Here is a 55230-nt window from a genome sequence, read left to right as displayed (position 1 = left end):
CGGGCCGGCCGCTGAGGCTTCAGATCATGGTCCAGACGCCCCGTCCCCGTCGGACGTTCCGACGGCCGAGCGTGATCCCGGGCTTCGGGATCAGCTTCGGCTACACGCTGACCTGCCTCGGCTTGATCGTCCTGCTGCCGCTGGCCGGACTGGTGGTGAAGGCCTCGGGGCTCGGCCTGTCGGGCATCTGGGAGGTCGCCACCGATCCGCGGGTCGCCAGCGCCCTGCGGATCAGCTTCGGCGTCTCGGCCATCGCGGCGCTCGTCGCCTCGGCCTTCGGCTTCCTGGTGGCCTGGGTGCTGACCCGCTACCGCTTCCCGGGCCGCAAGCTGGTCGACGCCGCCGTCGACCTGCCCTTCGCCCTGCCTACCGCGGTCGCCGGCATCGCGCTCGCCTCGCTCTACGCGCCGGACGGTCTGCTCGGCGCGCCGCTCGCGCGCCTCGGAATCCAGGCGGCCTACACGCCAGTCGGGATCTTCATCGCCATGGTGTTCATCGGCCTGCCCTTCGCGGTGCGGACCGTGCAGCCGCTGATCGCCGAGATCGACAAGGAGATCGAGGAGGCCTCGGCCACCCTCGGGGCGACGCGCCTCGTCACCCTCACCCGGGTGGTGCTGCCACCGCTGATCCCGGCGGTGCTCACCGGCTTCGCGCTCGCCTTCGCCCGGGGTGTCGGCGAGTACGGCTCGATCATCTTCATCGCCGGCAACCTGCCCTACGTGTCGGAGATCGCGCCGCTGCTCATCGTCATCAAGCTCTCCGAGTTCGACTACGGCGGCGCGGCGGCCATCGCGACGATCATGCTCGGGATCTCGTTCCTGACGCTGCTCGCCATCAACCTCATCCAGGCCTGGTCACGGCGGCGGTTCGGCTATGTCTGAGATCTTCTCCCCCGCCTTCGTGCCGGCCGCCAAGCCGGCCCCGGTCGCCTCGGAAGGGGCGGGCGTCCGCGTGGTCCTGATCGGGATCGCGGTAGCGTTCCTGGCGCTGTTCCTGGTGCTGCCGCTGTTCGCGGTCTTCCTCCAGGCCTTCTCGAAGGGGCTCGGGGCCTTCCTGGACGCGTTCCGGGAGCCCGACGCCTGGAGCGCGATCCGCCTGACGCTGACCGTGGCGGCGATCGCGGTGCCGTTCAACGTCGTGTTCGGGCTGGCCGCCTCCTGGGCGATCGCCAAGTTCGAGTTCCCCGGCAAGGCGCTGCTGATCACCCTGATCGACCTGCCGTTCTCGGTCTCTCCGGTGGTCTCCGGGCTGATCTACGTGCTGCTGTTCGGGTCCCAGGGCCTGTTCGGCTCCTGGCTCCTCAACCACGGCGTCCAGATCCTGTTCGCCCTGCCGGGGATCGTCCTGGCGACGGTGTTCGTGACCTTCCCGTTCGTCGCCCGCGAGCTGATCCCGCTGATGCAGGAGCAGGGCACCGCCGAGGAGGAGGCGGCGCTGACGCTCGGCGCCTCGGGCCTGCACGCGTTCCGGACGGTGACGCTGCCCAATATCCGCTGGGGCCTGCTCTACAGCGTGCTCCTCTGCAATGCCCGGGCGATGGGCGAATTCGGAGCGGTGTCGGTGGTGTCGGGCCACATCCGCGGCCTAACCAACACCATCCCACTCCACGTGGAGATCCTCTACAATGAGTACAACTTCGTCGCCGCATTCGCCGTCGCTTCGCTCCTCGCCGTCCTTGCCCTCATCACCCTCGTCCTCAAATCCGTCCTCGAATGGCGCTTCGCGGGTGAGCTCGCGCACGGCCGCGCACACTGATCGCCCCTCCACGGCGATCCGGGTCGAGAACGTCTCGAAGACGTTCGACACGGCGGCGGTGCTGCACGACCTGTCGCTGGACGTGCGGGCGGGCGAGCTGATCGGGCTCCTCGGCCCGTCGGGCTCGGGCAAGACGACGCTGCTGCGGATCATCGCCGGGCTCGACGCGCCGGACCGGGGCCGGATCCTGTTCGGCGGCGACGACGCCACCGGCCTGCCGGTGCAGGAGCGGGCCGTGGGCTTCGTGTTCCAGCACTACGCCCTATTCAAGCACATGAGCGTGGCCGACAATATCGCCTACGGGCTGAACGCGCGGCGCCGCGCCGACCGGCCGGCCAAGGCTGAGATCAAGCGCCGGGTCGGCGACCTGCTCGACCTGATCCGCCTCTCCGGCTTCGGCGACCGCTACCCGTCGCAGCTCTCCGGCGGCCAGCGGCAGCGGGTGGCGCTCGCCCGGGCCCTCGCGGTCGAGCCGCGGGTTCTCCTGCTGGACGAGCCCTTTGGCGCGCTCGACGCCCAGGTCCGCAAGGACCTGCGCCGCTGGCTGCGCGAGATCCACGACCGCACCGGCCAGACCACGATCTTCGTCACCCACGACCAGGACGAGGCGCTGGAGCTGTCCGACCGCGTGGCCGTGCTCGATCGCGGCCGCCTGGAGCAGGTCGGCACCCCGGACGAGGTGCAGGAGAACCCGGCCTCCGCCACCGTGATGAAGTTCCTGGGCGATTCCGTCGAGGTCGAGGCGATCGCCGAGGGCGGCCGGGTGCTGGTCCGGGGCCGGGAGACGCCGGTCGCGGCGCCCACCAGCCTGTTCGGCCCGGTCAAGCTCTACGTCCGGCCCTGGCAGCTGCAGCTCGCCGAGCCCGAGGCCGCGCACCTCTCTGGCACCGTGCGCAGCTCGTACCGGACGCAGGGGCGCCAGCGGATCGAGGTGGCCGACGCCGAGGGGCGCGTCCTCGCCGTGGAGGATTTCGACGGCGTGCGCTACCCGGCCGGCCACCCGGTCGGCCTGCGGATCAACGGCGGGCACGTGTTCGGGTGAGGCTCGCCAGCGGCCGCGCGGCACCCTAGGCTCCCGGCCATGACCGTACCGAGTCGCGAACCCGCCTCCGACGTCCTGGCCGCCATCGGCCAGACGCCGCTGATCCGCCTGCGCCGCGCCTCCGAGGAGACCGGCTGCACCATCTACGGCAAGGCGGAGTTCCTGAATCCCGGTCTGTCGGTGAAGGACCGGGCGGCGCTCTCGATCGTGCGGGACGCGGAGGCGCGGGGCCTGATCCGCCCGGGCGGCACGATCGTCGAGGGCACCGCCGGCAACACCGGCATCGGTCTCGCCCTGGTGGCCTCGGTGCGCGGCTACCGGACGCTGATCGTCATCCCGGTCACCCAGTCCGAGGAGAAGAAGCAGACCCTGCGGCTCGCGGGCGCCCGGCTGGTGGAAGTGCCGGCGGTGCCCTTCGCCAACCCGAACAACTACGTCCACGTGGCTCGGCGGCTCGCGGAGAAGCTCGCCGCCACCGAGCCGGCGGGCGCCTTCTTCGCCGACCAGTTCGACAACGTCGCCAATCGGCAGGCCCATGTCGACGGCACCGGCCCGGAGATCTGGGCGCAGACCGGCGGCCGGGTCGACGGCTTCGTCTGCGCGGCCGGCACCGGCGGCACGCTGGCCGGCACCGCCGAGGCCCTGCGCGCCCGCAACCCGCAGGTGCGGATCGCGCTGTCGGATCCGGAGGGCTCGGCCCTCTATGCCCACTACACGACCGGCACCCTGAAGGCCGAGGGCTCCTCGATCACCGAGGGGATCGGCCAGGGGCGGATCACCCGCAACCTCGAGGGCTTCACCCCCGACCGCGCCTTCCGGATCCCGGACCGCGAAGCCCTCGACATCGTCTTCGGGCTGATGCGGGAGGAGGGGCTGTCGCTGGGCGGCTCGTCGGGCATCAACGTCGCCGGGGCGATCCGGCTGGCCCGGGACCTCGGGCCCGGTCACACGATCGTGACGATCCTCTGCGACGGGGCGGCCCGCTACGCCTCGAAGCTGTTCAACCCGGCCTTCCTCACCGAGCGCGACCTGCCGGTTCCCGGCTGGCTCGACGCGCCCGCGGACGCTCTGCCGGACTGGCACGCCTGAGGCCGGGGTCTCATCCGGAATTTTCCTCACAAAAGCGTGGCTTGGCGTTGAACGGAACGGAATGTCGCAGCGTTTGAACGGTCACGCTCGCACCAGCGCGACCGTCCGGAGAACGCGACCGATGTCCCTCGTCACCATCCTGCTTATCATCCTGATCATTCTGGCCTTCGGCGGCGGCGGCTTCCTCGGCGGCGGCGCGTATCGCGGCCCCGGCTTCGGCCTGGGCGGCATCCTGCTCATCGTGCTGATCGTGCTCCTGGTCACCGGGCGGCTCTGAGCGGCGGCCCGTCGCCTGGGCGGACGGCTCGTCCGCCCAGGCTCGTGAACGCCGGCGGATCCCGCGCGAGCGACAGGGGATCCGCCGCGCGACCCGCATCTCAGCGGCAGGTGATCCCCACCACGGCAGGCGCGACCGCGCCGGGCCCGCCACCCGAATGCGGCGCCGCCGCGGCGATGCCCTGGGCGGCGAGGAAGGCGGAGATCGCCCGCGCCGAAACGACCGGCAGGCGTGCCGGCGGCACCACCCCGGCGACCCGGCGCGGCGCCGCGGGATAGCGGGCGACGAGACCGACGAGGGCCCCCGACCGGTCCAGCACCGGCGCGCCGCCGGAACCCGGCTGGAGCGCCGCGATCACGTCGCCGCCCCGCGCCTCACCGGGAGCGGCCTGGACCCCGTCCGCACCCGGCGCCAGGGCGATCACGCTCTCCTCGGCACCGACGGGCTCGGTCCGGAGCGCGGGCCGGAGCGGGGCGGGGGCGCCGGGCACATCGAGGAGGGCGAGGCCGGCGGGATCGGTGGCGAGCACCCGCGCCGATGCCGCGCCGATCCTGGGCTGGGCGCAGCCCTCCAGCACGGCGGCGGCGGTCAGCACGCGTCCCGGCGCCACCGCGAGACCCGCGCCCGAGGCCGGCGCGGGGGAGAGGCTCGGCGGCCTCAGCGGCGCGGCCTGCGGCTGGGGCGCCGGGTGGGCGGCGACGCGGGCCGCCGGTGCCGGACCCGGGCTCGGGGGTAGCTGCGCGGCCGGCGCCGCGGCGGGATCGGGAAACGGCACGAAGGCGTTCGCCACGGCGATGACGAGCCGGTCGACCTCCGGCGCCAGGGCGCGATCGTAGCCGAGCAGGAACCCCCGCACGCCCTCCGGTCCGGACGCGTAGCGGATGTAGGACAGTCCCGGCCCGGTCTCGGCGGTGACCACCACGGTGTCAGGACGCCGCAGCTTGTAGGTCACCTTGCGGCCGGGGAGCGACGCGGTCGCCTTCTCGAACAGCGCGTCGAGGCTCTCGGCCCCCGGCGGGAAGGCGCGGGATTCCAGGGTGACGCGGCCGTCCTGGCTCTGCCAGCGGGTTCCGGATGGCAGGGCGGTCCGTCTCGCCAGGAGCCTCTCGGGCACGCCCATCACGGCGCCGGTCCCGGGATCGACCGCGACGCGGAAGCGCGCCGCGTTCCGCGCCGCCGCGCCGGCGGCCAGGAGCGCCGCCCGGCCGCGCGGATCGAGGGGGTCGGCCCCGCCGGTCCGGGCGCCGTAGGCGGTGAGCGCCTCGAAGGTCCGGCGCCCGAAGGACCCCGACACGACGGCGTTGAAGTCGCCGGTCCAGACCAGGGCGTCCTGGACGGCCTTGCGGTCGGCCTCCGGCAGGGCCTCGAAGCCCGCACGCATCGCCTCGAAGACGGGGTCGGCCGGCGCGCCGGCCGCCGGCGCGGGTCTGGGGGCGGCCCGGGCGGGCGCCGGCCGGTCCTGGGCCCCAACAGGCCCGGTGCCGAGGGCGATCAGGATCGCGAGGGCCGTCGCGCGCCGGGCGCGGCCGCGCAGGGTATCCGGGTTCCGACACCGCGACGCGTCACCCGAATCCATGCCCGCCCCCGACCCTCTCTGCCCCGCGTCGTCCCGATCCTGGCAGAGGCCGCCGCGACAGGCCAGATCAATCCGGTGCCGGGCCGGTGTCGGCCCGGTCCCGGCAGCCGTGCGTCCGGCGCCGCGATGCGCTACAGGGCGGATCTCCGGCCCTGGGCGGCGGCCGGATCCCGGATCGGTCGTCCGGCCACGCGATGCCGCCACGGTTCGACGCGGAGCCCGGCATGAGCGACACGAACAACACCTTCAAGAAGGCGCCCAAGCGTAAGGCCGCCAAGGGCAAGAGCATCAGCGTCTCGCCGGAGATGCGGCAGGCCTACGCCGACCTGATCCAGGAGCGCGCCGAGAAGCAGGAGGCCTACGGCCGCCACCTGCCGCAGGACGAGACGCGGCGGCGGTAGCGCGGCCTGGAGAAGCGCCGCCCCGCATCGGCCTCAGCGCTTGCGCACGAACTCGGTGCGCAGCACGAGGCCCTTGATGGTGTCGTGGCGGCAGTCGATCTCTTCCGGATCGTCCGTGAGCCGGATCGACCGGATGACCGTGCCCTGCTTCAGGGTCTGGTTCGCACCCTTGACCTTGAGGTCCTTGATCAGCGTGACCGAATCGCCGTCGGCCAGGACGTTGCCGGCCGCGTCGCGGACGGCATGCGCCTCGGCGGGCGCGGCCGCGGATCCGGGCGGGAGCCACTCGCCCGTCGCCTCGTCGTAGACGTAAGCCTCGTCGTCGCCGCTCAAAACCGTGCCCCCTGTCCGGATCGGGGCCGGGTCCTGTGAGGATCGCGTGGGCCCGTCATCAGCGCCCCGGCACACCGAATCGGTCGCCGAGTCGGCGCGGGACGCCGCGAGCCTAGCCGATCGGGCCGGCCCCGCGCGAGAGCGGGAACCGGCCCGACGGAGCGCCTTACCGCTTCAGCGGACCGGCCTCGATCACGTCCTCAACCGTGCGCAGGCCGGCGCGCGGGGAGTTGACGAGGCAGGCCATGTTGCCCGGCGGGTGCTGGTTCTTCCACATCTTGGTGTGGGCCTGGGGGATCTTGTCCCAGGGGAAGACCTCGCTCATGCACGGGTCGATCCGCCGGTCGAGCACGAACTGGTTCGCCGACGAGGCCTGCTTGAGGTGGGCGAAGTGCGAGCCCTGGATGCGCTTCTGCCGCATCCAGACGTAGCGGGCGTCGAAGGTGATGTTGAAGCCGGTCGTGCCGGCGCAGAACACCACCATGCCGCCGCGCTTCACCACCAGCGCCGAGACCGGGAAGGTCGCCTCGCCCGGATGCTCGAACACGATGTCGACGTCCTGCTTGCCGGTGATGTCCCAGATCGCCTTGCCGAACTTGCGCGCCTCCTTGGTCCAGGCGTGGAACTCGGGGCTGTTGACCTTGGGCAGCTGGCCCCAGCAGTCGAAGTCCTTGCGGTTGATGACGCCCTTGGCGCCGAGGCTCATCACGTAGTCGCGCTTCGACTCGTCCGAGATCACCGCGATCGCGTTGGCGCCCGAGGCCGCGCAGAGCTGCACGCCGAACACGCCGAGGCCGCCGGAGGCACCCCAGATCAGCACGTTCTGGCCCGGCTTCACCGTGTGCGGGGCGTGGCCGAACAGCATGCGGTAGGCGGTGGCGAGCGTCAGCGTGTAGCAGGCGGCCTCCTCCCAGGTGAGGTGCTTCGGCCGGACCATGAGCTGGCGGGACTGCACCCGGCAGAACTGCGCGAACGAGCCGTCGCCGGTCTCGTAGCCCCAGATCCGCTGCGAGGGCGAGAACATCGGGTCGCCGCCGTTGCACTCCTCGTCGTCGCCGTCGTCGCGGTTGCAGTGGACGATGACCTCGTCGCCGACCTTCCAGCGCTTCACCTTGGAGCCGACCTTCCAGACGATGCCGGAGGCGTCGGAGCCCGCGATGTGGTACTCGCCCTTGTGGACGTCGAAGGGCGAGATCGGCTCGCCGAGGCCCGCCCAGACGCCGTTGTAGTTGACGCCCGCCGCCATGACGTAGACCAGCACCTCGTCGTCGCCGATCTCCCAGACCGGCAGCACCTCGAGCTGGTGGGACTGTTCCGGGGGACCGTGCCGCTCGCGCCGGATCGCCCAGGCATACATCTTGGCCGGCACATGACCCAGCGGCGGGATCTCACCCATCTCGTAGAGGTCCTTGACCTCCCCGCCCGTCGGACTGATCGCAGCGCTCGCCGCCATCTCGCTCTCCTCTCGTCCCGCGTGTTTCTCACGGCCGCGGTTCTCCATCGCGCTATACCGGCGATGCCGGAGGCGTCCAAGTGGGCCGAAAGTCGAAAGCCGACGGTTTCCGACATGAAAAAAGCGCGAGCACAGGGCGCGCGACCACGTATTCAAAATCGGCTTTCCGGCAGACCAAGTATTATTCGGCGCCGGCCTCGGTCGCCCTGGCCCCGAGACCTTGCCCGACTCCACCGCCGCGCGCCCGAGCTGCTCCGGGCCGTCCGGCGAGCACATGCACCTCTAAGTCATTGGTTCGACTTGCTCTCTCGCGCCTGGACAGCGGCAAGTCCCGCTAAGAACAGTTCAGGTGGACATTATACCAGCACTGATAAAGCGGATCGGGACCGTCGCGCGGCACCGTCCGGACCGCGGGTGCGGGCGGCGCGCGGGCGGCGGCGCGCCGCGGCGCCTTCAAATCCCGCTGTTCCGACGGGCAAGTTTTTTCATGAGCCGCGGATGCCCGCGCGGGCGTCTTGCACTTCCGTCCCGGATGACGCGTGCTCAAGCCTTCGCTACGGTGACCGCAAGGCCGCGCCCCGCGCGGATACAAAGATCACACGGAGGCGAGGAATGGGCGCGAGCGTCGCCGAGACCAGGAGCGACAAGTCGAGCCGCGACAAGCCCTGGATCATCCGCACCTATGCGGGGCACTCGACCGCGGCGGAGTCCAACAAGCTCTATCGGGGCAACCTCGCCAAGGGCCAGACCGGCCTGTCGGTTGCCTTCGACCTGCCGACCCAGACCGGCTACGACCCCGACCACGAGCTGTCCCGCGGCGAGGTCGGCAAGGTCGGCGTCTCGATCGCACATCTCGGCGACATGCGGACCCTGTTCCAGGACATCCCGCTCGCCCATATGAACACCTCGATGACGATCAACGCCACGGCCCCGTGGCTGCTGGCGCTCTACCTCGCGGTGGCCGAGGAGCAGGGCGCGCCGATCGCCGCCCTCCAGGGCACGACCCAGAACGACATCATCAAGGAGTACCTGTCGCGCGGCACCTACGTGTTCCCGCCCGCGCCGTCCCTCCGGCTCACCAAGGACGTGATCCTGTTCACGACCAAGAACGTGCCGAAGTGGAACCCGATGAACGTCTGCTCCTACCACCTGCAGGAGGCGGGGGCGACGCCGGTCCAGGAGCTGTCCTACGCGCTCGCCATCGCCATCGCGGTGCTCGACACCGTGCGCGAGGACCCCGAGTTCGACGCCGCGAGCTTCCCCGAGGTGTTCGGCCGGATCTCGTTCTTCGTGAACGCGGGCCTGCGGTTCGTCACCGAGATCTGCAAGATGCGGGCGTTCTCGGAGCTCTGGGACGAGATCGCCCGCGAGCGCTACGGCATCGACGATCCGAAGAAGCGCATCTTCCGGTACGGCGTGCAGGTGAACTCCCTGGGGCTCACCGAGCAGCAGCCCGAGAACAACGTCCACCGCATCCTGATCGAGATGCTGGCGGTGACGCTGTCCAAGCGCGCCCGCGCCCGCGCGGTGCAGCTCCCGGCCTGGAACGAGGCGCTCGGCCTGCCGCGGCCCTGGGACCAGCAATGGTCCATGCGCATGCAGCAGATCCTGGCCTTCGAGACCGACCTCCTCGAGTACGACGACATCTTCGACGGCAGCCACGTGATCGAGGCCAAGGTCGAGGAGCTGAAGGCGCAGACCCGGGCCGAGCTGGAGCGGATCGGCGGCATCGGCGGCGCGGTGGCGGCGGTGGAAACCGGGGCGCTCAAGCGCGCGCTGGTGGAGTCGAACGCGCGCCGGATCTCGGCGATCGAGGCCGGCGATCAGATCGTGGTCGGCGTCAACAAGTGGCAGCAGGGCGAGCCGTCGCCGCTCACGGCCGGGGAGGGGGCGATCTTCTCCGTCTCCGAGACCGTCGAGATGGAGGCGCAGAGCCGGATCCGCGAGTGGCGCGGCCGCCGCGACGAGAACGCCGTGGGCCAAGCCCTCGACGCCCTGGAGCAGGCGGCGCGCTCCGGCGCCAACATCATGCCGCCCTCGATCGAGGCTGCCAGGGCCGGCGTCACGACCGGCGAGTGGGGCGCGCGCCTGCGCGCGGTCTTCGGCGAGTACCGGGCGCCCACCGGCGTCACCGTGGAGACCGTCTCCAGCGGCGCGGCCGAGGAGGCCAAGCTCCTGATCGCCGATCTCGGCGAGCGGCTCGGCGAGACGCCGAAGCTCGTGGTCGGCAAGCCCGGCCTCGACGGCCACTCCAACGGCGCCGAGCAGATCGCGCTCCGTGCCCGCGACGTCGGCTTCGACGTCACCTACGACGGCATCCGCCAGACGCCGGCCGAGATCGTCGGGAAGGCCAAGGAGACCGGCGCCCACGTGGTCGGCCTGTCGATCCTGTCCGGCTCCCACGTGCCGCTGGTGCGGGAGGTCCGCGCCAAGATGCGCGAGGCGGGGCTCGACCACATCCCGGTGGTGGTCGGCGGCATCATCTCGCCGGAGGACGAGCTGGTCCTCAAGAACATGGGCGTGCGCGCCGTCTACACGCCGAAGGACTACGCCATCGACCAGATCATGGTCGGGCTCGCCAAGGTCGTGGAGAAGGGTCTGGATCGACGGGACGGCCCGGCGGATCCGCCGCGCGCCGAGGCCCAGGTCTACTAGCGGACCGAGACTGCCCGGACCGCACGCGGTCCGGGCAGGACCAAACAACCTTAATATTTCTCAGACAAGCATAGGCCCCGGTCCCACGTGCGGGACCGGGGACGAATCCTATGCGCGCCGGTATCTCCATCGCGGCCAAGCTCGGCCTGTGTCTCGCGGCCCTGGTGCTGCTGATCGCCGCCACGAGCGGCCTCTCGCTGGCCGAGCTCGGCCGCATCGAATCCGCCGCCGCGCAGCTGCGCGACACGCGCATCCCAGCCACCGACGCCCTCGGCCGGATCGGCATCAACTTCATGCGGCAGCGGGTCAACGCCGTCCGCCTGATCACCGCCGACACGCCGGCGCTGCGCGCCGAGGTCGCCGACCAGATCGCCAAGCGCGACGCGCTGCTCGCGGCCCAGTACGCCCGGTACGAGGCCCTGCCGCTGACCCAGCCCGAGCGCGAGGCCTACGCGGCCTTCCGCCAGCACGTGGCCACCTACGCCGAGCAGCAGCGGGAGGCGGTGGCCAAGGCCGAGGCGGGCGACGTCGCCGGCGGGCAGCGGATCTACAACACGGTGATGTCGGACAGCATCCGCGCCATCATGGCCGACTGGGAGAAGCTCGTCGCCCTGAACGGCGACGGCTCGCAGGCGAGCGGCACGCTGATCGCGCAGACCTACGACGCCGCCAAGCGGAACGTGCTGGCGCTCGCCGGCCTCGCCCTGCTGGTGGCGCTCGGGGCCTTCGTGCTGGTGACCCGCGGCGTCAGCGGGCCGCTCCGCAAGATCGCCGCCGTCACGCAGCGCCTCGCGGCGGGCGACGCCGAGGTGGCGATCTCCGGGCAGGAGCGCCGCGACGAGATCGGGGCGCTCGCGGGCTCCGTGGTGGTGTTCCGCGACAACCTCGTCCGCGCGCGCGCCCTGGAGGCCGAGACGGCGCTGGCCCGCGCCGATGCCGAGACGCAGCGCCGGGCCGCGACCCGGGCCATGGCCGACGCCTTCGAGCAGGCGGTGGGCGGCATCGTCGGCGGCGTGTCGGCGGCCGCGACCGAGCTGGAGGCCACCGCCCGGACCCTGACCGGCAGCGCGACCGAGGCGGCCGGGCAGTCCGGCACCGTCGCGGGCGCCGCGAGCGACGCCGCCGCCAACGTCAACACCGTCGCGGCCGCCGCCGAGGAGCTCGGCTCCTCGGTGCAGGAGATCGGCCGGCAGGTCAGCAGCTCGGCGGAGCTCGCGCGGGTCGCCGTCGCCGAGGCGACCAACACGGTGGCGCTGGTCCAGGACCTGAGCGGCGCGGCCGCGAAGGTCGGCGACGTGGTGGCGCTGATCTCCGGGATCGCCGCCCAGACCAACCTGCTGGCGCTCAACGCCACGATCGAGGCGGCGCGCGCCGGCGCCGCGGGCCGCGGCTTCGCGGTGGTGGCCTCGGAGGTCAAGGCGCTGGCCGAGCAGACCGCCCGGGCCACCGAGGAGATCACCGGCCAGATCGGACGGATCCAGTCCTCCACCGGGCAGGCGGCGTCGGCGATCGACGGGATCGGCCGGCGCATCCGCGAGATCGACGGCGTGGCCTCCAGCATCGCGGCTGCCGTGGAGCAGCAGGGCGCGGCCACGCAGGAGATCGTCCGCAACGTCGCCGAGGCGGCCGCCGGCACCGGCGCGGTCACCGGCACCATCGCGAGCCTCGCCCAGTCCGCCGAGGAGACCGGCGCCGCCGCCGCCCAGGTGCTTGGGGCCGCGAGCGAGATGTCGCGCCAGTCCGAGCATCTCGGGGCCGAGGTCGCGCGCTTCCTCGCCACGGTGCGGGCGGCGTAGCCCCCTCACGGTCGGGTGGCGGATCGCGTAGGACGGCGCCATGCCGCCCAACTTGCCGCCCGACGCGCCGCCCGCCCTGTCCGCCTTGCCGTCCGCCCTGACCGCGATCCTGCTCCTGGCGGTGCCCCTCGCCGCCGCGCTCTCGGCGGGCCTGATCCTGCGCCTGCGCCCGCTGCTGCAGCGCTACGCCCTAGCCCGGCCGAACGCCCGCTCCAGCCACACCGTGCCGACCCCGCAGGGGGGCGGGATCGCCGTGGTGACGGCGCTGGTCACGATCTCGGGCCTGCTGATCGCGGCGCCGGAGATCGGCGGCCGGCCGGACTGGATCTGGCTCGCCGGCGGCGCCCTGGCCCTGGCGGTCCTCGGCGCCGTGGATGACGTCCGGCCGCTGCCGGCCGCCCTGCGGCTCGCCGTGCAGGCCGTCGTGGTCGGCCTGCTGGTCTGGCACCTGGACGGGCGCCTGCTGCCCGGCCTGCCGCTCTGGCTGGAGCGCGGCCTGGCGCTGCTGGCGGGCCTGTGGTTCGTCAACCTGACGAACTTCATGGACGGGCTCGACTGGATGACGGTGGCGGAGATCGTCCCGGTGGCGGGCGCGCTCCTGCTCATCGGCCTCGCCGGGCACCTGCCGCCGCTGCCGACCCTGGTGGCGGCGAGCCTGCTGGGCGCGGTGCTGGGCTTCGCGCCGTTCAACCGGCCGGTCGCGCGGCTCTTCCTCGGGGATGTCGGCTCGCTGCCGGTCGGGCTCGTCACCGCGTGGCTGCTGTGCCAGCTCGCCCTGGCGGGCGGACTCGCCGCCGCCCTGCTGCTGCCGCTCGTCTATCTCGCCGATGCCAGCCTGACCCTCGCCGCGCGGGCGGCGCGGGGCGAGCGGGTCTGGGAGGCCCATCGCGGGCACTATTACCAGCGGGCCACCGTCAACGGGCTGACCGTGCCCGGCGTAGTCGGACGGGTGTTCGCGGCCAATCTCGCCCTGGCGGCGCTCGCCGCCGCGACCTTGTTTTGGCCGTCCTGGCCGGTCACGCTCGCCGCATCGGCCGCCGGGCTCGCCCTGGTCGCCGCCCTGCTCCGCCGCTTCGCCCGCGCCCCGGCGCCGGCCCCAGCCGAAGGTGCCGCCCAGCCGTGACAGAGGCCGCCCAGCCGTGACCGGACTCATCGCGCTTACCGGGGCGACCGGCTTCATCGGCCGCCACCTGCTCGCCGACCTCACCGCGCGCGGCTACCGGGTCCGCGTGCTGCTGCGCCGGCCCACGACCGTGCCGGAGGGCGCGGCGAGCGCGGTCGTCGGCGACCTGACCCGCCCGATCAACATGGCGGCGGCCCTCAGCGGCGTCGACGCGGTGGTGCACTCGGCCGGCCTCGCCCATGCTATGTCGGGGGCACCGGAGGACGATTACCGCACGCTCAACACCGAGGCGACGCGCCGGCTGGCGGAGGCCGCGGCGCGCGCGAAGGTGCGGCGCTTCGTGTTCCTGTCGTCGATCCGCGCACAGGTCGGGGCGAGCGCGCCGGGCGTAATCGGGGAGGGCGATCCGCCCCGGCCCACCGACGCCTACGGCCGCTCCAAGCTCGAGGCCGAGGCGGCGCTCGCCGAGACCGGCCTGGACTGGGTCGCGCTGCGCCCGGTCCTCGTCTACGGCGCCGGCGTGAAGGGCAACATGGCCGCGCTCCTGCGGCTGGCGCGCAGTCCCTACCCGCTGCCGCTGGGCGGCCTCGCGGCGCGGCGCTCGCTGATCGCGCTGGAGAGCCTGTCGGGTGCCGTGGACGCGGTGCTGGCGGCGCCCGCCCCCCTGAACCGCGCCCTCGTCGCGGCCGACCCGGACCCGCTCAGCCTGCCCGAGATGATCGCGGCCCTCCGACAGGGTCTCGGCCGCGGCCCGGGCCTCGTCCCGGTCCCGGCCGGGCTCCTCCGGCTGGCCTGCCGGCTGACCGGCCGGGACGCGCAGTTCGCCCGCGTCGCCGAGGGTCTCGTCGCCCGCGCCGACGGGCTCGCGTCCCTCGGCTGGCGGCCGGCCGGGCCGACCCGCGACGGGCTCGCCCGGCTGGCCCGCGACGGCGGCTGAACGCGGGGCTGCCTCAGCGGCCCGCGTAGATGTCGGTGATCTTGCCGAGCAGCGACAGGGCGTCCGCCTTCGAGCGCTGGAACGCGTTGCGGCCCACGATCGAGCCGAAGCCGCCGCCCGCCTGGATGGCGCGGATCTCGTCGAGGAAGCTGGCCTCCTCGGCCTGGGCGCCGCCGGAGAAGATCACGATCCGCCGGCCGTTGAAGGCGCACTGCACCACGTGGCGGACGCGCTCGGCCGCCGTGCCGATCGGGATGCCGGTCGATTCGTAGACCTTCTTCGCCGCCGGCTGCTCGATATGGGCCGAGGGCAGCTTCACCTTGATGATGTGGGCGCCGAGCTGCGCGGCGATCTGGGCCGCGTAGCCGATCACGTCGATGGCGGTCTCGCCCTCCTTCGACAGGGCCGAGCCGCGGGCGTAGGACCAGATCACCACGGCGAGGCCGACGCTCTTGGCCTCCTCGGCGATCGCGCGGATCTGCCCGTACATGGCGTTGCGGTGGGCGGAGCCCGGGTAGATCGTGAAGCCGATGGCGCAGGCGCCGAGCCGCAGGGCGTCGGCCACCGAGCCGGTGATCGCCTGCTCGGGATCCTCCTCGTCGGCCAGGAGGTCGTGATCGTTGAGCTTCAGGATGAGCGGGATGCGCCCGGCATAGTCGCGCGCGCCCGCCTCCAGGAAGCCGAGCGGCGCCGCGTAGGCGTTGCACCCCGCCGCCAGGGCCAGCTCGAAATGGTAGTGCGGGTCGTAGGCCGGCGGGTTCGGGCCGAAGCTGCGGGCGGGCCCGTGCTCGAAGCCCTGGTCGACGGGCAGGATCAGCATCTTGCCGGTGCCGCCGAGCTTGCCGTGCTCCAGCATCCGGGCGAGGTTGGTGAGGGTCCCGGGGCTGTCGGCCCCGTACCACGACAGGATCTCGGTGACGCGGGCGGATCGGTCCATCGGGCAGCCTCCTGGCCAGAGACCGTCGCGCCGCGGATCGGGCCGCGGGCCGTGCTGCGGACGGCTCCCGGTCGGAACGGTGCGGGCAAAGCCGAGGTTCCCGCGCGCGGCGCTTTCGGCTAACCGGGCGGGAGCGGGCGCCGCCCGGTCCGGCCGCGCGCGCCCGAACCGGCAGCCCCGAGACCGGCCCACGAGACGCGTCAGAGGTTCGCTCATGCGCAGGCTGATCCTGCTGCGGCACGCCAAGTCCGACCGTCCGCCGGGCGTGGCGGACCACGAGCGCCCGCTCAACGCGCGCGGGAACCGGGCCGCCCCGGCGGTGGGCGCCCACCTCGCGCGGGAGGGCCTGTGCCCGGACCTCGCCCTGGTCTCCACCGCCGCGCGGACCCGCGAGACCTGGGCCGCGATGGAGGCGGCCCTCGGCAGCCCCGAGACGCGCTGGCATTCCGAGATCTACGAGGCGCCGGCGGACCGGATCCTCGGGGTGATCCGGCAGGCGCCCGACGCGGCCGCCACGCTGATCGTCGTCGGCCACAATCCGGGCCTCGGCGACCTCGCCGCAATCCTCGCGGGCTCGGGACCGCGGGCGGCCCGGGACCGGCTGGCCCTGGAATTCCCGACCGCGGCCTTCGTGGTGATCGACTTCGACGGCTACCGCTGGGCGGAGATCGCGCCGGAGCGCGGGCACCTCGACCGGTACGTGCGCCCGCGGGACATCGACCCGGATCTCGGCGGCTGACGCCTCAGGCGACCGGCACCGCCACGGCGTGCGCCTCGACCTCCGCGTGGGTCGGCAGGGGCGAGCCCGGCACGAAGGCCTCGAAGGCCGCCCAGAAATCCTGCCGGATCGCGTCGCGCTCGGTCAGGATCTCGTGCCGGGAATCCGGCAGGACCAGGATATGGCCGGCCTTCAGCCGGGCGGCGAAGCGCTCGGTTTCCGCCGTGCCGCAGACCGGGTCGGCACCCGCCGCGACGATCAGGGTCGGCAGCCCGATCCGCGGCGCCGCCCGCGGGTCGCGCAGCCGCGCCATCGCGCGGAACGCCTCGGCGAGCCACGCGATCGTCGGGTCGCCGACCGCGCCGGCGCCGACCTGCCGCGCCGCCGCGGCGTTGCGGGCGTAGCGGATGGGATCGCGCGACAGGCGGTTGCCGGCGTACGGGTTGGTGGCGATCGAGACCGGCTTGCCGAACGGGATGTAGCGGCTCCCGAGGCCGAGCCGCTGCAGGCCCCGCGACAGGATCGCGGCGCCGGCCGGCCAGCGGACCATCCGGATCGACAGCATCGGCGCCAGGGTCACCAGCCGCCGGAACGGCAGCGCGCCGTCGAGGGCCGCGAGGAGCGCGACGCATCCGCCCATGGAATGCGCGAGGCCGACATGGGGCTCGGGCATCAGCGGCACCAGGATCGTCTCGGCCACCGCCCGCAGGTCGAGCCGGTAATCGTCGAACCGGGCGACGTGGCCCTTGTGGGGGTCGTCGACCCGGCGGTCCGATTCGCCCTGGCCGCGCCAGTCAAACGCCACGACCGCGAAGCCCCGGGCGCGCAACTCGTGGATCGTCTCGTAGTACTTCTCGATGAACTCGGCCCGGCCCTGGAGCAGGCAGACCGTGCCCCGGCAGGTGCGCGCCGTGGTCTGCCAGTAGGCCGCCCGCAGGGTGCAGTCGTCGCGCGTGCCGACGGCGATCAGCGTGCCGCCCGGCGGGACCGGGTTGTCGGGCGTGCTGCGCAGGGTCAGGAGCGGCGGCTCGCGCCCGGTGTCACCGTCGAAGCGTCTCACTGGCCTCACCTCAGCACCTTCGCGCACCGTCCGATACACGCCCGGATGCACTCTGCGACCGTAGCGAAAAAATCTCGTTTCCGACCCTCGCCGGGGGTCTTGAAGCGCGATTTTCCCCCTCCGATATCTCGTCTGTGCCGGCCGTCAGGCGGCACGAGAGACGGGTCCGGCCCATCGGGCGGACCGGAATTGCATGTTGCTCAGACGAGGATATGTCATGCGTCAGTTCGATCTCGCTCCCCTGTACCGCTCCACCGTCGGCTTCGACCGCCTGTTCTCCGCCCTCGACCAGTTCGCGAGCGCCGAGGCGGCCCCGACCTACCCGCCCTACAACATCGAGCGGACCGGCGAGAACGCCTACCGCATCACCGTCGCGGTTGCCGGCTTCACCGAGTCCGACCTGTCGATCGAGGTGCGGGAGAATGCGCTCACGCTGAAGGGCGAGCGCAAGGCCGAGGGCAGGGCGGAGTTCCTGCACCAGGGCATCGCGGCCCGCGCCTTCGAGCGGCGGTTCCAGCTCGCCGACCACGTCCAGGTGACGGGTGCGGCGCTCGAGAACGGCCTCCTCCACATCGACCTCGTCCGCGAGGTTCCGGAGGCGAAGAAGCCCCGTCGCATCGAGATCGCCTCGGCGGCGCGCCCCAGCGCCCCGGTGATCGAGGGCGACGTCCGCAAGGACGCGGTCCAGCAGGCCGCCTGACCCCGCCCCGCGCGGGAACCGTCAGGTCCACATCAGGTACCGATCAGGTTCTTGGAGCGCCCCGGCCCCCGGCCGGGGCGCTTTCTCGTGGCGGCTGTCATAATGGCGTGTGGCCGTCGTGCTCTCTGTCGGATTCGACGGTGCACGGACGCGCACCCGGAGTGAACCCGACGATGGTCGCCAATCTCGCCCGCGGAGCCTACAGCGCGCTCGGAGCCGGCTGGCACAGGGGCGTGCAGTGGGGCGTCGGCGCGCCGATCGCCAAGCTGCGCCGCCGGTCGGTCCCGCTGCCGGGCGTCGCGGGCGCGGGCGGAATCGACGACGTGCTCTCGGCCGAGCGGGCGATCCGCCTGCCCGAGCCGTTCGAGGGCCGCAGCCTCGGCCGCATCGGCAGCCTCGAGGTCCGGCTGGCGACGCGGAAATCGGAGATCCGAAGGGCCCAGCGGCTGCGCTACAAGGTCTTCTACGAGGAGATGTCGGCGGTGCCCTCCGGGCTCGCCGCCCTGTCCCGGCGCGACGTCGACGGCTACGACGCGGTCTGCGACCACCTCCTCGTCCTCGACTACGCGGCGCCGCGGCGGAAGAAGCCCTTCGTCGAGCCGCGCCCGAAGGTCGTCGGCACCTACCGGCTGCTGCGCGGCGAGGTGGCCGAGCGGCATACCGGCTTCTACTCGGAGAGCGAGTACGACCTCGCGCCGCTTCTTGCCACGCAGGGGCACCGGCGGCTCCTGGAGCTCGGCCGCTCCTGCGTGCTCAAGCCCTACCGGAGCAAGCGGACCGTCGAGCTGCTGTGGCAGGGGATCTACGCCTACGTCCTGCACCACCGGATCGACGCGCTGATCGGCTGCGCGAGCCTGGAGGGCACCGATCCGGACCGGCTGGCCCTGCCGCTCGCCTTCCTGCACCACCACGCCCGCGCCCCGGAGGGCTGGCGGGCCCGGGCGCTGCCGGAGCGGGCGGTGGCGATGGACCGGATGCCGCGCGAGGCGGTGGACGCCAAGGCGGCCCTGCAGGCGCTGCCGCCCCTGATCAAGGGATACCTGCGCCTCGGCGCTACCTTCGGCGACGGCGCGGTGATCGACCGCCAGTTCGGAACGACGGACGTGTTCGTCGCGCTGCCGGTCGAGGTGATCGGGGCGCGCTACCGGGGCCATTTCGCGCCGGCCGGGTGAGAGTCGCTCCGGGAACCCCGAGGGTTTGCGCGACGGCGTCCTTGCGAGCGCAGCGAAGCAATCCAGGATCGCCACGCTTCGCAGGGTCGCGCTGCCCTGGGTTGCTTCGCTGCGCTCGCAAGGACGAGGGCGCGGCCGCCCCTCAGAGATCCCCCAGCGCCAGCTGACCCTGGTTGCGCGCCTTCGGCGGCGCGGTCTTGCGCTCCTTGGCCCGCCCGGAGGCGGGGCGCGCGGCGGCCGCCTTCCTGGGCTTCGGGTCGCCGCGCATCCGGGCCACCGCCTTGTCGCGGGCCACGGCCTCCGGGGCGTTCGGGTCGTCGCTCAGCCACTTGCCGCGCTTGATCACCTCGTTCACGCGGCCCTGGTTGACCCCGACCTTGAAGGCGATCTCCTGCTGGGTCATGCCCGTCGTGGCGTGCAGGTCCAGGATCGCCCGGGCGAGTTCCGGGGTCATCTTCTGTCCGGTCAGCCGCCGGGCGGGCTTCACCGTCCGGGTGGCGCGGTCGCGCTCGCGCAGGCGCTCCAGCAGCGCCAGCGCCATGTTCATGCCGTGCTCGCGCAGGGCCTCCTCGAATTCCTTCAGGGTCGCCATCGGCGCCATCCTCCGCCGGGCTCTCGGGCCGGGTGCTGGCCGGGGAACGTGCCGGGAACGAAGCGGTTGCGCAAGCCGATCCGGCGGGTGCCCTCCGCCGCGCCGGTGGATGACACCCGCCATCCACCGGAAATGCGCGGCCCTGGCCTCCCTCCGGCGGCTCCGCTAGAGGGGGCCGGACCGTGACGGCCGCGGGCGCGCAGACGATGATCACCCCGATCCGCAGAATTGTCCCCGGCGAGGCGTCCGGCTCCCGGGCGCGGGGGCTGGGGGCCGCGGCGTTGCTGCTGTTCCCCGATCTGCCCTTCCCGTTCAGCGCGTTCGAGCGCCGGTTCACCGAGCGGCCCTTCGCGGACGGCAGGGCCGAGAACGTCAGAATCCACGGCGAGGCGGCCGAGCTGTGCGGCGCGGCCGGCACGCCGGAGGTGCAGGAGTCCCTGCGCCGACTGCTGATCCGCGTCCGTGCCTTCACCCGGGACCCTCTCGGACCTCGTGATGCACGGTGCCATGGGCGGCCGCTACATGCTGGAGCAGACCGCCTACCTGCCGGTCGCCGCCCAGGCCGACCCCACCTTAAGCCCGCAGCGCATCCTCGCGGCCAAGCTCGGCCGCGCCCGTCGCACCTGAGACAGGAACCGCACCGATGATTCTCGAAATCGCGCAGATCGAGATCAAGCCCGGCCTCGAGGCCGAGTTCGAGAAGGGCATCACCGAGGCCTCGGCGATCTTCAAGCAGGCCAAGGGCTGCCGGCACTTCGAGGTCCGGCGCTCGATCGAGCATCCGCAGCGCTACCGCCTGCTGATCCACTGGGACACGCTGGAGGCCCACACCAAGGACTTCACCGGCTCGCAGCCCTGGCAGGATTACCGCGCCCTGGTCTCCCACTGCTTCGCCGGCCCGGTCGCCGTCGAGCACGCCGAGCAGGTGCTGAAGGCGTTCTGAGCCTCGGCGCGAGGCCGGGCAGGGCCTACAGCGATCCGAAGCGTTGCGAGCCCGACCGCCGGTGCTAGGCTCCGGCGCGACGGGACCCGGGACGAATCATCGGGATTGCAGGTGGGGAACAGGCTGATGGCGCGGCTCGGACGGCTCGCGGGTGCCCTGGCGCTCCTCGGAGGGATCGCCAGCAATCCGGCCCTCGCCCAGACCTCGCCAGCCCTGTCCCCACCTGCGGCCCGCACCGCGCCCCGCCCGGCGACGGCCGTCGCCGCGCCGTTCACCAGGACCTTCGTCCGGGCCGACCTCGCCAGCGCGGCGGTCCGCCTGGAGACCGCGCTGAAGGCGGAGGCCGGCGGCCCGCTGCGGCCCGCCGGCCAGTCCCGCGCGGCCGGGCTGGCCCTGCTCGCCGCCGACAAGCCCGACGAGGCGCTGGCGCCTTTGACCGCCGCGGTGGCGGCCGATCCCGCCGACGCGCGCAACTGGCAGGCCTATGCCCGGGGGGCCGCGGCGGCCCTGGGTGCCCTCGAGGACAACGACTATCAGGGCCGGTCGCGCCTGCGCGGGCGGGTGACGGCCGCCGCCTACCGCGCCTACGAGCGCGCCGGCACGGCGGCCGACGCCGCGGCCGCGCTGGCGGCGCTCGGCGCCGCCGAGGCCGAGCAGGAATCCTGGCGCCCGGCGCTCGACGCCTACGCGGCGAGCCTCGCGCTGGCCGAGACCGGTTCGGTCCGGGAGACCTACGAGACCGTGCGGGCGCAGCATGGCTTCCGCATCCTCGACTACAAGGTCGATTCCGACGCGGCCGCTCCCCGGGCCTGCTTCACCTTCTCGGAGGCGATCCGCCCGAAGACCGACTACGCCCCCTTCGTCGCCGTCTCGGGCAGCAGCGCGGCCGCCGTGACCGGGGAGGGCTCCCAGGTCTGCGTCGACGGGCTCAAGCACGGCGGCCGCTACGCCATCGTGGTCCGCCAGGGCCTGCCCTCGGCGGTGGGCGAGAGCCTGCTCAAGGCCGCCGATTACGAGATCTACGTCCGCGACCGCGCCCCGCAGGTGCGCTTCACCGGGCGCAACTACGTCCTGCCGCGGACGGGCCAAGCGGGCGTGCCCCTGATCTCGGTGAACGCGCCGAAGCTCGACGTCGAGGTTCTGCGGATCGGCGACCGCGGCCTGCTGCCGACCCTGCGGTCGGAGGACTTCCTGGGCCAGCTCAGCGGGTCCACCGCCCGGACGATCGCGTCCGAGAAGGGGCAGCGCGTCTGGAAGGGCACCCTCGACACCGCCAAGGCCGAGTTGAACCAGGAGGCCATCACCGCCTTCCCGGTCCTCCAGGCCGTGGGCAAGCTCGAGCCCGGCCTCTACGTGATGCTGGCCCGCCCCTCCGGCACGGCCGCCTCCGACGAGGAGTACGACACCCAGGCGACCCAGTGGTTCGTGGTCTCCGACCTGGGGCTCACCGCCACCAAGGGCCGGGACGGCGTCACCGTGGTCCTGCGCTCGCTCGCCTCCGCGCAGGTGATGCCGGGCGCCGAGATCCGGCTGGTCGCCCGCAACAACGAGGTGCTGGGCACCCGGACCACGGACGCGCAGGGCCACGTCGCCTTCGATCCCGGGCTCGCCCGCGGGGAGGGCGGTCTGGTGCCGAGCCTCGTGGTCGCCCAGGCGGGCGGCGATTACGGCTTCCTCGACCTCAACCTCGGCGCCTTCGACCTCACCGACCGCGGCGTGAAGGGACGGCCCGAGACCGGCGGCCTCGACGCCTACCTGTTCCCGGAGCGCGGGGTCTACCGCACGGGCGAGACCGTCCAGCTCACCGCCCTGCTGCGCGACCCCCGCGGCGCCGCCGTGCCGGACCTGCCGCTGACCCTGGTGGTCAAGCGGCCGGACGGCGTCGAGTACCGGCGCGTCTCGGTGCCCGACCAGGGGCTCGGCGGCCGGGCCCTGCCGCTGCCGCTCCTGTCGGGGGCGATGCACGGCACGTGGCGGGTCTCCGCCTACACGGACCCGAAGTCGCCCGCGATCGGCGAGACCAGCTTCCTCGTTGAGGATTACGTCCCCGAGCGGCTGGAGGTGACCCTCAAGGCCCGGCAGGCGGCCCTGAACCGGGGCGAGGCCGCGCAGGTCGACGTCGCCGCCCGCTACCTCTACGGCGCCCCGGGCTCCGATCTCGACGTGTCGGGCAGCGTGACCGTGCAGGCGGCGGCCACCAGCGGCATCAAGGGACTGGAGACTTATTCCATCGGTCTCGACGACGAGGCCGTGGAGCCGACGACCCAGGAGTTGCAGGAACACGCCACCACGAACGCGCAGGGCGCCGCCACCGTCACGGTGCCGGTGCCCCAGGTCGCGGCGCCGCGGGCGCTGGAGGCGAAGATCACGCTGGCGGTCGGCGAGCCCGGAGGCCGGGCGCTGTCGCGCAGCCTGACCCTGCCGATCCTCCCGGCGAGCCCGGTCCTCGCCCTGCGCAAGGGCTTCACCGACCTCAAGGAGGGCGGGATCGCCGGCTTCGACGTGGTGTTCGCGCGCCCCGACGGGGCGCTCGTTGCCCGGCCGGGCGTGAGCTGGACCCTGTCGCGGATCGACTCCTCCTACCAGTGGTACCGGGCGGACGGGCGCTGGTCGTTCGAGGCGGTGAAGTCCGCCCGGCGCGTCGCCAGCAGCACCGTCGACCTCACGGCCGCCGGCCCGAGCCGGATCGAGGCGCCGGTCGGCCTCGGCCGCTACCGGCTGGAGGTCTCGACCGCGGGCGCTCCGGAGGCGGGTGCGAGCCTCGGCTTCGAGGTGGGCTGGGGCGGCTCCGAGACCGCGGAGGCGCCCGACCTGCTCGACCTGACCCTCGACAAGGCCGCCTACGCCGCCGGCGACACGCTGCGGGCCAAGCTCAGCCCGAAGTTCAAGGGTCAGGCCAGCCTGATGGTCGTCAGCGACCGCGTGCACCAGACCCTGGAGGTCAGCGTGCCGGAGGGCGGCACCACGGTCAGCATCCCGGTGAAGGCCGAGTGGGGCGCCGGTGCCTACCTGGTGGCCACCGCCTACCGGCCCCTCGACCAGGCGGCCAAGCGCCTGCCCGGCCGGGCGCTGGGTCTGGCGTGGTTCTCGGTGGACCGGGAGCGCCGCAGCCTCGGGGTCGCCCTGAAGGCGCCGGAGCGGGCGCGCCCGCGCCAGGACCTGACCCTGCCGGTCCAGCTCACCGGGCTGAAGGCCGGCGAGCCGGCGCGGATCACCGTGGCGCTGGTCGATGTCGGCATCCTCAACCTGACCCGCTACGCGGCGCCGGACCCGACCCAGTACTTCCTCGGCCAGCGGGCGCTCGGACCGGAGGTCCGCGACCTCTACGGCTACCTGATCGACGGCATGCAGGGCTCGGCCGGGGCGATCCGCTCCGGCGGCGACGCGGGCGGCGGCGAACTCGCCGATTCCCCGCCGACCCAGGCGCCGCTGGCGCTCTATTCCGGCGTGGTGACCGTGGGGTCGGACGGCGCGGCCAGCGTCACCTTCCCGATCCCGGCCTTCAACGGCACCGGCCGCGTCATGGTCACCGCCTGGAGCGGCGACCGGGTCGGGCAGGCCCAGGCCGACGTGATCATCCGCGACCCGGTCGTGCTCAGCGCCACGCTGCCGCGCTTCCTCGACACCGGCGACCGCTCGCGCCTGTTCGTGGCCCTCGACAACGTCGAGGGGCAGGCGGGCGAGTACACGGTCGACCTGAGCCCGACCGGCCCTGTGGTGGTCGGCGCGAGCGCGCTGCGCCAGACGCTGCGGCTGGAGGCCGGCGCGAAGGGCCAGTTCGCGATCCCCCTCACCGCCGCCGGACCCGGCACGGCCCGGCTCGACCTCGCCCTGTCGGGGCCGGGCCTCCCGGCCGCACTCAACCAGAGCTTCGCCCTCGGGATCTCGCCGGGGACCGGCGCCCTGCTGCGCCGCTCGGTGCGCAGCCTCGCCCCGGGGGCGAACCTGACGCTGACCTCGGACCTCCTCGCCGACCTGCAGCCAGGCACCGGCAGCGTCTCGCTCTCGGCCACGGCCCTGCCGGGGGTCGACGTGGCGGCCCTGCTCCGGGCGCTCGACCGCTACCCCTACGGCTGCTCCGAGCAGGTGGTGAGCCGGGCGATGCCGCTGCTCTACGTCAACAAGCTCGCGGCCCTGGAGAAGCTCGCCCTCGACAACGGCGCCGACGAAAGGGTGCGCGAATCGATCGAGCGCCTGCTCGCCCGCCAGGATTCGAGCGGCGATTTCGGCCTGTGGTCGGCGCAGGGGTCGAGCGACCTCTGGCTCGACGCCTACGTGACCGACTTCCTGACCCGCGCCCGCGAGCGCAACTTCGCGGTGCCGCAGAAGGCCTTCGCCCAGGCCCTCGACTACCTGCGCAACGCGGTGACCAACGCCACCGAGGTGCGCAACGGCGGCGCCGACCTCGCCTACGCGGCCTACGTGCTCGCCCGGAACGGCCGGCCGGTGATGGGCGACCTGCGCTACCTCGCCGACACCAAGATCGGCGACTTCTCCTCCGCCCTCGGGCGCGCGCAGCTCGCCGCCGCCCTGGCGCTGCTCGGCGACCGCGGCCGGGCCGCCAAGACCATGGAATCGGCGCTCACGGTCCTGCGCGCCGAGCGCGACAAGGGTGTCTACCGCGCCGATTACGGCTCCCGCCTGCGCGACGGGGCCGGGCTCATCACCCTGGCCGCCGAGAGCGGGCTGGCGCAGGGGGCGCTGGGCCCCGCGGCTTCCGCGCTCGGCGAGGAGCAGCAATCCGAGCGCTCGACGAGCACGCAGGAGAATGCCTGGCTGGTGCTCGCCGCCGAGAGCCTGTCGAACGAGGCGGGCGCCCTCTCGTTCACCCTGGACGGCGCCCCGCAGACCGGGATGCTGGCGCGGGTCTACCGGGAGGCGGCCCTGGCCGACCGGGGCGTTCAGCTCACCAATACCGGCCGCGCGCCTGTGCAGGTGGCCGTGACCGTCAACGGCAGCCCCCTGGTGCCGGAGCCGGCGGCGCAGCAGGGCTACACGATCGAACGCAGCTTCCGCCGTCTCGACGGCAGCACCGTCGATCCGGCGAGCGGCCTGCGCCAGAACGACCGGTTGGTGGTGGTGCTCAAGGTCACCGAGGCCAAGGCGGAGGCGGCGCGGCTCCTGCTGGTCGATCCGCTGCCGGCGGGGCTGGAGATCGACAATCCGAAGCTCCTAGACGCCGACGCGCTCCAGGGGCTCGCCTTCGCCAAGTCTGACGTGCAGCCGGTCCACACCGAGTTCCGGGACGACCGCTTCGTGGCGGCCTACGACCGCGACCCGAGCCAGTCGGCCTTCTTCACCGTGGCCTACACGGTGCGTGCGGTCTCGCCCGGGACCTACGTGCATCCCGGCGCCACCGTTGAGGACATGTACCGGCCGGCGCGGTTCGGCCGGACCGCCTCGGGCAGCGTGACGGTGGGGGCGGCGAAGTAGGGCGGGCGTTCGGACGCTTCGATCGGTGCTCCCGCCCGTCATCGCGAGCGGAGCGAAGCGACCCAGCGCAGCGCGCCACCGGTGAACGTAGCGCTGCCCTGGATTGCTTCGCTCCGCTCGCAAGGACGGGGGTGCGGAGGCCGTCGTCCGGGGTTCAGCCTCGGACGCGGCGGAGCAACCCGCTGCGCCGGGCTGCTGCGTTGCGGCGGGCACATGGTGCGCTGCGGAACCGCCGCGAGCGCCCACCCATTCCTCCAGGTCCCGTTCGGAACCCGTGGAGCGATGCCCGATGCCGGACCTCGACGCGCTCGCCCGCTCCGCAGCTCGCGCGCTGGCCTACCTGCCGTGGTGGGCCGAGAGCCTGATCCTCATCGTCGCCTGCTGCGCCGTGGTGATGCCCCTGCACGGGATCGTCTACCGGGCGATGAAGCGGGCGGTCGCGACCAAGAGCCTGTTCTGGCGCTCGTTGGTGTCGCGCACCCGCGGGCCGAGCCGCCTCGGCCTAATCGTCGTGGCGATCAGCCTCGCCTCGACCACCGTGCACCTGTCCTGGGAGGTGCGGATCGCCCTCAACCAGATCCTGCTGGTGGCCTTCGTGACGCTGACTGGCTGGTGCTGCGCCACCGCGCTGCACATCGCCACGGTGATCTACCTGCGGCGGTTCAAGCTCGACGCCGAGGACAACCTCCTGGCGCGCAAGCACTTCACCCAGATGCGCATCCTGGAGCGGGCGGGCGTGACGCTGGTGGCGCTCGTCACCCTGTCGGTGGCGCTGATGACCTTCGAGCCGGTGCGCCAGTACGGCGTCAGCCTGCTCGCCTCGGCGGGTGCGGCGGGCCTCGTCCTCGGTCTCGCCATGCAGCCGGTCCTGTCGAACCTCGTGGCCGGTATCCAGATCGCCATCACGCAGCCGATCCGGATCGAGGACGCGATCATCGTCGAGAACGAGTGGGGCTGGGTCGAGGAGATCACCGCGACCTACGTGGTGGTCCGCCTCTGGGACTGGCGCCGGCTGGTCCTGCCGCTGACCTACTTCATCCAGAAGCCGTTCCAGAACTGGACCCGCGACGGCGCCTCGCTGATCGGCAGCGTGTTCGTCTACGTCGACCACCGGGCGCCGGTCGCGGCGATGCGCGAGAAGCTCGCCGAGATCGCCAGGGCCACGCCCCTGTGGGACGGCAAGGTGGTCAACCTTCAGGTCTCGGACGCGAAGGAAGCGACGATCGAGATCCGAATGCTGGTGAGCGCCCGCAACGCGCCCCAGGCCTGGGACCTGCGCTGCGTGGTCCGCGAGGCGATGATCACGTGGCTTCAGGCCGAGCACCCGGAGGCCCTGCCGCGGCACCGCACGGAATGGGTCGGGGCCGCGGAGATGCCGCTTCGCCGTGCGGAGGAGCGGCGGTTTGCGGCGTGAGCCACCTCGTCATCGCGAGCGCAGCGAAGCGACCCAGGGCTGCGCGCCATCTGTGCGCGTGGCGCTACTCTGGATTGCTTCGCTGCGCTCGCAAAGACGGGTGTCAGTCGTCGGCGCCCGCGTAGAAACTCTCCACGCCGATGCCTTCCTCCTGCATCAGCCGGGCGCGGGCGCGCAGCTTCTCGGTCTCGCTCTTGAGCTGGCCGCAGGCCGCCAGGATGTCCCGGCCGCGGGGCGTGCGCACCGGCGAGGCGTAGCCGGCGTTGAACACGATCTCGGAGAAGCGCTCGATCCGGTCCCAGTCCGAGCACTCGTAGCGGCTGCCCGGCCAGGGGTTGAACGGGATCAGGTTGATCTTGGCCGGTATGCCCTTGAGCAGGCGGACCAGCTCCCGCGCGTCCGCGTCCGAATCGTTGACGCCCTTCAGCATCACGTACTCGAAGGTGATCCGGCGGGCGTTGCTCAGGCCCGGATAGGCCCGGCAGGCCGCGAGCAGCTCGGCGATCGGGTATTTCCGGTTGAGCGGCACCAGCTCGTCGCGCAGGTCGTCGCGCACGGCGTGCAGCGAGATCGCCAGCATGGCGTTGGCCTGCTCGCCGAGCCGCGGGATCTGCGGCACGACCCCCGAGGTCGAGACCGTGATCCGGCGGCGCGAGAGGCCGAGGCCCTCCTGATCCGACATCACCCCGACCGCGTCGACCACGGCGTCGAGGTTGTAGAGGGGCTCGCCCATGCCCATGAACACGATGTTGGTCACGAGCCGGCCGACCTCGCCGGAGCCGCCGGCGTCGCGGCTCGGCATCTGGCCAGGCCAGTCGCCGAGTTCGTCGCGGGCGGTGACGAGCTGCTGGACGATCTCGGCCGCGGACAGGTTGCGCACGAGGCGCTGCGTGCCGGTGTGGCAGAACGAGCAGGTCAGCGTGCAGCCGACCTGGGAGGACACGCACAGCGTGCCCCGGTCCGGACCGGGAATGTAGACGCACTCGATCTCGGCGCCGCGATTGTGCTCCTGCCGGTTGGTCGGCGCCATGCGCAGCAGCCACTTGCGGGTGCCGTCGCGCGAGACCTGCCGGCTCGCCACCTCCGGCCGCTCCAGGGTGAAGTGCTCGGCGAGCTGCGCCTTCAGCGCCTTGCCGACATTGGTCATCTCGGCGAAGTCGGACGCCCCGCGGAAATTGACCCAGTGCCAGACCTGGCCGGCGCGCATCCGGCTCTCGCGCTCGGGCACGCCCATGCCGATGAGCTGCGCCTTGAGGGCGTCGCGGGTCAGGCCGACCAGCGAGGGGCGTCGGCCGGGCAGCGCCTCGGGGAGGAGATCCGGCGCCTTCTCGATCGCGGCATCGGCCGCGCGGGCGCTGTCGAGCGACGGCGTCGCCATGGCGTTCAAACGATCCATACGTTGGAAAGGGTCTGATATAGGCGATCGCGGCGGCGAAGGCGAATGCGTGCCGCCCACAGGGGCCCTGACGGAGAGCCATGGCGACCGACACCCGAGCCGGGCAGGCGATCTACAATCCGCGGACGCTGCAGATCTACGACCTTGTCGTGCTGCGCCTGTCGAACCCGCTGATCTGGCGCTGCCCCACGGCGCGGATCCTGGATCTCTACGACCGGCACGCGGGCCTCGCGCATCTCGACGTCGGGGTCGGGACCGGCTGGTACCTCGACCGATGCCGGTTCCCGGCGCCCGCGCCGCGGGTCGGCCTGATGGACCTCAACGCCGACAGCCTCGCCTTCGCGGCCGACCGGATCGCGCGCTACCGGCCCGAGACCTACCGGGTCGACGTGCTCGGTGCGCCGGCCAGCGGCATCGCGCCGTTCGACTCGATCGGGATGACCTACCTGCTGCACTGCCTGCCGGGCGACATCGCCGCCAAGGCGAAGGCCTTCGACACGGTGCGACCGTGCTTGGCCGACGACGGCGTGGTGTTCGGCGCCACGATCCTGTCGGGCGGCGTCCCGACCACGGGCGCGGCGCGGGCGCTGATGCGGGTCTACAACCGAAAAGGGGTGTTCTCGAACGCCGCCGACACGCTGCCGGCGCTACGCGCGGCGCTGGACCGGCGGTTCCGGTCGGTCGAGATCACAGTCGTCGGCTGCGTGGCGCTGTTCGTCGCGCGGGAGCCGCGCTGATCCATTCGCCGTCTTTGCGAGCGGAGCGAAGCAATCCAGCGGCGCCACGCCCGCCGAGCTCGAGCCGCCCTGGATTGCTTCGCTGCGCTCGCAAAGACGGGCACGAAAAAGGGCGCCCGCGGGCGCCCTCATCCAATGTGCCGAGTCTCAAAAGAGTCAGGCGGCGGCGGTCTTCACCGGCACGCCCTTCTCGGACAGGAAGGTCTGCAGCTCGCCCGACTGGAACATCTCGCGGGTGATGTCGCAGCCGCCGACGAACTCGCCCTTCACGTAGATCTGCGGGATGGTCGGCCAGTTCGAGAACGCCTTGATGCCCTCGCGGATCTCCTGATCGGCCAGGACGTTCACGCCCTTGAACGGCACGCCGAGGTAGTTGAGGATCTGCACCACCTGCCCCGAGAAGCCGCATTGCGGCATCTGCGGTGTGCCCTTCATGAACACCACCACGTCCTGGGAGGCGATCTCGTTCTGGATGGTCGTGTTAGCGTCGGTCATCGCTCTGTCCTTGCTTGTCGCTTGTATGTGAGGCCTGAATCAGCGGCGCGCAACCGACGCGGCGATCGTACGAAGTGCGCGCTCTATGTCGAAAGTCTCGGTCAGCAGATCCTCAGGACGGAACGGGCAGGCTTCCGGCAGTCCCGGGAGCAGCGCGTTCCCATAGGCGCTAAGACCAGCCTCGGCCGCCGTGACGGCCGATTTCCAGATCCTGTTCCAGTTCAGCCTTTGTCGCATCGACGCTTCGTAGGTGTTCCAGGCGGTGATCTGGAAGGTCGCGATCTCCTCCCGCCAGTGCAGGCTGGCCGGTGCGAGCGGGGCGGATGCGCGCTTGAGGAGGTGGGCGAGCGTCTGGATCAGCAGACCTTCGACTGCCCTCAGATGCGAACGCCCAACGCTCTCAATCTCCTCGGCAACGTTCTCCCAATCGACTGCGTTCGACAGCTCAGGTCGTTCGGCCAGCGCGCGCAGGGCGGCCGCCTGCTCCTCGGCCCAGGTCACGATGTCGTCGTCGTAGAGACCCGGTCGATCCATCGGGAGCGCTCCCGCCAGAAGGCTCAATCCTGCGGGACGCCCGTGGTCAGCGCAAGGGCGTGGAGCACGCCGCCCATCCGGCCCTGGAGGGCGCCGTAGACCATCTGGTGCTGCGCCACCCGGGTCTTGCCCTTGAAGGCCGCCGACAGGACGGTGGCGGCGTAGTGGTCGCCGTCGCCCGCGAGGTCGCGGATCTCCACCTGCGCGTCCGGCAGGGCCTCGCGGATCATGCGCTCGATCTCGCCCGCATCCATCGGCATCGGGAAACTCCTCGTCAGAACGGGGCTCAGGCGGCCGGCGCGGCCGGCTGGCTCGCCATGTAGTCGGGCAGCCAGCCCTCGTGCGCCGCATTCAGGTCGGCGAGCGATATGGTCTCGCCGCCCGGCAGGGTCAAACGGTCGGAGCCCGCGACGCCGACCGAGGCCGCGGCCACGCCCTGTGCCGCGGCGGCCGAGAGGAGATCGGTGGCCGCCTCCGGCCGCACCGCCAGCAGGTAGCGGCCCTGGTCCTCGCCGAAGAGGTAGGCGTGGGCCGGCAGGTCCACCGGCACGTCGGAGAGCGCCGCGCCGATCCGGCCCGCCATCGCCATCTCGGCGAGTGCCACGGCGAGGCCGCCATCCGCGAGGTCGTGGACCGTGTCGACGGTGCCCGCCTGGATCAGGCCGCGGACGAAGTCGCCGTTGCGGCGCTCCAGCGCGAGGTCGACGGGCGGCGGCGCGCCCTCCTCGCGGCCCTCGATCACCGACAGGTAGGACGACTGGCCGAGCCAGCCCTCGCTCGCCCCGATCAGCACCAGCACGTCGCCTTCGCGCTTCAGGGCGATGGTCGCGTGGCGCGCCACGTCGTCCAGCACGCCGACGCCGCCGATGGTCGGGGTCGGCAGGATGCCGACGCCGTTGGTCTCGTTGTAGAGCGAGACGTTGCCCGACACGACCGGGAAGTCGAGCGCCCGGCAGGCCTCGCCGATGCCCTGGAGGCAGCCGACGAGCTGGCCCATCACCTCGGGCTTCTCGGGGTTGCCGAAGTTCAGGTTGTCGGTGATGGCCAGCGGCTTGGCGCCGACCGCGGTGATGTTGCGCCACGCCTCGGCCACGGCCTGCCGGCCGCCCTCGACCGGGTCGGCCTCGCAGTAGCGCGGGGTGACGTCGCAGGTGAGCGCCAGCCCCTTCGGCCCGTCCTCGACCCGCACGATGGCGGCGTCGCCGCCGGGCTTCTGGACGGTGTTGCCTAGGATGAAGTGGTCGTACTGCTCGAACACCCAGCGCTTCGAGGCGAGGTCGGGTGAGCCGACGAGGCGCCTCAGCGCGTCGGTGAGCGAGGCCGGGGCCGACACATCGGCGGCCGCGATCACCGGCTGGTGCGTGTTGGCGAGGTGCGGCCGGTCGTAGAGCGGGGCCTCGTCGCCCAGTTCCTTGATCGGCAGGTCGGCCACGGTCTCACCGTGCCATTTGATCACGAAGCGCACCGTGTCGGTGGTCCGGCCGATGACCGCGAAGTCGAGCCCCCACTTCACGAAGATGGCTTCGGCCTCGGCCTCCATGCCGGGCTTGAGCACCATGAGCATGCGCTCCTGGCTCTCCGAGAGCATCATCTCGTAAGGCGTCATGCCCTCCTCGCGAGCCGGCACCTTGTCGATGTCGAGCTCGACGCCGAGGTCACCCTTGGCGCCCATCTCCACCGCCGAGCAGGTGAGGCCCGCCGCGCCCATGTCCTGGATGGCGATGACCGCGCCGGAGGCCATCAGCTCTAGGCAGGCCTCCAGCAGCAGCTTCTCGGCGAAGGGGTCGCCGACCTGCACGGTCGGGCGCTTCGACTCGGATTCCTCGTCGAACTCGGCCGACGCCATGGTGGCGCCGTGGATGCCGTCGCGGCCGGTCTTGGAGCCGAGATAGACGATCGGGTTCCCGACGCCGGCGGCGGCCGCGTAGAAGATGCCGTCGGTGCGGGCGAGCCCCACCGCCATGGCGTTGACTAGGATGTTGCCGTCATAACGCTTGTGGAAGCCGGTCAGGCCGCCGACGGTCGGCACGCCGAAGGAGTTGCCGTAGCCGCCGACGCCCGCGACCACGCCCGAGACGAGGGCGCGCGTGCGCGGATGGTTGGGGGAGCCGAAGCGCAGGGCGTTGAGCGCCGCGATCGGCCGCGCGCCCATGGTGAAGACGTCGCGCAGGATGCCGCCCACGCCGGTCGCCGCGCCCTGGTAGGGCTCGATGTAGCTCGGGTGGTTGTGGCTCTCCATCTTGAAGACGCAGGCGTGGCCGTCGCCGATGTCGATGACGCCCGCGTTCTCGCCCGGCCCCTGGATCACCCACGGCGCCGAGGTCGGCAGCCCGCGCAGGTGCTTGCGGGAGGACTTGTAGGAACAGTGCTCGTTCCACATCGCCGAGACGATGCCGAGCTCGGTCAGCGTCGGGTCGCGCCCGATCAGGCCGCGGAAGCGCTCGTACTCGTCCGGCGTCAGGCCGTGCTGGGCCACGAGCTCGGGGGTGATCGGAACGTCGTTGCGGAACATGGGCGGTCTCGACGAGGGCGGTCCGGGAGCCCTGGCAGGGCCCTCGACCCGATGCGCGACCCGAACCGGGCCGCGCGCGGCGACGGTGACGGATTAGTGCGTTCCGCCACCGCGTTGCAATACGCCGGCCCTGCTGGCCGTGTATGGGTGCCGGTCACGCCGCGGGCGGATGGGCCAGAAAATCGGCGATCGCGGCCACGAACCTGTCGCCGTAGGCCTCGCGCTTGCGCTCGCCGACCCCGTGGACGGTGCGCAGCGCCCAGAGATCGACGGGCTTCTGGCGGGCCATCTCGATGAGGGTCCGGTCCGGGAAGACCATGAAGGCCGCGATGCCCTCGGCCCGGGCGAGCGTGGCGCGCAGGCCGCGCAGGTGCTGGAACAGCGCCTCGTCGGTCTCCGAGAGGGCGATCTCGCCGTCCTCGCGGGCGGCGGCCCGGCGGCGATCGCGGGATTCGGCCTTCGGCTCCGGATCGGGGCGGAGCTGGACCGGCTCCCGGCCGAACAGGATCGCCTCGCCCTTCTCGGTCATGGACAGGCCGCCGTAGCCGTCGGCGTTCTCGGCGATCGCCCCGGCGGCGAAGAGCTGGCGCAGGATCGCCCGCCACGCCGCCACCGGCTTGTCCGCCCCGACCCCGAAGGTCTTGAGGCTCGCGTGGCCGTTGCGGCGGATCTGGTCGCTCTCCTTCCCGTGGACCACGTCGCAGATATAGGCCGCGCCGAAGCGCTGCCCGGTGCGCACGATCGCCGAGAGGATCTTCTGGGCCGGGACGGTCCCGTCCACGAGGGTGACGCCGCCACGACACAGGTCGCAGCGGCCGCAAGCGCCGCTCGACTCGCCGAAATAGGCGAGCAGCGACTGGCGGCGGCAGGTGGCGCCCTCGCACAGGGTGATCATCGCCTCGAGCTTGCGCCGCTCGACCCGGCGGCGGTCGTCCGAGATCTCCTTCTCGTCGATCTGGCGGCGGCGGAGCGCCATGTCGTCGAGGCCGTAGAGGGTCAGGGTGTCGGCGGGCAGCCCGTCGCGGCCGGCGCGGCCGATCTCCTGATAGTAGCCCTCGACGTTGTTGGGCATGTCGGCGTGGCAGACGAAGCGCACGTCCGGCTTGTTGATGCCCATGCCGAAGGCGACTGTGGCGGTCATCACCACCCCGTCCTCCTGCAGGAACCGGTCCTGGTTCGCCATCCGCGTCGCTTGGTCGAGGCCGGCATGGTAGGGCAGGGCGTCGAACCCGTCCTTCCGAAGGGTTTCGGCGAGCTGCTCGGTGCGCTTGCGCGACGAGCAGTAGATGATCCCGCTCTCCGCGCGCCGGTGCTTCAGGAACCGCTCGATCTGCCGGGCCGGGTTGTCCTTGGGCTGGAAGGTCAGCCGGATGTTCGGCCGGTCGAAGGAGTGGACGAAGATCTTCGGGGGCCGGTCCTGCGGGAACAGGCGCTCGGCGATCTCGGCGCGGGTCGCGGCGTCGGCGGTGGCGGTGAGCGCCAGGGTCTGGACGTTGCCCAGCGCCGTCCGGGCGCGGGCGATCTCCCGGTACTCGGGCCGGAAATCGTGGCCCCACTGCGAGACACAGTGGGCCTCGTCGACGGCGAGCCGCCGGACGCCGGCGCCGCGCAGGGCGTCCATGCAGCCGTCCATCAGCAGGCGCTCGGGGGAAACGAACAGCAGCCGCAGGTCGCCGGAGCGCAGGGCGCGCCACGTCTCGCGGGACTCGGATTCCCCGACCGTCGAGTTCAGGGTCGCGGCGCGGATGCCGACGCTGCGCATCTGCTGGACCTGATCGTGCATCAGCGCGATCAGCGGCGAGACCACCACGGTGAGCCCCGGATCGACCAGCGCCGGGAGCTGGTAGGTCATCGACTTGCCCGAGCCCGTGGGCATCACGGCGAACACGTCGGTCCCGTCGAGCACCGCGCCGATCACCTCGTCCTGGCCGGGGCGGAAATCCTCGTAGCCGAACGTCTTCTTCAGCGCGGCGCGGGCCTCGTCGAGGCGGGTCATCGGGATCCTTGGTCGGAGTCTGGCCGCCCTTGCGGCAGGGGTGTGTAGACACTAGCCTCTCCGTGTCTACACGGGGGCCGCCATGCCGCTCAACATCCGCAGCGAAGAGGTGAATCAGCTGGCCGAGAAGCTGGCATCGCGGGCCGGCGTGAGCAAGACCGAGGCGGTGCGGATCGCGCTTCAGAACGAGCTGGATCGGCGGGAAGAGTCGCTGACCGAATTTCTGGAGAAGATCCGCCCGATACAGGAGGCCCTTGCCGCCTACCCGAAGACCGGCCTCAAGGCCGACAAGACCTTCTACGACAGCTTCTATGAGGACTGATGTTCATCGATGCGTCGGCGCTGGTGGCGATCCTGTGCCAGGAGCAGGGATATGAACGGGTGGCAGATTGTATCCGCCAAGCTCCGCATCGTCTGACCAGCGCCCTCGCCCAGTTCGAGGCTGTCTTGGCGGTGGCTCGCATTCGGTCGCTGCCGCCTGAGACCGCCGAGAGACTCGTGAACAGCTTCCGCGAGACGGTCGGTATCGGGATGGTCTCCCTCGGCCTTGCAGAAATCCGCATCGCCGTTGCGGCCCATGCCCGCTACGGCAAGGGCCGCCACCCGGCGCGCCTGAACCTCGGCGACTGCTTCGCCTATGCCTGCGCACAGGTGCACGGCGTGCCGCTGCTCTATGTCGGCGACGATTTCCCGCAGACCGACATCCGCTCCGCCCTCGCCTGAGGCTTCAGCCCCCGTGGAACTCGGCCACGTGCTGGGCCACGATCGCGTCGAAGGATTCATCCGCCCGGAAGCCCAGGGCCAGGGCGGCCTCCGGCTCGAACGCCTCCGGCCAGGAGCCGACGATCCGCGCGATGGTGGCGTCGGGTTCGCGCCGGATCAGCGCCACGGCCTTGTCGCCCGCCGCGCGCCGCAGGGCCTCGATCTCCTCCGCCACCGTCGCCGAGACGCCCGGCATGGTCAGGCTGATCCGCGGGCCGATCGCCGCGAGATCGAGTCCGGCCGCGTGGGTGAGGAAGCCCACCGCCGCCGCGGGGCTCGCGAACCAGTGCCGCACCGTGTCGGGCACCGGCAGGATCGCCTCCTGGCCGGCGAGCGGCTCGCGGATGATGCCCGAGAAGAAGCCCGAGGCCGCCTTGTTGGGCTTGCCCGGCCGTACGCAGATCGTCGGTAGCCGCAGGCCGATCCCGTCGAGGAAGCCGCGGCGCGCGTAGTCGGCGAGCATCAGCTCGCCCATGGCCTTCTGGACCCCGTAGGAGGAGGCGGGGCGCAGGATGTGGTCGTCCGGGATGACCTTGGGGAAGGGCGGTCCGAACACCGCGAGCGAAGAGGTGAAGACCAGCTTCGGCCGGTAGCCGTCCGCCGCGCTGGCCGCCCGGATTGCGTCGAGGAGCAGGCGGGTGCCGTCGAGGTTGACCCGGTAGCCTAGCTCGAGGTTCGCCTCGGCCTCGCCGGAGACCACGGCGGCGAGGTGGAAGATGACCCCCGGCCGCTCGGCGATGGCGGCCTCGGCGGCGCCGGGCGCCGTGAGGTCGGCGGCCTCGGCCCGCACCGGGCCGGAGAAGCCCTCGGGCGCCGACGGCGGGACCACGTCGAGGAGGGTGAGGGCGGTGAGCGGCTGTCCGCCGACCCGGCCATCCCCCACCAGGGCGTCCACGAGGCGGCGGCCGATCATGCCGGCGGCGCCGAGAATCAGGGCGTGCATGGAAAACCTCCCGTCGGGTTGTGGCGTCAGGCCATCATGTCGAGGGCGCGGCCGAAGAAGTCGGCGCCGCCGAAATTGCCGGATTTGAGGGCGAGTAGCATCGGCTCGGGCCGGCCCGCCGTGCGCAGCACCGGCACGCCCGCGGCGATCTCCGGCCCGAGCAGGAAGGCCGTGAGACCCAGCCGGTCGACCACCGCGCCAGAGGTCTCGCCGCCGGCGACGACGAGCCGGCGCACCCCGCGGGCGACGAGGCCCTCGGCGATCGCTGCCAGCGCCGCCTCGATGGCGTGGCCGGCCGCGTCGACGCCGTGGGCGGCCTGGAGCGCGCGCACCGCCTCGGGCGGCGCCGAGGTGGCGATCAGCACCGGGCCCGAGGCCAAGTGCTTGTCCGCGAAGGCCAGGGCCTCAGCGACCACGTCGTCGCCCGCGAGCAGCCGCACCGGGTCGAGGCGCAGCACCGGCATGATCGCCTCCGCGGCGGCGACCTGCTGGAGGGTCGCCTGCGAGCAGCTGCCGGCGAGGCAGGCGGAGGCGCCGCCCACCGGCTCGCCCACGGCCGCGCCGGCGGCGTCCTGGGTTCCCCGCCCGTCGGCCGCGAGCGCCCGCGCGAGGCCGAGGCCGAGGCCGGACGCGCCGACCGAGAACTTGCGGCCGACGATCGCCCGGCCGAGCACCTCGAGGTCGCTGTCGAAGATCGCGTCCGCGATGGCGGCGCCCTTGCCCTCCTGCGCGAGGGCGTCGAGGCGGGCGGCCACGGCCTCCGCGCCCCTCGACACCGTGGCGGTGTCGATCAGGCCGACGGGACTGCCGCTCTGGCGCCCGAGCACGCGCACGAGGTTGGCGTCGCGCATCGGGTTCAGCGGGTGGTCCTTGAGCGGGCTCTCGTTCAGCGGCACCGAACCGACGAACAGGTTGCCCTGGTAGACGCTCCGCCCCGTCTCGGGGAAAGCCGGGGTGACGAGGGCGACGGTCTCGCCGGCCTCGGCCCGCAGGGCGTCCATGACCGGGCCGATATTGCCCGCATCGGTGGAGTCGAAGGTCGAGCAGACCTTGAACATCACGTGGGCCGCGCCCCGGGCCCGCAGCCAAGCTTCCGCCTCGCGGGAGCGCGCCACGGCCTGGTCGGCGGGGATCGAGCGGCTCTTGAGGGCCACCACCACAGCGTCGGCCTCCGGCAGCGACCGGCTGTCCTCAGGCACGCCGATGGTCTGGATCGTGCGCAGGCCCGCCTTGGTCAGCGTGTTGGCGAGGTCCGAGGCGCCCGTGTAGTCGTCGGCGACGCATCCCAGCGCGAGGCTCATCGGCCGCTCCCCTTGTAGGCGGCGAGCCAGCCGAGGCCCGCGACGGTGTCGGCGGCCGGAATGTACTCGCAGCCGACGAAGCCGCGGTAGCCGAGCCGGTCCAGCTCGTCGAACAGGAAGAAGTCGGCCATCTCGCCGGTCCCGGGCTCGTGCCGCTCGGGCACGCTCGCGGTCTGGACGTGGCCGATGAGCGGCATCAGGGCGCGCAGCCGCACGGTCACGTCGCCGTGCAGGATCTGGCAGTGGTAGAGGTCGAACTGGAGCTTCAGGTTCGGCAGGGCGAGGTCGCGGATCAGGTCGGCCGCGCGGCCGAAATCGTTGAGGAAGTAGCCCGGCATGTTGCGGCCGTTGATCGGCTCCAGGACGAGGTCGAGGCCGACCGGCGCCAGCCGCTCCGCCGTCCAGGTCACCGCCCGGCGGTAGGATTCGACCGCCCTGGGATCGTCCCAGGGGGCGAGGCCCGCCATGAGGTGGAGCCGGCCGACGCCGGTCGCCTCGGCGTAGCGGAGCGCCGTGTCGACCCCCGCCTTCAGCTCGTCGAACCGCTCGGGAAAGGCGGCGATCCCGCGCTCCCCTTCGGCGAAGTCGCCCGGCGGCAGGTTGAACAGGGCCTGGGTCAGGCCGTTCGCCCGGAGCCGCGCGCCGATGTCGTCCGGCGCGTGCTCGTAGGGGAACAGGAACTCGACGGCGTCGAACCCGGCCCGGGCCGCGGCCTCGAACCGGTCGAGGAACGGCACCTCGTTGAACATGAGGCTCAGGTTGGCGGCGAAGCGCGGCATGGTTCTGTCCCCTCAAGCTTTCTCGGGCAGCTTCGCCCCCGAGACCTGGGCGTAGAGCCGCGCCACCGAGGCGTCGTCGTCCCGGCCCATGCCGGCGCCCGACGCCATCAGGAACATCTGCAGGGCCGCCGCCGCCACCGGGACCGGGTACTTCTCGGCCCGAGCCATGTCCTGCACGATGCCGAGATCCTTGACGAAGATGTCGACCGCGCTCTTCGGGCTGTAGTCGGCGTCGAGGATGTGCGGCACCCGGTTCTCGAACATCCAGGAATTGCCGGCCGACTTGGTGATCACCTCGTAGACGCGCCGGAGGTCGAGCCCCTGCTTGGCCGCGAAGGCCATCGCCTCCGAGGCGGCGGCGATGTGCACGCCCGCGAGCAGCTGGTTGATCATCTTGAAGGCCGCGCCCTGGCCGGCCGCGTCGCCGAGCTCGTAGAGCGTGCCCGCCATGGCATCGAGGGCGGGCCGCGCCTTCGCGAAGGCCGCCGCCGAGCCCGAGGCCAGGAAGGTCAGGCCGCCCTCGGCCGCGCGGGCGGCGCCGCCGCTCATCGGGGCGTCGAGGTAGTGGCGGCCGGTGGCCTCCAGCCGCGCCGCCAGCGCCCGGGCGACGGCCGGGTCCATCGTGGCGGAGGAGACGAACACCGCGCCCTCCGGCATCGCGGTGGCGGCGCCGTTCTCGCCGAACAGGACCGCCTCGGTCTGGGCGGCGTTGACCACCACGCTCACCACCACGTCGGCGTCCCGCGCCGCCTCGGCGGGGTTCGCGGCGCCCCGGCCGCCGGCGGTCGCGAAGCGCGCCACCGCGTCCGGGTTCACGTCGCAGGCGGAGACCGCGAAGCCCGCCCGCAGGAGCGAGCCGGCCATGCCGGAGCCCATGGAGCCCAGGCCGATCACCGCGGCGCGGGGTGTTGCGTTGGTCATCGGGGACGGCTCCTGAAGCTGGGAAAGGGCGCCTCGGCGTCGCCGCTCGAAGCGCGGGTCCCCTCTCCCGTGCGGGAGAGGGGCCAGGTCGCGCCTGGATCAGAGGTCAGCGGTTGACCATCCGGGCGGGTGTGACGAACACGCAGACCGCGCCGACCACCAGCATGGCGGCGAGCGCGTAGAGGCCCGTGGCGGTGCTGCCGGTGGCATCCCGCAGGGCGCCGATCACGTAGGGGCTGACGAAGCCCGCGAGGTTCCCCACCGAGTTGATCAGCGCGATGCCGGCCGCCGCGCCCGCGCCGCTGAGGAACGCCGTGGGCAGCGACCAGAACAGGGGCGAGCAGGTCAGCACGCCGGCCGCCGCCACCGACAGGGCCGCGATGGCGAGCGTCGTCGAGCCGGCATTGGCCGAGACCACGAAGGCGACCGCGCCGATCAGCGCCGGGATGATCAGGTGCCAGCGGCGCTCGCGCATCCGGTCGGCGGAGCGGCCGAGCAGGATCATCACGATCGCCGCGCACACGAACGGGATCGCGCTGATCAGGCCGATGTTGAAGTTGCCCTGCACGCCCGACGCCTTGACGATCGTCGGCATCCAGAAGGTCAGCCCGTACTGGCCGGTGACGAAGGCGAAGTAGATCAGGCTCATGAACCACACGCGGCCGTTGCGGAACACGGTGGCGATGGAGTGCGGGCTCGATTCCTTGCCCTGGTTGTCGGCCGCGATGTCGCGCTCGAGGAGCTGCTTCTCGGCGTCGGTCAGCCACTTGGCCTCGGCGGGGCGGTTGTCGAGGTAGAAGAACACTGCGAGGCCGATCAGCACCGCCGGCACCGCCTCGATCAGGAACATCCACTGCCAGCCGGACAGGCCGTGGGCGCCGTTGAACGCGTCCATGATCCAGCCGGAGAGCGGGTTGCCGAAGATGCCGGAGATCGGGATCGCCGCCATGAACACGGCGATCACCCGGGCCCGGCGATGGGCCGGGAACCACGAGGTCGTGTAGAGGATGACGCCCGGGTAGAACCCGGCCTCGGCGAGACCGAGGAGGAAGCGCATCCCGTAGAAGCTCCACTCGGAGTTCACGAACAGGAACGCCCCGGAGATCACCCCCCAGGTGATCATGATCCGGGCGATCCACACCCGGGCGCCGACCCGGTGCAGGATCACGTTCGAGGGCACCTCGAACAGGAAGTAGCCGAGGAAGAAGATGCCGGCGCCGAGGCCGTAGACCGTCTCGGAGAACTTCAGCTCCTGGGACATCTGGAGCTTGGCGAAGCCGACATTCACCCGGTCGAGATACGCCACGACGTAGCAGAGCATCAGGAACGGCACGAGGCGCCAGAACACCTTCGCGTAGGTGCGGTCGGCGAAGGACTTCTCGTCCGCGGGTGCGGTGGCGCCCCCCAGCGGGGCGGCTTGAACCGACATGGCGTACTCCCTGGTCCGGGCCGCACGGCTGCCGGACATTGCTCTTCACCGCTCGTCGGGCGGCGCTGGGGCGGTGCCATATCGCCTTTTGGCAGCGCTGCCAATCCGGTTGTGCGAGATAATGCAGGCCGCTATGTCAGTCGTGGATCGACGCGGACGGTCTTCCCATTCCTGCCTTATGCCGAGGCGCTGCAGCGTGGCGGAGGCCTCCTTCGGGGCCCGCTTCGCAGTCGTCTCAGGATGAGGGAAGGACGCCGGGAGGTTCGACGGGCGTCGTGAAAATAAACCGCGCCGGGAGAGCGGGGCCATGGACGACATCCAGCCGCCGGGGCGGCTCGTCACCCTCACCGACGTCGCCCGCGAGGCCGGGGTCGGCGAGAGCACGGTCTCGCGGGTCCTGCGCAACCACGGCTCCTACTCCAAGCGCGCCGGCGAGCGGGTGGCGGAGGCGGTGGCCCGGCTCGGCTACGTGCCGAATCGCCTTGCCGGCAGCCTCGCCGGCCAGGGGGCGAGCGCGCGGCTCGTGGGGGTCGTCATCCCGTCGCTCGCCAACGTGGTCTTCCCCGACCTGCTGCGCGGCCTCACCGCCGCCCTCGACGCCGATGGCATCCCCTGCGTGATCGGCGTCAGCGACTACGACCCGGACCGGGAGGAGGCGCTGGCCGCCGCGCTCCTGTCCTGGCGGCCGGCGGCGCTGCTGCTCACCGGGCTGGAGCACAATCCCGGCACCGTCGCCCTGGCGAAGGCCGGGGGCGTGCGCGTGGTCGAGATGATCGACACGGACGGGGAGGGGATCGACGCCGTGGTCGGCTTCTCCAACCGCGCCGTCGGGGCGGCGAGCGCCCGCCACCTCGTGGCGCGCGGGTACCGGCGGATCGGCTATCTCGGCCACGATCTCGCGGTCGACCTGCGGGCGGGCAAGCGGCTCGCCGGGTTCGAAGCCGCGCTGGGGGAGGCGGGGCTGGCGCTCTGGGGCAAGGAGATCCGGCCGGGGCCGTCCTCGCCGGCCTCGGGCCGGGCCGGGCTGGAGGCGCTGCTGGGGCGCGTGCCCGATCTCGACGCGGTCTACTTCTCCAACGACGACATGGCTCTCGGCGGCTACTTCGCCTGCCTGTCGGCGGGGCTGGCAGTGCCGGGGCGGATCGCGCTGTTCGGCTTCAACGGGCTCGACTTCGCGGCGGCGATGCCGCAGCCCCTGTCGACGGTGCGCACGCCGCGCCTGGAGATCGGCCGGCAGGCCGCCGCCTGCCTGACCGGCGCAGGCCCGAGGAAAATCGATCTCGGATTCGAGCTGATCGAGGGAGCGACCGCATGAGCGACGAGAGCCGGCTGCGCGAGGAGATCTGCCGCTACGGCCGCTCGCTGTTCGAGCGCGGCCTGACGCCGGGCTCGTCCGGCAACATCTCGCTGCGCCTGCCCGACGGCGGCTGGCTGGTCACGCCGACCAACGCGTCGCTCGGGTTCCTCGACCCGGCGCGGATCTCGCGGCTGGACGATGCGGGGCGGCTGGTCTCCGGCGACAAGCCCACCAAGGAGATCCCGCTGCACAGCGCGCTCTACGAGAGCCGGAACGAGGCGAAGGCCATCGTCCACCTGCACTCGACCCACGCGGTGGCGGTCTCGATGCTGCCGGAGGTCGACCCCAGGCAGGTGCTGCCGCCGCTGACGCCCTACTACCTGATGCGGACCGGCGGCACGGCGCTCGTGCCCTACTATCGCCCGGGCGACCCGGCCGTGGCGGACGCGATCCGGGGCTTGGCGGGAAAGTACAGCTCGGTGCTGCTCGCCAATCACGGCCCGGTGGTGGCTGGCGACAGCCTGGAGGGCGCGGTCTTCGCCACCGAGGAGCTGGAAGAGACCGCCAAGCTCTACCTGCTCCTGCGCAACCTCAACCCGCGGCAGCTGAGCCCCGGGCAGGTGGCCGATCTGGTGAGCCATTTCGGCCTGACCCTGCCGGAGCCGGACGACCATGCCGGGCACGATCACGGGTGAGGGCGGTGGGTCCGCTCTCCCATCAGACCACCTCATCCTGAGGTGCGAGCGCAGCGAGCCTCGAAGGAGCCCTCCAGACGCCGCCGCGATCCCTGAGCCCTCCTTCGAGGCCTCCGCGACGCTCCGGCACCTCAGGATGAGGGGGAGGATGGTAGGATGGGGCTGCGGTGGTCTCCGCCTCACCCCTCGATCTTCGCGAACTCAGCCACTTCCCGCGTTGCGGCGCGCAGCGCGTTGAGCAGAGCCAAGCGGTTCTCGCGGAGCTTCGCGTCGGGCGCGTTGACGGTCACGTCCTGGAAGAACGCGTCCACCGGCGCGCGCAGCGTCGAGAGCGCCTGCATCGCCCCGGCGAAATCCTCGCGGGCGATGGACGCCGAGGCGGTCTCCCGCGCCTTCGCCAGGGCCTCGGCCAGGGCGCGCTCGGCCGGCTCACCCGCGGCAGCGAGAGCGGCGTCCGGCGCGGCATCGTAGGCGCGGCCGTCCTTCTTCTCCTCGATCCGCAGGATGTTGGCCGCGCGCTTGTAGCCCGCGAGCAGGTTCTTCCCGTCCTCGGTGTCGAGGAACTGGCCGAGCGCCTCGACGCGGCGCACGACCATCAGCAGGTCGTCCTGGCCGGGGAGGGCGAAGACGGCGTCGATCAGGTCGTGGCGGGCGCCCTGGTCGCGGAGATAGACCTTCAGGCGGTCGGCGAAGAAGCCGAGGAGATCCCGCGCGTCGGCGCCGGCCCGCCCGGCGAGGCCGCGATCCGCAGCGCCGACCTGCTCCAGCAGCCGCAGGCGCAGGCCGCCGTCGAGAATCAGCCGGATCACGCCGAGAGCGGCTCGGCGCAGGGCGAACGGGTCCTTGCTGCCCGTGGGCTTCTCGTCGATCGCCCAGAAGCCCGCCAGCGTGTCGAGCTTGTCGGCGAGCGCCACCGCGATCGAGACCGGATCGGTCGGCACCCGGTCGGAGGGGCCGAGCGGCTTGTAGTGCTCCTCGATGGCCGCGCAGACGCTGTCGTGCTCGCCCTGGAGCGCCGCGTATTTGCGGCCCATCAACCCCTGAAGCTCGGGGAACTCGCCGACCATCTCGGTGACGAGGTCGGCCTTGGCGAGGCGCGCGGCGCGCTCGGCGAGCGCCGGGTCGGCCCCCACCAGCGGCGCGAGGTCCTTCGCCAAGGCGGCGATGCGGGCGATCCGCTCGCCCTGCGTCCCGAGCTTCTCATGGAAGACGATGCTGTCGAGCTTGGGCAGCCGGTCCTCCAGGCGGGTCGCCTTGTCGGTCTCCCAGAAGAACTTCGCGTCGGACAGGCGCGCCCGGACCACCCGCTCGTTGCCGGCGGTGATCGCTTGACCACCGTCGGTGGCGACGAGGTTCGAGACCAGGATGAAGGCCGGCGCCAGGTCCTCCGAGCCGCCCTTGCGCAGAACGAAGCACTTCTGGTTCGCCCGGATGGTCGCCCGGATCGCCTCGGCGGGGATGTCGAGGAACGACGCGTCGAACGAGCCCATCAGCACAACCGGCCATTCCACGAGGCCCGACACCTCCTCCAGCAGGCCCTCGTCCTCGACGAGATCGAGGCCGCGGGCGAAGGCGAGGTCGCGGGCGTCGTGCAGGATCACGTCCTTGCGCCGCTCAGGGTCGAGGACGACTCTCGCCCGCTCCAGCGCCTGGATGTAGTCGTCGAACCGGCGCACCTCGATCGCCTCGGGGGCGAGGAAGCGGTGGCCGTAGGTCACGGTGCCGGCCGCGATCCCGGCGACCGAGACGGGGACCACCTCCGGCGTCTCCGTCTCGGGCCCGAAGGTCGCGACGATCGACTGCAGCGGGCGCACCCAGCGCAGCGAGCCCGGCTCGGCCGAGGCCGCGCCCCAGCGCATGGATTTCGGCCAGGGGAAGCTCTTGACGATCTCGGGCAGGAGTTCGGCGAGCACGTCGAGCGTCTCGCGGCCGGGCCGCTCGATCACCGCGAGGTAGAACTCGCCCTTCTTCGGGTCGGTGACGGTCGTGGCCCGGTCGAGGCTCGTCAGGCCTGCGCCCTTCAGGAAGCCCTGGACGGCCGCTTCGGGCGCGCCGACCCGCGGGCCGCGGCGCTCCTCGCGCACGGCCTCGCCCCGGGCGGGGAGGCCGGCAATGTGGAGCGCCAAGCGGCGCGGCGTCGAGAACGCCCGGGCGCCCTCGTACAGGAAGCCGCGCGCCACGAGGGCGTCGGTGACGAGCTTCTTCAGATCCTCCGCCGCGCGCCGCTGCATGCGGGCGGGGATCTCTTCCGAGCGGAGTTCGAGCAGGAGGTCGGGCATGGGGCGGCCATATCGCCGCGCCGCACCCCTGTCGAGGGTCGGCGCGCGGGGCTCAGCGCGACTCGCCCTTGAGGATGGTCGAGAGCTGCCACTTCCGGTCGCCGATCGCGTGGGCGTCGGAGACCTTCCAGCCGCCGTCCTCGCGCACGAGGTCGTACACGATGACGTTGGCGCCGTTGCCGCCCTTGCGCTCGACCGTGACCTTCGCCTGGTCCTTGCCCTCGGTGGCCTCCTTGAAGGTCAGGTTCTTCACCGTGTCGGGCTTCAGGGGCTCGCCGTTCAGGCGGTAGTCGAAATCGAGGTTGCCGGTGGCGCCGTTGGCCTGCTTCGCGTCGGCGTCGAACAGGCCCTGCAGGCGCTTCGAGTACACGGAGGAGTGATTCGGGTGCGGCTCGGCGTAGAGCTTCTTCACCGTGGCCTCAGGCCCAGGATCGGCCGCCAGCGCGGGGGCGAGGCCGAATCCGAGGAGGCTGAGGGCGAGGATCGTCTTCTTCATTGGGCATGTCCCGCGTCTGCGGACGCGCCGAGGCGCGCCGGTTGGCGGGGGTTGCAACGCGCGAGGGGGCAAGGGGCTCCGCGATGGGGCACCCCTCCGTCATCGCGGGCGCAGCGAAGCGACCCAGGGCGTCGGGACGTCTGGCAGCGAGGCGCGACCCTGGATTGCTTCGCTGCGCTCGCAAAGACGGGGCATGCGAAGTCTGCGACGCGCGCCGGTTTCGTCGGAATGATTCACGCCCCGCCGGCGGCGGTCCTCAACCACGCCGCGCCGCAGGCCTTGGCCAGTTCGCGCACGCGGAGGATGTAGCTCTGGCGCTCCGTCACCGAGATCACGCCGCGCGCGTCGAGCAGGTTGAACACGTGGCTCGCCTTGATGCACTGGTCGTAGGCCGGCTGCGCCATGCGGTGGCGTTCACCCTCCGCGTCCGGCGCGCCGGCGGCGAGGTAGGATCGGCAAGCGGCCTCCGCGTCGGTGAACTGGCGGAACAGCATCGCGGTGTCAGCCGCCTCGAAGTTGTGGCGGGAGTACTCCTGCTCGGCCTGCAGGAACACGTCCCCGTAGGTGATCCGGTCGGCGCCCTCGGCGCCGTTGAAGTCCAGGTCGTAGACGTTCTCGACGCCCTGGACGTACATGGCGAGCCGCTCCAGCCCGTAGGTCAGCTCGCCCGCCACCGGCGCGCACTCGAAGCCCGCCACCTGCTGGAAATAGGTGAACTGGCTGACCTCCATCCCGTCGCACCAGCACTCCCAGCCGAGGCCCCAGGCGCCCAGAGTCGGGCTCTCCCAGTCGTCCTCGACGAAGCGGATGTCGTGGAGCTTGAGGTCGACGCCGATGGCGGCGAGCGACGCGAGGTAGAGCTCCTGCAGGTTCGGCGGGTTTGGCTTCAGGATGACCTGGAACTGGTAATAGTGCTGGAGCCGGTTCGGGTTCTCGCCGTAGCGGCCGTCCTTGGGCCGGCGCGAGGGCTGGACATAGGCCGCCTTCCAGGGCTTCGGGCCGAGCGCCCGCAGGGTCGTGGCCGGATGGAACGTACCGGCACCGACCTCCATGTCGTAGGGCTGGAGGATCACGCAGCCCTGCGCCGCCCAGAATTCCTGAAGCGTCAGGATCAGACCCTGGAAGGATTTTTTCTCGGACATCGGTCTCGGCAGCTCGGGATCGCGCGGCGGCTGGGGCCGCCGGCGGGCCGGTTTAGGTGCGGGCGGCGAGGGGTGCAAGGCGAAGGGTGTCGACCGAGGGGGCGCGGCGCCGGCAGCCCGGGTTGCCTATGCGGTGCCGATGATGGTCCGCTGGCTGCGCACCCACGGAGAGAATCATGGATCCTGACCTCGCGATCCGCCCGATCGGCCCCGGCGACCGGGACGCTTGGCTGCCGCTCTGGCGGGGCTACCAGTCCTTCTACAAGGTTGACCTGTCGGACGCCGTCACCGACACGACCTGGCAGCGCCTCAACGATCCGGCCGAGCCGGTGGACGGTGCCCTGGCGTGGCGCGGCGCCGAGGCGGTCGGCCTCGTCCACCACATCCGCCACCGCTCGACCTGGACGATCGGCGACTACTGCTACCTCCAGGACTTGTTCGTGGCGGACGGCACGCGCGGGCTCGGGATCGGCCGTCGGCTGATCGAGCACGTCTACGCGGCCGCACAGGCCGCCGGCTGCTCGCGCGTCCACTGGCTGACGCACGAGACCAACGCCGACGCGATGCAGCTCTACGAGCGGATCGCCGAGAAGCCGGGCTTCGTGCAGTACCGCAGGATCTTCTGAGCGCCGGCGCCCGACGTGCGCCGGGACACCCAAGCGTGGCGGTTTTTGGGCAATAAACCGGAACCGCCGAGCTGACGGCCAAGTTATCAGCGCAACAGGGGATCTCGGCACCTCAGCGCTGCCGAATACAGAACGTCGGACGACCCGTCATGTACAATGCTCGCATCCGCACCAGCTTCGGCCGCAAGAACATCGCCGTCTTCGCCGCGCTCGCCATCTCGTCGCTGGCCGCCACGCCCTTCGTGATGAGCGCCAGCCGTGCGCTCGCCACTTCCGAAGACCAGCCGGTGGCCGCCACCCTGCGGGTCTATCCGGTAGAGGTCGCCCCCGTGGCGGCCGCGCCGAAGGCTGAGGGAAGCTGCCTGCGCAAGGTTCGGGTGGTCTACAGCGGCTACGGCCAGTCGGCGGACGGGTGCGCGGCCCACTGACGCCAGCGCCCCGACTCAGCCGTGGGCCGGTGCGGTCCCGGCCAGACGCTTGAGATGGAGTTCCTCAAAGTCGATCTCCGTCTCGAGCTGCCGCAGCACCGAGCTGTGGATCCGGTTCTGCCGGTGCAGGTCGATCAGGGCCGACCGGCCTGAGCGCACGGCGAGCAGGGCGGCGGCGAAGTGCTCGGTCTTCTCGGCCTCCAGCGCCGCCCGCTCGTCGCGGTCCCGCGAGGCCGCCCGCACCCGGCGGCGGTACTCCTCCACGAGGCGCGGGTGCTTCAGCGCCCCGGTCTCGGCGAACACCAAGCCCTGTAGGGCGGCGAGCCCGGCCTCGTTCACGACGACGCGGGCCATCGGCGCGTCGAGGTGGCCCTCGGGGAGGTGCGCCGCGGGGTCGAGGCGGAGGCTGCGGATCAGTGGCCCCAGGGTCGTGCCCTGCACGAGCACGGTGAACAGGATCACCGCGAAGGCCGCGACCAGGATCGCGTCGCGGCCGGGGAAATCCACCGGCAGCGCCAGGGCGGCCGCCATTGTGACGACCCCGCGCATGCCGGCCCACCCGACGATCAGCGGCACGGCCGGGTTCGGGGCGGGCTCCTGCGCGCGGACCCGCGGCGACAGGAGCCGCCGCAGGTAGACGGCCGGGAACACCCAGAGCAGACGGGCGACGACGCAGGTCGCCGTGACGGCGAGCGCCAGCGGCAACTCCGCCGCGAGCGCGCCCATCTGGCCGACGGTCCGGGCGAGCACGCCGCGGAGCGCCAAGCCGATCAGCACGAAGACCAGGGCCTCCAGCACGAAGACCACGAACTCCCACACCGCCACGGAATGGCGGCGGGCATGCGCGTCGAAGGTCTCGTGCTCCCGGCCGCCCATCATCAGGCCGCAAGCGACCACGGCCAGGACACCGGAGGCGTGGATCTCCTCGGCCGCGAGGTAGGCGACGTAGGCGGCGAGGAAGCTCAGCACCGTGATGGCGTTCGCGTCGTGCATCCGCCGCATCACCAGGGTCACCGCCACCCCGCACGCGATCCCGACCGCGACACCCGCCACCGCGAGCCACGCGAAGCTGCCGGCCGCCGCCCAGGCGCTGAAGGTGCCCGTGAGCGCCGCCGCCACCGCGAAGCGGTAGAGCACGAGGCCCGAGGCGTCGTTCACGAGGCTCTCGCCCTCCAGGACCGTGATCATCCGGCGGGGCAGGGCGACGCGGGCCAGCACCGCCTTGGCGGCCACCGCGTCCGGCGGCGAGACGATGGCGCCGAGGGCAAAGCAGGCGGCCCAGGGCAGGGACGGCACCACCGCGTGGGCGACGAGCCCGACCACGAGGGTCGTGAACAGGACCGCACCGAGGGACAGGGACAGGATCGGGCCGAGGCTCGCCCGGAAGTCGCGCCAGACGGTGAAGTAGGCGGATTCGAGCAGGAGCGGCGGCAGGAACAGGACCATGATCAGGTCCGGATCGAGATCGAAGGCCGGCAGGCCCGGCACCACCGCCAGCGTCATGCCGCCGACGACGAGGGCGGCGGCCGGCGGGAAACCGAGGCGCCCGGCCGCCAGCGACAGCAGCAGGGCCGCGCCGAGGAGACCGAGGATCAGCTCGAACAGGGCGACGGATGTCATCGGTGGATCGGGCCCGGCGCCGGAGGCCCGGCAAGCGCGGCCGTTCTAGGACGTTTCCTTGTCGGATGAATACCGCGTCGACCGAAGGTTCGCCGAGGGTCGCAGTGCGGGCCGCGCCCTAGAGAGCCCCTTCCCGCACGGCGCCCGGGTCGGCCAGCGCGTGCAGGATGCGCGCGGCGCTGTGGGCGAAGCGCAGCGTCACGGCCTTGCGGCGGGCGCCGCTCAGCGGGTGCTCGGGCGGCTCCCGCAGGATCCCGGCCCCGTAGGCGTCGGCGACGATCAGGCCGCACTCTTCCGGGATCAGCGACTCGGGCACGTCCTCGGGGATGGCGAAGAAGAACCGGTCGCAGAAGTCGCGGTAATCCGGCCATTTCCGGTCGGCGCGGAAATCGGCCACGCTCGACTTGATCTCCACGATGGTGAGCTTGCCGGCGCCGCAGAGCGCGATCACGTCGGCGCGGCGGCCGTTGACGAGGGAGAATTCCGGCAGGGTGACGCAGCCCATCTCGGAGAACAGCCGGCGCACGCCGCGCTGGATGCGCAGGGCCGTGGGCGATTGCCGCCGGTCGGGCGGCAGCAGCGCCTCGACGGCCGGGGGCGCGGAATCGGGAAGGCCGAGGGAAGCGGACATCGAGCTCGGGGGATGCGTCTGCGGGTGCGTCTGTACCGAATCGGGACATCCTGCCAAGTCGCGCCCGGTCCGTCACCTGCGGCGCGGCATCGCCCCACGCATCACCCCGGGGCGATCACCCTAGGCAGGCCCGGATCGCGTCGAACCCGTCGGTGAGGGCGGCCGGGCCGGGCTGCAGGATCAGCGGCGACTTGATCTCGTGGATGCGCCCGTCGCGCACCGCCGGGATCGCCGCCCAGCCGGGCCGGGACCGGATGCGCTCGACATTGACCCGCTTGCCGCACCACGAGGCGAGGATCACGTCGGGCGCGGCCGCGATCACCTGTTCGGCGGTGACGATCCGGTCCTTCGCGGCCGGCTGGCGGCTCAGCTCCGCGAAGATGTCCCGGCCGCCCGCGAGGCCGATCAGGTCCGAGACCCAGCCGATGCCGGAGATCATCGGCGCGTCCCACTCCTCGAAGTAGACGCGCGGGGGCGGCCGGTTCCGGACCGAGGCGGCGGCCGCGGCCAGCCGCGCCTCGAGGCCCGCCGCCAGGGTCTCGGCCCGCTCCGGCAGACCCACGAGGGCGCCGAGCGTGCGCACCATCGCGAGGCAGCCCGCCACGTCGCGCTGGTTGAACAGGTGGACCGCCACGCCCGCGCGGGCGAGGTCGGCGACGATGCCGGCCTGGAGGTCCGAGAAGGCCAGGACGAGGTCCGGCGCCAGCGCCAAGATCTTCGGGATGTCCGCGCTGGTGAAGGCGGAGACGCGCGGCTTCTCCCGGCGGACTTGGGGCGGACGCACCGCGTAGCCCGAGACGCCGACGATCCTGTCCTCCGCGCTCAGGAGGTACAGGGTCTCGACCGTCTCCTCAGTGAGGCAGACGATCCGCTCGGGCGGGAAGCGGCGCATCAGCGGTCGAGCCGGATTATCGGTCGAGCCACGTGAGCAGCCCGGCCCCGGGGGCCAGCAGGACGAAGGCCCAGACCAGCGCGGAGGCGACGTTGGCCAGCTGGAACGGCAGCCGCGACAGGCCGAGGATCCCGGCAAAGAGCGGGACCAGAGCGCGGGCCGGCCCGAAGAAGCGCCCCAGGGCCACCGCGGCGGTGCCCCACCGGCCGATGAAGGCCTCGGCCTTGGCCATGAGCTCGGGATAGCGCCGCAGCGGCCACTTGGTCTTCGCCCCCGGCCCGAGCCAGCGCCCGGCCTCGTACGAGATCCAGTCGCCGAGGGCGGCCCCGAGCGCTGCGGCGATCACCACCGGCCAGAACGGGATGTCGGCGCCGCCGACGAGGGCCCCGATGCCGACCAGGATCACGGTTGCCGGGACGAACAGCGACAGGATCGCGATCGATTCGCAGAAGGCGAGGCCGCCCGCGATGACCGGCGTCCAGGCCTTGTGCGCCTCCACGAAGGCGAGGGTCGAGGTGCGCAGGGCTTCGATGTCCATGGGGCTCCGAACGGGGCTCGGGGGATGGGAGAAGGGTCGGTCCCATCTGAGGCGCGCGGGGGAGGGCGGCAAGGGACAGGGGTGCGGCCGGCGCGGGAACCGGCTAACCGTAGCGGGACAACGAGCGAGTCCCGCGTTGAACGTCCTGTCGATCCAGTCCCACGTCGCCTACGGCCATGTCGGCAACGCCTCGGCGGTGTTCCCGATGCAGCGGCTCGGGGTCGAGGTCTGGCCGGTCCACACGGTTCAGTTCTCAAACCACACCGGCTACGGCGCGTGGCGCGGCCCTGTCTTCGACGCGGCGATGATCCGCGAGGTGGTGCGCGGCATCGGCGAGCGCGGCGTCCTGGGCCGCTGCGACGCGGTCCTGTCGGGCTACATGGGCTCGGCGGAGATCGGCGCCGCGATCCTGGAGGCGGTGGACGCCGTGCGCGCGGCGAACCCGCGGGCGCTCTACTGCTGCGACCCGGTGATTGGCGACGTCGAGGAGGGCGTCTACGTGCGGCCCGGCATCGAGGCGTTCCTGCGCGAGCGCGCTGTCCCGGCCGCCGACATCCTTACCCCCAACCAGTTCGAGCTCGGCCTGCTCACCGGCCTGCCGAGCGGCACCCTGGCGGAGGCCGGGGCCGCGATCGCGGCGCTCCGGGCGCGCGGGCCGCGGGTGGTCCTGGTCACCTCGGCGCTCTGCGCCGACACGCCCGCCGACAGCATCGACCTGCTCGCGGGCGCGGAGGGGCGGGTGTTCCGGGTCCGGACGCCGCGGCTCGCCATCGCGGTGAACGGGGCCGGCGACTGCATCGCGGCGCTGTTCCTGGTGCATTACGCCCGGACCGGCTCGGCCGAGGCGGCGCTGGGCGCGGCGGCGGCCTCGATCTACGGGCTGCTCAAGCGCACCGCCGAGGCGGGATCGCGGGAGATCCTGACGGTCGCCGCGCAGGAGGAGTACGTGAACCCGAGCGCGCGGTTTCCGGTCGAGGCGGTCTGAGGCGCCCCCGGCAAACCGCTCCGCCCAAGTCCGCAGAGAGCAGGAAGGATCGACCCGATGGCGCGCCGCTTCGTCACCCTCGATGTGTTCACCGAGCGGAGGCTCGCCGGCAATCCACTCGCCGTGGTGCTCGACGCGGAGGGGCTCGACACCGCGGCCATGCAGGCCATCGCGCGGGAGTTCAACCTGTCGGAGACGGTCTTCGTCTTCCCGCCCGCGGAGGCCCGGCACCGGGCGTCGCTGCGCATCTTCACCCCCGCCCGGGAGCTGCCCTTCGCCGGGCACCCGACGGTGGGCACCGCCGTGCTGCTGGCGCTGCAGGACCCGACCCGGGACGACGCTCGGGCCTTCGGCCTGGAGGAGGGGATCGGGATCGTCCCCTGCGTGGTCGAGACCCTGGCGGACGGGACCGGCGGACGGGCCCGGTTCCGCCTCCCGGTCCTGCCGGACTACCTCGGTCCCGGCCCCGATCCCGCCGTGCTGGCGCGGCTCCTGGGCCTCGAGCCCGGCGACATCGGCACCGGCCGGCACGCGCCGAGCCGCCACGGCGTGGGGCCGACCTTCACCTGCGTGCCGGTGGCGTCGGTCGCCGCCCTCGACGCCGCCCGGACGGCCCAGGCGCCCGATCCGGCCGACGGGCTCTACCTCTACGCCCCGGATCCCGAGGGCACCGGTCAGCGCTGGCGCGTCCGCATGTTCGCGCCGAATGTCGGCGTGCCGGAGGATCCCGCCACCGGCTCGGCGGCCTCCGCCTTCGCGGGGGTGCTGATGCAGTTCGAGGCGCTGGGCGACGGCACCCACGACGTGGCGATCCGCCAGGGCGAGGCGATGGGGCGGCCGAGCGACATCGCGCTCCAGCTCACGATCGCGGCCGGCGCCCTGCAGGGCGTCGAGATCGGCGGCGCCGCCGTGATCCTGTCGGACGGCAGCCTGCATGTCTGAAGGCTCCTCCGACGGCTTCCGGATCACCCGCGTCGCGGAGGTGGCGGCGCGGTTCGTAGACCACGACTGGGCCTTCCCGCGCGTGCACGAAGCCGCCATCGCGGCCCACTGGCAGACCCGGCTGCGCCGCAGCCCCGGCATGTTCGACGGGACCGTCCTGCTGTGCTGCGACCACGCGGTCGCCGACGGGGTCGCCCGGCTCGACCTGTTCGCGACGCGCTACGCGACCTTCACCTACTACCGGGACAGGCCCCACCCCGAGGCGCGCATCGCCAACGCCTTCGCGGCGATCGTGCCCTGGACGGCGGACGGCGCCGTCCTGCTCGGCGAGATGGGCGCCCACACGGCCAATGCCGGCCAGCTCTACTTCCCCTGCGGCACCCCGGATCCGGACGACGTGCGCGGCGCGCGGGTCGATCTCACCGGCAGCGCCGCCCGGGAACTCGCCGAGGAGACCGGCCTCGCGCTGCCGGCCGGGGCTGAGACGGACTGGGTGCTTCTTGAGGGGGAGGGCCAGCTCGCCTTCCTGCGGCCGGTGCGCTTCCCCGAGCCGGCCGCGAGGATCGTGGCGCGGATCGCCGACCATCTCGGCGCCGAGGCCGAGCCGGAGCTCGCCGGGATGCACATAGTGCGGGGGCGTGAGGACATCGATCCCGCGCGGATGCCGGGCTTCGTGCGGGCCTATCTGGCGGACGCGTTCCCGCCCGCCCGCTGACCGGCGCGGCGCGCGGGGAAAGACATTCGTCTCCCCGCGGAGGTCAGCCGGATGTCGTCTCGTTCGCCGACCGCGGGCAATACAGATTTCCGTTTCATTGACCGCCCTCGCGGCAAGCATAAACTCGGCCTTCCACCGAACAGCCCCGCACAAAGCAGATGGGGTGGATGGCTCCCGCTCCGACTGACGGCATCTCGGTGCCAAGATGTGGTCGCTGTCGAAGCAGCAGCCACGCTCATGCAGGAGCCATCCCCATGGAGATCACCACCGTCGGCATCGATCTGGCCAAAAGCATCTTTCAGGTTCACGCCGTCGATGCAGCTGGGCACGTCGTCGTTCGGAAGGCGCTGCGGCGGGCGCAGGTCACGCCGTTCTTCGCCAAGCTGCCGCGGTGCCTGATCGGCATGGAGGCGTGCGGCACGGCGCATCACTGGGCCCGGGAACTCATAAAGCTCGGCCATGACGTGCGGCTGATGCCGCCGGCTTACGTGAAGCCGTACGTCAAGCGCGGCAAGACCGATGCGAACGATGCCGCTGCCATCTGTGAGGCGGTGACGCGCCCCAGCATGCGCTTCGTGCCCGTGAAGGCGACCGAGCAGCAGGCGGCGCTGGCGCTGCACCGGACGCGCGACCTGCTGGTCAAGCAACGCACGCAGCTGGTGAACATGATCCGAGGCCTGCTCGCCGAGTTTGGGATCGAGATGGCGCGGGGCCTGCGGCACGCGCTCGAACT

Annotated in this window: 52 protein-coding genes and 1 pseudogene (1 of these 53 only partly in view); 29 read left to right on the top strand and 24 right to left on the bottom strand. The window is 72.3% G+C overall.

Annotated features, from left to right (window positions below; genetic code table 11):
* From BMY19_RS21115 to BMY19_RS21090, 6 genes are all read left to right on the top strand, one after another.
* Positions 1 to 15, top strand: partial view of a sulfate ABC transporter substrate-binding protein gene (locus BMY19_RS21115; protein ID WP_020092431.1) — the end only. 996 nt of this gene lie to the left of the window's left edge; only the last 15 of its 1011 coding nucleotides appear in the window; its start codon lies off the left edge, out of view; its stop codon occupies positions 13 to 15.
* A gap of 11 nt (positions 16 to 26) precedes the next feature.
* Positions 27 to 881: a sulfate ABC transporter permease subunit CysT gene (gene cysT / locus BMY19_RS21110; protein WP_012318099.1), complete on the top strand. Its 855-nt coding sequence runs from the start codon at positions 27 to 29 to the stop codon at positions 879 to 881.
* A complete protein-coding gene (gene cysW / locus BMY19_RS21105; protein ID WP_042672043.1) occupies positions 874 to 1755 on the top strand; it encodes a sulfate ABC transporter permease subunit CysW in 882 nt (293 codons plus the stop codon). The genes cysT and cysW overlap by 8 nt, the downstream gene beginning before the upstream one ends.
* A complete protein-coding gene (locus BMY19_RS21100; protein WP_244534969.1) occupies positions 1727 to 2797 on the top strand; it encodes a sulfate/molybdate ABC transporter ATP-binding protein in 1071 nt (356 codons plus the stop codon). The genes cysW and BMY19_RS21100 overlap by 29 nt, the downstream gene beginning before the upstream one ends.
* A 39-nt stretch (positions 2798 to 2836) precedes the next feature.
* Complete coding sequence (locus BMY19_RS21095; RefSeq protein ID WP_100252847.1) at positions 2837 to 3886, top strand: cysteine synthase A; 1050 nt, start codon at positions 2837 to 2839, stop codon at positions 3884 to 3886.
* 121 nt (positions 3887 to 4007) lie between these two features.
* Entirely contained in the window at positions 4008 to 4163 is a 156-nt protein-coding gene (locus BMY19_RS21090; RefSeq protein ID WP_007563230.1) for a hypothetical protein, read from the top strand.
* A gap of 100 nt (positions 4164 to 4263) precedes the next feature.
* Here BMY19_RS21090 and BMY19_RS21085 read toward each other — a convergent pair whose 3' ends face one another.
* A complete protein-coding gene (locus BMY19_RS21085; RefSeq protein WP_100252846.1) occupies positions 4264 to 5739 on the bottom strand; it encodes a serine protease family protein in 1476 nt (491 codons plus the stop codon).
* Between the two features lie 224 nt (positions 5740 to 5963).
* Here BMY19_RS21085 and BMY19_RS30985 point away from each other — a divergent pair, with 224 nt between their 5' ends.
* Entirely contained in the window at positions 5964 to 6140 is a 177-nt protein-coding gene (locus BMY19_RS30985; protein ID WP_012318104.1) for a hypothetical protein, read from the top strand.
* A gap of 33 nt (positions 6141 to 6173) precedes the next feature.
* On the opposite strand, the gene BMY19_RS21075 is transcribed toward BMY19_RS30985, so the two are convergent.
* Positions 6174 to 6473, bottom strand: coding sequence for an alkylphosphonate utilization protein (locus tag BMY19_RS21075; protein ID WP_100252845.1), 300 nt, complete (start codon positions 6471 to 6473; stop codon positions 6174 to 6176).
* Between the two features lie 166 nt (positions 6474 to 6639).
* A complete protein-coding gene (ccrA, locus tag BMY19_RS21070; protein ID WP_042672037.1) occupies positions 6640 to 7926 on the bottom strand; it encodes a crotonyl-CoA carboxylase/reductase in 1287 nt (428 codons plus the stop codon).
* 612 nt (positions 7927 to 8538) lie between these two features.
* Between ccrA and BMY19_RS21065 the strand changes: the two genes are divergently transcribed.
* The 4 genes from BMY19_RS21065 to BMY19_RS21050 all read left to right on the top strand — a co-directional run bounded on the left by BMY19_RS21065 (position 8539) and on the right by BMY19_RS21050 (position 14437).
* Positions 8539 to 10581, top strand: coding sequence for a protein meaA (locus tag BMY19_RS21065; RefSeq protein WP_100252844.1), 2043 nt, complete (start codon positions 8539 to 8541; stop codon positions 10579 to 10581).
* A gap of 110 nt (positions 10582 to 10691) precedes the next feature.
* The gene (locus BMY19_RS21060; RefSeq protein WP_100252843.1) at positions 10692 to 12377 is read left to right on the top strand and encodes a methyl-accepting chemotaxis protein; all 1686 of its coding nucleotides are present in this window, start codon (positions 10692 to 10694) and stop codon (positions 12375 to 12377) included.
* Between the two features lie 40 nt (positions 12378 to 12417).
* Positions 12418 to 13500 (top strand): MraY family glycosyltransferase, encoded by a 1083-nt coding sequence (locus tag BMY19_RS21055; protein WP_100252842.1) that lies wholly within the window; start codon positions 12418 to 12420, stop codon positions 13498 to 13500.
* 16 nt (positions 13501 to 13516) lie between these two features.
* Positions 13517 to 14437 carry an NAD-dependent epimerase/dehydratase family protein gene (locus BMY19_RS21050; RefSeq protein WP_100252841.1) on the top strand — a complete coding sequence of 307 codons (921 nt, stop codon included), beginning with the start codon at positions 13517 to 13519 and terminating at the stop codon, positions 14435 to 14437.
* A gap of 13 nt (positions 14438 to 14450) precedes the next feature.
* On the opposite strand, the gene BMY19_RS21045 is transcribed toward BMY19_RS21050, so the two are convergent.
* Positions 14451 to 15374 (bottom strand): class I fructose-bisphosphate aldolase, encoded by a 924-nt coding sequence (locus BMY19_RS21045; protein ID WP_020092444.1) that lies wholly within the window; start codon positions 15372 to 15374, stop codon positions 14451 to 14453.
* 214 nt (positions 15375 to 15588) lie between these two features.
* On the opposite strand from BMY19_RS21045, the gene BMY19_RS21040 reads away from it, so the two are divergent.
* Positions 15589 to 16113 carry a SixA phosphatase family protein gene (locus BMY19_RS21040; RefSeq protein WP_100252840.1) on the top strand — a complete coding sequence of 175 codons (525 nt, stop codon included), beginning with the start codon at positions 15589 to 15591 and terminating at the stop codon, positions 16111 to 16113.
* 4 nt (positions 16114 to 16117) lie between these two features.
* On the opposite strand, the gene BMY19_RS21035 is transcribed toward BMY19_RS21040, so the two are convergent.
* Positions 16118 to 17152, bottom strand: a complete 1035-nt coding sequence (locus tag BMY19_RS21035) for an alpha/beta fold hydrolase (protein ID WP_056523499.1) — start codon at positions 17150 to 17152, stop codon at positions 16118 to 16120.
* A 217-nt stretch (positions 17153 to 17369) separates the two neighbouring features.
* On the opposite strand from BMY19_RS21035, the gene BMY19_RS21030 reads away from it, so the two are divergent.
* Together BMY19_RS21030 and BMY19_RS21025 are read left to right on the top strand one after the other, a co-directional pair.
* Complete coding sequence (locus BMY19_RS21030) at positions 17370 to 17852, top strand: Hsp20 family protein (protein ID WP_042673074.1); 483 nt, start codon at positions 17370 to 17372, stop codon at positions 17850 to 17852.
* A 173-nt stretch (positions 17853 to 18025) separates the two neighbouring features.
* Positions 18026 to 19024 (top strand): l-ornithine N(alpha)-acyltransferase, encoded by a 999-nt coding sequence (locus BMY19_RS21025; protein ID WP_100252839.1) that lies wholly within the window; start codon positions 18026 to 18028, stop codon positions 19022 to 19024.
* Positions 19025 to 19166: 142 nt separating this feature from the next.
* Here the strand turns inward: BMY19_RS21025 and BMY19_RS21020 are convergent, their stop codons facing one another.
* Entirely contained in the window at positions 19167 to 19616 is a 450-nt protein-coding gene (locus BMY19_RS21020; protein WP_100252838.1) for an RNA polymerase subunit sigma-70, read from the bottom strand.
* A 206-nt stretch (positions 19617 to 19822) separates the two neighbouring features.
* On the opposite strand from BMY19_RS21020, the pseudogene BMY19_RS21015 reads away from it, so the two are divergent.
* The 4 genes and pseudogenes from BMY19_RS21015 to BMY19_RS21000 all read left to right on the top strand — a co-directional run bounded on the left by BMY19_RS21015 (position 19823) and on the right by BMY19_RS21000 (position 27406).
* Positions 19823 to 20243, top strand: a pseudogene (locus tag BMY19_RS21015) (Kdo hydroxylase family protein).
* A 16-nt stretch (positions 20244 to 20259) separates the two neighbouring features.
* On the top strand, positions 20260 to 20559 hold the full coding sequence (locus BMY19_RS21010) for an antibiotic biosynthesis monooxygenase family protein (RefSeq protein ID WP_010685588.1): 300 nt from the start codon (positions 20260 to 20262) through the stop codon (positions 20557 to 20559).
* Between the two features lie 126 nt (positions 20560 to 20685).
* Entirely contained in the window at positions 20686 to 25992 is a 5307-nt protein-coding gene (locus tag BMY19_RS21005) for an alpha-2-macroglobulin family protein (protein WP_100252837.1), read from the top strand.
* Positions 25993 to 26281: 289 nt separating this feature from the next.
* Entirely contained in the window at positions 26282 to 27406 is a 1125-nt protein-coding gene (locus BMY19_RS21000) for a mechanosensitive ion channel family protein (protein WP_100252836.1), read from the top strand.
* Positions 27407 to 27509: 103 nt separating this feature from the next.
* On the opposite strand, the gene rlmN is transcribed toward BMY19_RS21000, so the two are convergent.
* Positions 27510 to 28784: a dual-specificity RNA methyltransferase RlmN gene (gene rlmN / locus BMY19_RS20995; protein ID WP_041372269.1), complete on the bottom strand. Its 1275-nt coding sequence runs from the start codon at positions 28782 to 28784 to the stop codon at positions 27510 to 27512.
* Positions 28785 to 28882: 98 nt separating this feature from the next.
* On the opposite strand from rlmN, the gene BMY19_RS20990 reads away from it, so the two are divergent.
* The gene (locus BMY19_RS20990; protein ID WP_100252835.1) at positions 28883 to 29539 is read left to right on the top strand and encodes a class I SAM-dependent methyltransferase; all 657 of its coding nucleotides are present in this window, start codon (positions 28883 to 28885) and stop codon (positions 29537 to 29539) included.
* Between the two features lie 156 nt (positions 29540 to 29695).
* Here BMY19_RS20990 and grxD read toward each other — a convergent pair whose 3' ends face one another.
* From grxD to recQ, 5 genes are all read right to left on the bottom strand, one after another.
* Positions 29696 to 30034 (bottom strand): Grx4 family monothiol glutaredoxin, encoded by a 339-nt coding sequence (grxD, locus tag BMY19_RS20985; protein ID WP_010685583.1) that lies wholly within the window; start codon positions 30032 to 30034, stop codon positions 29696 to 29698.
* A gap of 39 nt (positions 30035 to 30073) precedes the next feature.
* Positions 30074 to 30568 (bottom strand): DUF29 domain-containing protein, encoded by a 495-nt coding sequence (locus tag BMY19_RS20980; protein ID WP_100252834.1) that lies wholly within the window; start codon positions 30566 to 30568, stop codon positions 30074 to 30076.
* A gap of 23 nt (positions 30569 to 30591) precedes the next feature.
* On the bottom strand, positions 30592 to 30828 hold the full coding sequence (locus tag BMY19_RS20975) for a BolA family protein (protein WP_007568343.1): 237 nt from the start codon (positions 30826 to 30828) through the stop codon (positions 30592 to 30594).
* A 26-nt stretch (positions 30829 to 30854) separates the two neighbouring features.
* On the bottom strand, positions 30855 to 33080 hold the full coding sequence (gene purL / locus BMY19_RS20970) for a phosphoribosylformylglycinamidine synthase subunit PurL (RefSeq protein ID WP_100252833.1): 2226 nt from the start codon (positions 33078 to 33080) through the stop codon (positions 30855 to 30857).
* Positions 33081 to 33234: 154 nt separating this feature from the next.
* Complete coding sequence (gene recQ, locus BMY19_RS20965) at positions 33235 to 35076, bottom strand: DNA helicase RecQ (protein WP_100252832.1); 1842 nt, start codon at positions 35074 to 35076, stop codon at positions 33235 to 33237.
* Positions 35077 to 35158: 82 nt separating this feature from the next.
* On the opposite strand from recQ, the gene BMY19_RS20960 reads away from it, so the two are divergent.
* Together BMY19_RS20960 and BMY19_RS20955 are read left to right on the top strand one after the other, a co-directional pair.
* Positions 35159 to 35398, top strand: coding sequence for a type II toxin-antitoxin system VapB family antitoxin (locus BMY19_RS20960; protein WP_100252831.1), 240 nt, complete (start codon positions 35159 to 35161; stop codon positions 35396 to 35398).
* Positions 35398 to 35799, top strand: coding sequence for a type II toxin-antitoxin system VapC family toxin (locus BMY19_RS20955; protein ID WP_100252830.1), 402 nt, complete (start codon positions 35398 to 35400; stop codon positions 35797 to 35799). The genes BMY19_RS20960 and BMY19_RS20955 overlap by 1 nt, the downstream gene beginning before the upstream one ends.
* A 4-nt stretch (positions 35800 to 35803) precedes the next feature.
* Here BMY19_RS20955 and denD read toward each other — a convergent pair whose 3' ends face one another.
* The 5 genes from denD to BMY19_RS20930 all read right to left on the bottom strand — a co-directional run bounded on the left by denD (position 35804) and on the right by BMY19_RS20930 (position 41211).
* Positions 35804 to 36781, bottom strand: coding sequence for a D-erythronate dehydrogenase (denD, locus tag BMY19_RS20950; protein ID WP_100252829.1), 978 nt, complete (start codon positions 36779 to 36781; stop codon positions 35804 to 35806).
* Between the two features lie 26 nt (positions 36782 to 36807).
* Positions 36808 to 38082 (bottom strand): 3-oxo-tetronate kinase, encoded by a 1275-nt coding sequence (otnK, locus tag BMY19_RS20945; protein WP_100252828.1) that lies wholly within the window; start codon positions 38080 to 38082, stop codon positions 36808 to 36810.
* Positions 38079 to 38861 (bottom strand): 2-oxo-tetronate isomerase, encoded by a 783-nt coding sequence (gene otnI / locus BMY19_RS20940; protein WP_100252827.1) that lies wholly within the window; start codon positions 38859 to 38861, stop codon positions 38079 to 38081. The genes otnK and otnI overlap by 4 nt, the downstream gene beginning before the upstream one ends.
* Positions 38862 to 38873: 12 nt before the next feature.
* The gene (gene ltnD / locus BMY19_RS20935) at positions 38874 to 39782 is read right to left on the bottom strand and encodes an L-threonate dehydrogenase (RefSeq protein WP_100252826.1); all 909 of its coding nucleotides are present in this window, start codon (positions 39780 to 39782) and stop codon (positions 38874 to 38876) included.
* Between the two features lie 106 nt (positions 39783 to 39888).
* Positions 39889 to 41211 carry an MFS transporter gene (locus BMY19_RS20930; protein ID WP_091682313.1) on the bottom strand — a complete coding sequence of 441 codons (1323 nt, stop codon included), beginning with the start codon at positions 41209 to 41211 and terminating at the stop codon, positions 39889 to 39891.
* A gap of 307 nt (positions 41212 to 41518) precedes the next feature.
* Here BMY19_RS20930 and BMY19_RS20925 point away from each other — a divergent pair, with 307 nt between their 5' ends.
* Both BMY19_RS20925 and BMY19_RS20920 read left to right on the top strand, forming a co-directional pair.
* The gene (locus BMY19_RS20925) at positions 41519 to 42526 is read left to right on the top strand and encodes a LacI family DNA-binding transcriptional regulator (RefSeq protein ID WP_100252825.1); all 1008 of its coding nucleotides are present in this window, start codon (positions 41519 to 41521) and stop codon (positions 42524 to 42526) included.
* The gene (locus BMY19_RS20920; protein ID WP_091927287.1) at positions 42523 to 43203 is read left to right on the top strand and encodes a 3-oxo-tetronate 4-phosphate decarboxylase; all 681 of its coding nucleotides are present in this window, start codon (positions 42523 to 42525) and stop codon (positions 43201 to 43203) included. Before BMY19_RS20925 ends, BMY19_RS20920 begins: the two co-directional genes overlap by 4 nt.
* Positions 43204 to 43382: 179 nt before the next feature.
* On the opposite strand, the gene glyS is transcribed toward BMY19_RS20920, so the two are convergent.
* The 3 genes from glyS to BMY19_RS20905 all read right to left on the bottom strand — a co-directional run bounded on the left by glyS (position 43383) and on the right by BMY19_RS20905 (position 47120).
* Positions 43383 to 45482, bottom strand: coding sequence for a glycine--tRNA ligase subunit beta (glyS, locus tag BMY19_RS20915; RefSeq protein ID WP_100252824.1), 2100 nt, complete (start codon positions 45480 to 45482; stop codon positions 43383 to 43385).
* 52 nt (positions 45483 to 45534) lie between these two features.
* Positions 45535 to 45978 carry a DUF3828 domain-containing protein gene (locus tag BMY19_RS20910; protein ID WP_042671538.1) on the bottom strand — a complete coding sequence of 148 codons (444 nt, stop codon included), beginning with the start codon at positions 45976 to 45978 and terminating at the stop codon, positions 45535 to 45537.
* 233 nt (positions 45979 to 46211) lie between these two features.
* Complete coding sequence (locus BMY19_RS20905; RefSeq protein ID WP_042671539.1) at positions 46212 to 47120, bottom strand: glycine--tRNA ligase subunit alpha; 909 nt, start codon at positions 47118 to 47120, stop codon at positions 46212 to 46214.
* Between the two features lie 176 nt (positions 47121 to 47296).
* Between BMY19_RS20905 and BMY19_RS20900 the strand changes: the two genes are divergently transcribed.
* Both BMY19_RS20900 and BMY19_RS20895 read left to right on the top strand, forming a co-directional pair.
* Positions 47297 to 47746, top strand: coding sequence for a GNAT family N-acetyltransferase (locus tag BMY19_RS20900; RefSeq protein WP_100252823.1), 450 nt, complete (start codon positions 47297 to 47299; stop codon positions 47744 to 47746).
* A 149-nt stretch (positions 47747 to 47895) separates the two neighbouring features.
* Complete coding sequence (locus BMY19_RS20895) at positions 47896 to 48174, top strand: hypothetical protein (protein WP_100252822.1); 279 nt, start codon at positions 47896 to 47898, stop codon at positions 48172 to 48174.
* 15 nt (positions 48175 to 48189) lie between these two features.
* On the opposite strand, the gene BMY19_RS20890 is transcribed toward BMY19_RS20895, so the two are convergent.
* The 4 genes from BMY19_RS20890 to BMY19_RS20875 form a co-directional block, all read right to left on the bottom strand.
* Complete coding sequence (locus tag BMY19_RS20890; RefSeq protein ID WP_100252821.1) at positions 48190 to 49794, bottom strand: Na+/H+ antiporter; 1605 nt, start codon at positions 49792 to 49794, stop codon at positions 48190 to 48192.
* A gap of 118 nt (positions 49795 to 49912) precedes the next feature.
* A complete protein-coding gene (locus tag BMY19_RS20885; RefSeq protein WP_056523543.1) occupies positions 49913 to 50425 on the bottom strand; it encodes an MmcB family DNA repair protein in 513 nt (170 codons plus the stop codon).
* A 115-nt stretch (positions 50426 to 50540) separates the two neighbouring features.
* On the bottom strand, positions 50541 to 51317 hold the full coding sequence (locus BMY19_RS20880) for a cobalamin-binding protein (RefSeq protein ID WP_100252820.1): 777 nt from the start codon (positions 51315 to 51317) through the stop codon (positions 50541 to 50543).
* 16 nt (positions 51318 to 51333) lie between these two features.
* Positions 51334 to 51855: a DedA family protein gene (locus BMY19_RS20875; RefSeq protein WP_100252819.1), complete on the bottom strand. Its 522-nt coding sequence runs from the start codon at positions 51853 to 51855 to the stop codon at positions 51334 to 51336.
* A 136-nt stretch (positions 51856 to 51991) separates the two neighbouring features.
* Between BMY19_RS20875 and pdxY the strand changes: the two genes are divergently transcribed.
* The 4 genes from pdxY to BMY19_RS20855 all read left to right on the top strand — a co-directional run.
* Positions 51992 to 52840: a pyridoxal kinase PdxY gene (gene pdxY / locus BMY19_RS20870; protein ID WP_020092476.1), complete on the top strand. Its 849-nt coding sequence runs from the start codon at positions 51992 to 51994 to the stop codon at positions 52838 to 52840.
* Between the two features lie 57 nt (positions 52841 to 52897).
* Positions 52898 to 53782, top strand: coding sequence for a PhzF family phenazine biosynthesis protein (locus BMY19_RS20865; protein ID WP_100252818.1), 885 nt, complete (start codon positions 52898 to 52900; stop codon positions 53780 to 53782).
* Positions 53775 to 54497, top strand: a complete 723-nt coding sequence (locus BMY19_RS20860) for an NUDIX hydrolase (protein ID WP_100252817.1) — start codon at positions 53775 to 53777, stop codon at positions 54495 to 54497. Before BMY19_RS20865 ends, BMY19_RS20860 begins: the two co-directional genes overlap by 8 nt.
* Positions 54498 to 54751: 254 nt before the next feature.
* On the top strand, positions 54752 to 55230 hold a 479-nt coding region (locus BMY19_RS20855), incomplete at its 3' end, for an IS110 family RNA-guided transposase (protein WP_107351051.1).

The sequence above is a fragment of the Methylobacterium sp. UNC300MFChir4.1 genome (assembly GCF_900110155.1).
In the GTDB taxonomy this organism is placed as follows: Bacteria; Pseudomonadota; Alphaproteobacteria; order Rhizobiales; family Beijerinckiaceae; genus Methylobacterium.
Note: the sequence above shows the minus strand (reverse complement) of the source record. Positions and strands in the feature narration are given on the sequence as shown.

Excerpts from the sequence above, each read along its gene's own strand:
- cysT (WP_012318099.1), top strand. The coding sequence starts at position 27 with ATGGTCCAGACGCCCCGTCCCCGTCGGACGTTCCGACGGCCGAGCGTG.
- cysW (WP_042672043.1), top strand. The coding sequence starts at position 874 with ATGTCTGAGATCTTCTCCCCCGCCTTCGTGCCGGCCGCCAAGCCGGCC.
- BMY19_RS21095 (WP_100252847.1), top strand. The coding sequence starts at position 2,837 with ATGACCGTACCGAGTCGCGAACCCGCCTCCGACGTCCTGGCCGCCATC.
- BMY19_RS21090 (WP_007563230.1), top strand. The coding sequence starts at position 4,008 with ATGTCCCTCGTCACCATCCTGCTTATCATCCTGATCATTCTGGCCTTC.
- BMY19_RS21085 (WP_100252846.1), bottom strand. The coding sequence starts at position 5,739 with ATGGATTCGGGTGACGCGTCGCGGTGTCGGAACCCGGATACCCTGCGC.
- BMY19_RS30985 (WP_012318104.1), top strand. The coding sequence starts at position 5,964 with ATGAGCGACACGAACAACACCTTCAAGAAGGCGCCCAAGCGTAAGGCC.
- ccrA (WP_042672037.1), bottom strand. The coding sequence starts at position 7,926 with ATGGCGGCGAGCGCTGCGATCAGTCCGACGGGCGGGGAGGTCAAGGAC.
- BMY19_RS21065 (WP_100252844.1), top strand. The coding sequence starts at position 8,539 with ATGGGCGCGAGCGTCGCCGAGACCAGGAGCGACAAGTCGAGCCGCGAC.
- BMY19_RS21060 (WP_100252843.1), top strand. The coding sequence starts at position 10,692 with ATGCGCGCCGGTATCTCCATCGCGGCCAAGCTCGGCCTGTGTCTCGCG.
- BMY19_RS21055 (WP_100252842.1), top strand. The coding sequence starts at position 12,418 with ATGCCGCCCAACTTGCCGCCCGACGCGCCGCCCGCCCTGTCCGCCTTG.
- BMY19_RS21045 (WP_020092444.1), bottom strand. The coding sequence starts at position 15,374 with ATGGACCGATCCGCCCGCGTCACCGAGATCCTGTCGTGGTACGGGGCC.
- BMY19_RS21040 (WP_100252840.1), top strand. The coding sequence starts at position 15,589 with ATGCGCAGGCTGATCCTGCTGCGGCACGCCAAGTCCGACCGTCCGCCG.
- BMY19_RS21030 (WP_042673074.1), top strand. The coding sequence starts at position 17,370 with ATGCGTCAGTTCGATCTCGCTCCCCTGTACCGCTCCACCGTCGGCTTC.
- BMY19_RS21025 (WP_100252839.1), top strand. The coding sequence starts at position 18,026 with ATGGTCGCCAATCTCGCCCGCGGAGCCTACAGCGCGCTCGGAGCCGGC.
- BMY19_RS21020 (WP_100252838.1), bottom strand. The coding sequence starts at position 19,616 with ATGGCGACCCTGAAGGAATTCGAGGAGGCCCTGCGCGAGCACGGCATG.
- BMY19_RS21010 (WP_010685588.1), top strand. The coding sequence starts at position 20,260 with ATGATTCTCGAAATCGCGCAGATCGAGATCAAGCCCGGCCTCGAGGCC.
- BMY19_RS21005 (WP_100252837.1), top strand. The coding sequence starts at position 20,686 with ATGGCGCGGCTCGGACGGCTCGCGGGTGCCCTGGCGCTCCTCGGAGGG.
- BMY19_RS21000 (WP_100252836.1), top strand. The coding sequence starts at position 26,282 with ATGCCGGACCTCGACGCGCTCGCCCGCTCCGCAGCTCGCGCGCTGGCC.
- rlmN (WP_041372269.1), bottom strand. The coding sequence starts at position 28,784 with ATGGCGACGCCGTCGCTCGACAGCGCCCGCGCGGCCGATGCCGCGATC.
- BMY19_RS20990 (WP_100252835.1), top strand. The coding sequence starts at position 28,883 with ATGGCGACCGACACCCGAGCCGGGCAGGCGATCTACAATCCGCGGACG.
- grxD (WP_010685583.1), bottom strand. The coding sequence starts at position 30,034 with ATGACCGACGCTAACACGACCATCCAGAACGAGATCGCCTCCCAGGAC.
- BMY19_RS20980 (WP_100252834.1), bottom strand. The coding sequence starts at position 30,568 with ATGGATCGACCGGGTCTCTACGACGACGACATCGTGACCTGGGCCGAG.
- BMY19_RS20975 (WP_007568343.1), bottom strand. The coding sequence starts at position 30,828 with ATGCCGATGGATGCGGGCGAGATCGAGCGCATGATCCGCGAGGCCCTG.
- purL (WP_100252833.1), bottom strand. The coding sequence starts at position 33,080 with ATGTTCCGCAACGACGTTCCGATCACCCCCGAGCTCGTGGCCCAGCAC.
- recQ (WP_100252832.1), bottom strand. The coding sequence starts at position 35,076 with ATGACCCGCCTCGACGAGGCCCGCGCCGCGCTGAAGAAGACGTTCGGC.
- BMY19_RS20960 (WP_100252831.1), top strand. The coding sequence starts at position 35,159 with ATGCCGCTCAACATCCGCAGCGAAGAGGTGAATCAGCTGGCCGAGAAG.
- BMY19_RS20955 (WP_100252830.1), top strand. The coding sequence starts at position 35,398 with ATGTTCATCGATGCGTCGGCGCTGGTGGCGATCCTGTGCCAGGAGCAG.
- denD (WP_100252829.1), bottom strand. The coding sequence starts at position 36,781 with ATGCACGCCCTGATTCTCGGCGCCGCCGGCATGATCGGCCGCCGCCTC.
- otnK (WP_100252828.1), bottom strand. The coding sequence starts at position 38,082 with ATGAGCCTCGCGCTGGGATGCGTCGCCGACGACTACACGGGCGCCTCG.
- otnI (WP_100252827.1), bottom strand. The coding sequence starts at position 38,861 with ATGCCGCGCTTCGCCGCCAACCTGAGCCTCATGTTCAACGAGGTGCCG.
- ltnD (WP_100252826.1), bottom strand. The coding sequence starts at position 39,782 with ATGACCAACGCAACACCCCGCGCCGCGGTGATCGGCCTGGGCTCCATG.
- BMY19_RS20930 (WP_091682313.1), bottom strand. The coding sequence starts at position 41,211 with ATGTCGGTTCAAGCCGCCCCGCTGGGGGGCGCCACCGCACCCGCGGAC.
- BMY19_RS20925 (WP_100252825.1), top strand. The coding sequence starts at position 41,519 with ATGGACGACATCCAGCCGCCGGGGCGGCTCGTCACCCTCACCGACGTC.
- BMY19_RS20920 (WP_091927287.1), top strand. The coding sequence starts at position 42,523 with ATGAGCGACGAGAGCCGGCTGCGCGAGGAGATCTGCCGCTACGGCCGC.
- glyS (WP_100252824.1), bottom strand. The coding sequence starts at position 45,482 with ATGCCCGACCTCCTGCTCGAACTCCGCTCGGAAGAGATCCCCGCCCGC.
- BMY19_RS20910 (WP_042671538.1), bottom strand. The coding sequence starts at position 45,978 with ATGAAGAAGACGATCCTCGCCCTCAGCCTCCTCGGATTCGGCCTCGCC.
- BMY19_RS20905 (WP_042671539.1), bottom strand. The coding sequence starts at position 47,120 with ATGTCCGAGAAAAAATCCTTCCAGGGTCTGATCCTGACGCTTCAGGAA.
- BMY19_RS20900 (WP_100252823.1), top strand. The coding sequence starts at position 47,297 with ATGGATCCTGACCTCGCGATCCGCCCGATCGGCCCCGGCGACCGGGAC.
- BMY19_RS20895 (WP_100252822.1), top strand. The coding sequence starts at position 47,896 with ATGTACAATGCTCGCATCCGCACCAGCTTCGGCCGCAAGAACATCGCC.
- BMY19_RS20890 (WP_100252821.1), bottom strand. The coding sequence starts at position 49,794 with ATGACATCCGTCGCCCTGTTCGAGCTGATCCTCGGTCTCCTCGGCGCG.
- BMY19_RS20885 (WP_056523543.1), bottom strand. The coding sequence starts at position 50,425 with ATGTCCGCTTCCCTCGGCCTTCCCGATTCCGCGCCCCCGGCCGTCGAG.
- BMY19_RS20880 (WP_100252820.1), bottom strand. The coding sequence starts at position 51,317 with ATGCGCCGCTTCCCGCCCGAGCGGATCGTCTGCCTCACTGAGGAGACG.
- BMY19_RS20875 (WP_100252819.1), bottom strand. The coding sequence starts at position 51,855 with ATGGACATCGAAGCCCTGCGCACCTCGACCCTCGCCTTCGTGGAGGCG.
- BMY19_RS20865 (WP_100252818.1), top strand. The coding sequence starts at position 52,898 with ATGGCGCGCCGCTTCGTCACCCTCGATGTGTTCACCGAGCGGAGGCTC.
- BMY19_RS20860 (WP_100252817.1), top strand. The coding sequence starts at position 53,775 with ATGTCTGAAGGCTCCTCCGACGGCTTCCGGATCACCCGCGTCGCGGAG.